At 71.7% G+C, this 55,988-nt stretch carries 50 protein-coding genes and 3 pseudogenes (2 of these 53 running past the window's edge); 26 read left to right on the forward strand and 27 right to left on the reverse strand.

Annotated features, from left to right (window positions below):
* Positions 1-155 carry the 3' end of a hypothetical protein gene (locus tag ACIBZJ_RS20970; protein WP_395931954.1) on the forward strand. Its footprint begins 1,114 nt before the window's first position, so the window shows 155 of its 1,269 coding nt (coding positions 1,115-1,269); its start codon lies beyond the left edge, outside the window; the stop codon is at positions 153-155.
* Here the strand turns inward: ACIBZJ_RS20970 and ACIBZJ_RS20975 are convergent.
* Positions 152-1,030: a DMT family transporter gene (locus ACIBZJ_RS20975; protein ID WP_395931956.1), complete on the reverse strand. Its 879-nt coding sequence runs from the start codon at positions 1,028-1,030 to the stop codon at positions 152-154. The genes ACIBZJ_RS20970 and ACIBZJ_RS20975 overlap by 4 nt on opposite strands.
* 148 nt (positions 1,031-1,178) lie before the next feature.
* The gene (locus ACIBZJ_RS20980; protein WP_395931958.1) at positions 1,179-1,889 is read right to left on the reverse strand and encodes a TetR/AcrR family transcriptional regulator; all 711 of its coding nucleotides are present in this window, start codon (positions 1,887-1,889) and stop codon (positions 1,179-1,181) included.
* A gap of 306 nt (positions 1,890-2,195) precedes the next feature.
* On the opposite strand from ACIBZJ_RS20980, the gene ACIBZJ_RS20985 reads away from it, so the two are divergent.
* Together ACIBZJ_RS20985 and ACIBZJ_RS20990 are read left to right on the forward strand one after the other, a co-directional pair.
* Entirely contained in the window at positions 2,196-3,449 is a 1,254-nt protein-coding gene (locus ACIBZJ_RS20985; protein ID WP_395931960.1) for a lamin tail domain-containing protein, read from the forward strand.
* A 224-nt stretch (positions 3,450-3,673) separates the two neighbouring features.
* Complete coding sequence (locus ACIBZJ_RS20990) at positions 3,674-5,314, forward strand: AMP-binding protein (RefSeq protein WP_395931962.1); 1,641 nt, start codon at positions 3,674-3,676, stop codon at positions 5,312-5,314.
* Positions 5,315-5,339: 25 nt separating this feature from the next.
* Here ACIBZJ_RS20990 and ctaD read toward each other — a convergent pair whose 3' ends face one another.
* The 3 genes from ctaD to ACIBZJ_RS21005 are packed head-to-tail and all read right to left on the reverse strand — an operon-like array spanning position 5,340 to position 8,990.
* Positions 5,340-7,058 (reverse strand): cytochrome c oxidase subunit I, encoded by a 1,719-nt coding sequence (gene ctaD / locus ACIBZJ_RS20995; RefSeq protein ID WP_395931964.1) that lies wholly within the window; start codon positions 7,056-7,058, stop codon positions 5,340-5,342.
* Between the two features lie 47 nt (positions 7,059-7,105).
* Entirely contained in the window at positions 7,106-8,566 is a 1,461-nt protein-coding gene (locus tag ACIBZJ_RS21000; RefSeq protein ID WP_395931966.1) for an amidohydrolase, read from the reverse strand.
* 10 nt (positions 8,567-8,576) lie between these two features.
* The gene (locus ACIBZJ_RS21005; protein WP_395932302.1) at positions 8,577-8,990 is read right to left on the reverse strand and encodes a MarR family winged helix-turn-helix transcriptional regulator; all 414 of its coding nucleotides are present in this window, start codon (positions 8,988-8,990) and stop codon (positions 8,577-8,579) included.
* An 81-nt stretch (positions 8,991-9,071) separates the two neighbouring features.
* Here ACIBZJ_RS21005 and ACIBZJ_RS21010 point away from each other — a divergent pair, with 81 nt between their 5' ends.
* On the forward strand, positions 9,072-10,868 hold the full coding sequence (locus ACIBZJ_RS21010) for an ABC transporter ATP-binding protein (protein WP_395931968.1): 1,797 nt from the start codon (positions 9,072-9,074) through the stop codon (positions 10,866-10,868).
* A gap of 72 nt (positions 10,869-10,940) precedes the next feature.
* Here ACIBZJ_RS21010 and ACIBZJ_RS21015 read toward each other — a convergent pair whose 3' ends face one another.
* Positions 10,941-12,242, reverse strand: coding sequence for a nitrate/nitrite transporter (locus tag ACIBZJ_RS21015; protein WP_395931970.1), 1,302 nt, complete (start codon positions 12,240-12,242; stop codon positions 10,941-10,943).
* Between the two features lie 188 nt (positions 12,243-12,430).
* Here ACIBZJ_RS21015 and ACIBZJ_RS21020 point away from each other — a divergent pair, with 188 nt between their 5' ends.
* Entirely contained in the window at positions 12,431-12,682 is a 252-nt protein-coding gene (locus ACIBZJ_RS21020) for a hypothetical protein (RefSeq protein WP_395931972.1), read from the forward strand.
* Here ACIBZJ_RS21020 and ACIBZJ_RS21025 read toward each other — a convergent pair.
* The 3 genes from ACIBZJ_RS21025 to ACIBZJ_RS21035 are packed head-to-tail and all read right to left on the reverse strand — an operon-like array spanning position 12,667 to position 15,295.
* Positions 12,667-13,641 carry a PfkB family carbohydrate kinase gene (locus tag ACIBZJ_RS21025; RefSeq protein WP_395931974.1) on the reverse strand — a complete coding sequence of 325 codons (975 nt, stop codon included), beginning with the start codon at positions 13,639-13,641 and terminating at the stop codon, positions 12,667-12,669. The two genes, ACIBZJ_RS21020 and ACIBZJ_RS21025, sit on opposite strands and share 16 nt — an antisense overlap.
* 41 nt (positions 13,642-13,682) lie before the next feature.
* Positions 13,683-14,564, reverse strand: coding sequence for a 5-deoxy-glucuronate isomerase (gene iolB / locus ACIBZJ_RS21030; RefSeq protein WP_395931976.1), 882 nt, complete (start codon positions 14,562-14,564; stop codon positions 13,683-13,685).
* Positions 14,561-15,295 carry a GntR family transcriptional regulator gene (locus ACIBZJ_RS21035; RefSeq protein WP_395931978.1) on the reverse strand — a complete coding sequence of 245 codons (735 nt, stop codon included), beginning with the start codon at positions 15,293-15,295 and terminating at the stop codon, positions 14,561-14,563. The genes iolB and ACIBZJ_RS21035 overlap by 4 nt, the downstream gene beginning before the upstream one ends.
* Before the next feature lie 124 nt (positions 15,296-15,419).
* Here ACIBZJ_RS21035 and ACIBZJ_RS21040 point away from each other — a divergent pair, with 124 nt between their 5' ends.
* From ACIBZJ_RS21040 to ACIBZJ_RS21085, 10 genes are all read left to right on the forward strand, one after another.
* Positions 15,420-16,382 carry a sugar ABC transporter substrate-binding protein gene (locus tag ACIBZJ_RS21040; RefSeq protein ID WP_395931980.1) on the forward strand — a complete coding sequence of 321 codons (963 nt, stop codon included), beginning with the start codon at positions 15,420-15,422 and terminating at the stop codon, positions 16,380-16,382.
* Entirely contained in the window at positions 16,379-17,413 is a 1,035-nt protein-coding gene (locus tag ACIBZJ_RS21045) for an ABC transporter permease (protein ID WP_395931982.1), read from the forward strand. Before ACIBZJ_RS21040 ends, ACIBZJ_RS21045 begins: the two co-directional genes overlap by 4 nt.
* Entirely contained in the window at positions 17,410-18,243 is an 834-nt protein-coding gene (locus tag ACIBZJ_RS21050; RefSeq protein ID WP_395931984.1) for an ATP-binding cassette domain-containing protein, read from the forward strand. Before ACIBZJ_RS21045 ends, ACIBZJ_RS21050 begins: the two co-directional genes overlap by 4 nt.
* Before the next feature lie 213 nt (positions 18,244-18,456).
* Complete coding sequence (gene mftD, locus ACIBZJ_RS21055) at positions 18,457-19,638, forward strand: pre-mycofactocin synthase MftD (protein WP_395931986.1); 1,182 nt, start codon at positions 18,457-18,459, stop codon at positions 19,636-19,638.
* 132 nt (positions 19,639-19,770) lie between these two features.
* Positions 19,771-21,795, forward strand: coding sequence for a substrate-binding domain-containing protein (locus tag ACIBZJ_RS21060; RefSeq protein WP_395931988.1), 2,025 nt, complete (start codon positions 19,771-19,773; stop codon positions 21,793-21,795).
* 26 nt (positions 21,796-21,821) lie between these two features.
* Positions 21,822-23,390 carry an extracellular solute-binding protein gene (locus ACIBZJ_RS21065; RefSeq protein ID WP_395931990.1) on the forward strand — a complete coding sequence of 523 codons (1,569 nt, stop codon included), beginning with the start codon at positions 21,822-21,824 and terminating at the stop codon, positions 23,388-23,390.
* A 168-nt stretch (positions 23,391-23,558) separates the two neighbouring features.
* Complete coding sequence (locus ACIBZJ_RS21070) at positions 23,559-25,025, forward strand: OFA family MFS transporter (RefSeq protein ID WP_395931992.1); 1,467 nt, start codon at positions 23,559-23,561, stop codon at positions 25,023-25,025.
* Between the two features lie 163 nt (positions 25,026-25,188).
* A complete protein-coding gene (locus tag ACIBZJ_RS21075) occupies positions 25,189-25,674 on the forward strand; it encodes a SigE family RNA polymerase sigma factor (RefSeq protein ID WP_395931994.1) in 486 nt (161 codons plus the stop codon).
* A gap of 13 nt (positions 25,675-25,687) precedes the next feature.
* Positions 25,688-26,716 (forward strand): hypothetical protein, encoded by a 1,029-nt coding sequence (locus tag ACIBZJ_RS21080; protein WP_395931996.1) that lies wholly within the window; start codon positions 25,688-25,690, stop codon positions 26,714-26,716.
* A gap of 217 nt (positions 26,717-26,933) precedes the next feature.
* Complete coding sequence (locus ACIBZJ_RS21085; protein ID WP_395931998.1) at positions 26,934-27,191, forward strand: hypothetical protein; 258 nt, start codon at positions 26,934-26,936, stop codon at positions 27,189-27,191.
* A gap of 27 nt (positions 27,192-27,218) precedes the next feature.
* On the opposite strand, the gene pgi is transcribed toward ACIBZJ_RS21085, so the two are convergent.
* The 3 genes from pgi to ACIBZJ_RS21100 all read right to left on the reverse strand — a co-directional run bounded on the left by pgi (position 27,219) and on the right by ACIBZJ_RS21100 (position 31,392).
* Positions 27,219-28,853 carry a glucose-6-phosphate isomerase gene (gene pgi, locus ACIBZJ_RS21090; RefSeq protein ID WP_395932000.1) on the reverse strand — a complete coding sequence of 545 codons (1,635 nt, stop codon included), beginning with the start codon at positions 28,851-28,853 and terminating at the stop codon, positions 27,219-27,221.
* A gap of 40 nt (positions 28,854-28,893) precedes the next feature.
* A complete protein-coding gene (locus ACIBZJ_RS21095) occupies positions 28,894-30,720 on the reverse strand; it encodes a putative bifunctional diguanylate cyclase/phosphodiesterase (protein WP_395932002.1) in 1,827 nt (608 codons plus the stop codon).
* An 87-nt stretch (positions 30,721-30,807) separates the two neighbouring features.
* A complete protein-coding gene (locus tag ACIBZJ_RS21100) occupies positions 30,808-31,392 on the reverse strand; it encodes a TetR/AcrR family transcriptional regulator (protein WP_395932004.1) in 585 nt (194 codons plus the stop codon).
* Between the two features lie 80 nt (positions 31,393-31,472).
* Here ACIBZJ_RS21100 and ACIBZJ_RS21105 point away from each other — a divergent pair, with 80 nt between their 5' ends.
* Both ACIBZJ_RS21105 and ACIBZJ_RS21110 read left to right on the forward strand, forming a co-directional pair.
* Positions 31,473-33,179 carry an MFS transporter gene (locus ACIBZJ_RS21105; protein WP_395932006.1) on the forward strand — a complete coding sequence of 569 codons (1,707 nt, stop codon included), beginning with the start codon at positions 31,473-31,475 and terminating at the stop codon, positions 33,177-33,179.
* A complete protein-coding gene (locus ACIBZJ_RS21110) occupies positions 33,176-33,904 on the forward strand; it encodes a copper homeostasis protein CutC (RefSeq protein WP_395932008.1) in 729 nt (242 codons plus the stop codon). The genes ACIBZJ_RS21105 and ACIBZJ_RS21110 overlap by 4 nt, the downstream gene beginning before the upstream one ends.
* An 81-nt stretch (positions 33,905-33,985) precedes the next feature.
* On the opposite strand, the pseudogene ACIBZJ_RS21115 reads toward ACIBZJ_RS21110, so the two are convergent.
* The 10 genes and pseudogenes from ACIBZJ_RS21115 to ACIBZJ_RS21160 form a co-directional block, all read right to left on the reverse strand.
* Positions 33,986-34,843 (reverse strand): annotated as a pseudogene (locus ACIBZJ_RS21115) (YbhN family protein); the annotation flags it as partial.
* The gene (locus tag ACIBZJ_RS21120; protein ID WP_395932010.1) at positions 34,840-35,703 is read right to left on the reverse strand and encodes an SAM-dependent methyltransferase; all 864 of its coding nucleotides are present in this window, start codon (positions 35,701-35,703) and stop codon (positions 34,840-34,842) included. The gene ACIBZJ_RS21120 and the pseudogene ACIBZJ_RS21115, both read right to left, overlap by 4 nt.
* A 17-nt stretch (positions 35,704-35,720) precedes the next feature.
* Positions 35,721-36,512, reverse strand: a complete 792-nt coding sequence (locus ACIBZJ_RS21125; protein WP_395932012.1) for a CDP-alcohol phosphatidyltransferase family protein — start codon at positions 36,510-36,512, stop codon at positions 35,721-35,723.
* Positions 36,513-36,597: 85 nt separating this feature from the next.
* A complete protein-coding gene (locus ACIBZJ_RS21130; RefSeq protein WP_395932014.1) occupies positions 36,598-37,266 on the reverse strand; it encodes an HAD family hydrolase in 669 nt (222 codons plus the stop codon).
* Complete coding sequence (locus ACIBZJ_RS21135; RefSeq protein WP_395932016.1) at positions 37,263-38,291, reverse strand: glycosyltransferase; 1,029 nt, start codon at positions 38,289-38,291, stop codon at positions 37,263-37,265. Before ACIBZJ_RS21135 ends, ACIBZJ_RS21130 begins: the two co-directional genes overlap by 4 nt.
* A 44-nt stretch (positions 38,292-38,335) precedes the next feature.
* Complete coding sequence (locus tag ACIBZJ_RS21140) at positions 38,336-38,716, reverse strand: 6-pyruvoyl trahydropterin synthase family protein (RefSeq protein WP_395932018.1); 381 nt, start codon at positions 38,714-38,716, stop codon at positions 38,336-38,338.
* Positions 38,717-38,720: 4 nt separating this feature from the next.
* Positions 38,721-39,689, reverse strand: coding sequence for a zinc-binding alcohol dehydrogenase (locus ACIBZJ_RS21145; RefSeq protein ID WP_395932020.1), 969 nt, complete (start codon positions 39,687-39,689; stop codon positions 38,721-38,723).
* 142 nt (positions 39,690-39,831) lie between these two features.
* On the reverse strand, positions 39,832-41,052 hold the full coding sequence (locus ACIBZJ_RS21150; protein ID WP_395932022.1) for an MFS transporter: 1,221 nt from the start codon (positions 41,050-41,052) through the stop codon (positions 39,832-39,834).
* Positions 41,036-41,833 carry a phosphatase PAP2 family protein gene (locus tag ACIBZJ_RS21155; protein WP_395932304.1) on the reverse strand — a complete coding sequence of 266 codons (798 nt, stop codon included), beginning with the start codon at positions 41,831-41,833 and terminating at the stop codon, positions 41,036-41,038. The genes ACIBZJ_RS21150 and ACIBZJ_RS21155 overlap by 17 nt, the downstream gene beginning before the upstream one ends.
* Before the next feature lie 85 nt (positions 41,834-41,918).
* Positions 41,919-42,320 (reverse strand): annotated as a pseudogene (locus ACIBZJ_RS21160) (MFS transporter); the annotation flags it as partial.
* Here ACIBZJ_RS21160 and ACIBZJ_RS21165 point away from each other — a divergent pair.
* The 5 genes and pseudogenes from ACIBZJ_RS21165 to ACIBZJ_RS21185 all read left to right on the forward strand — a co-directional run.
* Positions 42,314-43,460 (forward strand): annotated as a pseudogene (locus ACIBZJ_RS21165) (TIM barrel protein); the annotation flags it as partial. The pseudogenes ACIBZJ_RS21160 and ACIBZJ_RS21165 overlap by 7 nt on opposite strands.
* 18 nt (positions 43,461-43,478) lie before the next feature.
* Positions 43,479-43,868, forward strand: a complete 390-nt coding sequence (locus ACIBZJ_RS21170; protein WP_395932024.1) for a DUF1801 domain-containing protein — start codon at positions 43,479-43,481, stop codon at positions 43,866-43,868.
* A 63-nt stretch (positions 43,869-43,931) separates the two neighbouring features.
* Positions 43,932-44,915 (forward strand): sigma-70 family RNA polymerase sigma factor, encoded by a 984-nt coding sequence (locus tag ACIBZJ_RS21175; protein ID WP_395932026.1) that lies wholly within the window; start codon positions 43,932-43,934, stop codon positions 44,913-44,915.
* 58 nt (positions 44,916-44,973) lie between these two features.
* Positions 44,974-45,513: a dihydrofolate reductase family protein gene (locus tag ACIBZJ_RS21180; protein WP_395932028.1), complete on the forward strand. Its 540-nt coding sequence runs from the start codon at positions 44,974-44,976 to the stop codon at positions 45,511-45,513.
* Positions 45,514-45,579: 66 nt separating this feature from the next.
* The gene (locus tag ACIBZJ_RS21185) at positions 45,580-46,296 is read left to right on the forward strand and encodes a tyrosine-protein phosphatase (RefSeq protein WP_395932029.1); all 717 of its coding nucleotides are present in this window, start codon (positions 45,580-45,582) and stop codon (positions 46,294-46,296) included.
* 61 nt (positions 46,297-46,357) lie between these two features.
* Here the strand turns inward: ACIBZJ_RS21185 and ACIBZJ_RS21190 are convergent, their stop codons facing one another.
* Together ACIBZJ_RS21190 and ACIBZJ_RS21195 are read right to left on the reverse strand one after the other, a co-directional pair.
* Positions 46,358-48,043, reverse strand: coding sequence for an AMP-binding protein (locus ACIBZJ_RS21190; protein ID WP_395932031.1), 1,686 nt, complete (start codon positions 48,041-48,043; stop codon positions 46,358-46,360).
* A 144-nt stretch (positions 48,044-48,187) separates the two neighbouring features.
* On the reverse strand, positions 48,188-48,952 hold the full coding sequence (locus ACIBZJ_RS21195; RefSeq protein WP_395932033.1) for an SDR family NAD(P)-dependent oxidoreductase: 765 nt from the start codon (positions 48,950-48,952) through the stop codon (positions 48,188-48,190).
* Between the two features lie 62 nt (positions 48,953-49,014).
* Here ACIBZJ_RS21195 and ACIBZJ_RS21200 point away from each other — a divergent pair, with 62 nt between their 5' ends.
* From ACIBZJ_RS21200 to ACIBZJ_RS21215, 4 genes are all read left to right on the forward strand, one after another.
* Entirely contained in the window at positions 49,015-49,605 is a 591-nt protein-coding gene (locus ACIBZJ_RS21200; protein WP_395932035.1) for a TetR/AcrR family transcriptional regulator, read from the forward strand.
* Between the two features lie 90 nt (positions 49,606-49,695).
* Complete coding sequence (locus ACIBZJ_RS21205; protein WP_395932037.1) at positions 49,696-51,078, forward strand: hemolysin family protein; 1,383 nt, start codon at positions 49,696-49,698, stop codon at positions 51,076-51,078.
* Entirely contained in the window at positions 51,075-52,109 is a 1,035-nt protein-coding gene (locus tag ACIBZJ_RS21210) for a hemolysin family protein (protein ID WP_395932039.1), read from the forward strand. Before ACIBZJ_RS21205 ends, ACIBZJ_RS21210 begins: the two co-directional genes overlap by 4 nt.
* 24 nt (positions 52,110-52,133) lie before the next feature.
* Entirely contained in the window at positions 52,134-53,540 is a 1,407-nt protein-coding gene (locus ACIBZJ_RS21215) for a toll/interleukin-1 receptor domain-containing protein (RefSeq protein ID WP_395932041.1), read from the forward strand.
* Here ACIBZJ_RS21215 and ACIBZJ_RS21220 read toward each other — a convergent pair.
* The 3 genes in view from ACIBZJ_RS21220 to ACIBZJ_RS21230 are tightly spaced (at most 31 nt apart) and all read right to left on the reverse strand, a layout consistent with a single transcriptional unit that may run on beyond the window.
* Entirely contained in the window at positions 53,501-54,358 is an 858-nt protein-coding gene (locus ACIBZJ_RS21220) for a hypothetical protein (RefSeq protein WP_395932043.1), read from the reverse strand. The two genes, ACIBZJ_RS21215 and ACIBZJ_RS21220, sit on opposite strands and share 40 nt — an antisense overlap.
* Before the next feature lie 31 nt (positions 54,359-54,389).
* Positions 54,390-55,355 (reverse strand): ABC transporter permease subunit, encoded by a 966-nt coding sequence (locus ACIBZJ_RS21225; RefSeq protein ID WP_395932045.1) that lies wholly within the window; start codon positions 55,353-55,355, stop codon positions 54,390-54,392.
* Positions 55,352-55,988, reverse strand: partial view of an ABC transporter ATP-binding protein gene (locus ACIBZJ_RS21230; protein ID WP_395932047.1) — the 3' portion only. 89 nt of this gene lie beyond the right edge of the window; the window shows 637 of its 726 coding nt (coding positions 90-726); its start codon lies off the right edge, out of view — the gene reads right to left on this strand; it ends in the stop codon at positions 55,352-55,354. Before ACIBZJ_RS21230 ends, ACIBZJ_RS21225 begins: the two co-directional genes overlap by 4 nt.

The raw sequence follows: 55,988 nt of genomic DNA on the forward strand, positions 1-55,988 counted from the left end.
CGTTCTCCGACCTGCTCGCGCCGGGCGGGACGTATTCGTTCCTGCCGAAGCACGTCCACAACCTCAAAGGCGACCCGTTCATCTCCGGCCACGGAGCGATCGACAACGACGCGGTCGCCTACGCGCTGTGGAGGGCGATGGCCCTCGGTTCCTAGGCCTCGGCCGGCGCGGTGGCGAGGGAGTCGTCCGCCACCGGCGGCCGGGTGCGGCCACCGCGGCTGGCGTTGGCGAGCATCGTCACGCCGATCGCGGCTCCGACCGCGCAGGCCAGGGCGAGCGCCGAGCCCGGGTACCCGCCGGTGACCCGGTCACCGAGCAGCACGATTCCGATCACCGCGGCCGCGACCGGGTTCGCGATCGTGCTCACCGCAAGTGGCGCGCCGAGCCCGTTCCGGTAGGAGTGCTGGGTCAGCAACAGCCCGAGCACGGTCAGCACCGCGACTCCCAGGCCGGCGATCAGCACCAGCGGGGTGAACACCGCGGACACCCCGTCGTCGGCGAGCCGCACGGTGATCGTCTGGCTCACCGCCGACGAGATGCCGAACGCGATACCGGCCGCCGCCGCGGTCCAGAGCACGGACCCGCGCAGGATCCGGCTGATACCCTCCAGCGCGACCAGCGCCGCGGCCGCGGTGACCAGCACGGTGATCAGCTGCGTCAGGGTCAGGGCCGCGTCGTTGCCCGCCGAGCCGATCAGGAAAACTAAGCCCAGCAGCCCGGCGAGCGTGAACGCCATCCCGTTCCACTCGGATCCCGACACCCGCCGCCGCGCGGTCATCGCGGCCAGCGGCACCGCCATCGGCAGCGTCAGGATGCCGAGGGCCTGGATCAGCGAGAGCGGACCGGCGCGCAGCGCGGCCAGGTGCAGAACGGCCGCGACCCCGTTGAGCGCGGTCGCCAGCCACCAGTGGAGGTTGCCCGCGAGTCTGCGCACCGGGAGCGTCGCGAGCCGTTCCTGGAGCACCGCCGCGGCGGCGTACGCCACTGACGACAGCAACGCGAGGGCGATGCCGACCAGTACCGTGCCCACACTGCTCCCCGTCGTCCGTCCGTCGCCGTTACCGGATCTCCCGGTGACAGGTCAGACGTTACGTGGGTGAGCCACACATCCGCGTGGTCCGACAGTCGTATGTGGCCATACTGCGACAGTCGTAGGCCCGGCCGCGGGCGTCGCAGGCTCAGCCGAGCGCGCGCAGCCCGGCGCCGGGGAGAGCCAGATCACAATCGAGCGGCTCGGACTGCAGCCCGTCGAGCAGGATCGCGAGGTATCGCTGCCAGAGCTCGGGCTCGACGTTCTCGGCGTACTCGTTGAGGTTGCTCATCACGAACTGCAGCGCGGGCAGATCGGCCGGGCCCATCTGGCTCGGCACGACCTCGGACGCCCGGGCCCGGTCGACCAGCCGGTTGAGCGCAGGCAGCAGCCGGGCCTCCGCGGTCGCGGCCGCACGCTCGCTGGTCGACTCACCCTGGAGCAGCATCCGCAGACCGGAATTGCGCGACTGCACCCGGCCGGACTCGCTCAGGAAGTCGAGGAAGCCGAGCAGCGGGTCGGCGTGTTCGGTCGCGGCCTCGGCGGCGTCGGCGAGTTCGGTGAGCGCCTGCTGGAACAGCGACTCGATCAGCTCGTCCGGGTTCGGGAACGCCCGCCGCACGGTGCGGACCGACAGCCCGGCGAACCGTGCGATGTCCTCCAGCGTCACGTCCAGCCCGTAGACCGCGAACACCTCGCGGGCCGTCTCCTCGATGCGGGAGCGGTCACGGTCGGCGTCGCGGCGCGTCCGGCGCGCCGACGGCCCGGAAGCGAGCCCGACATCGGAGGATGTCGCGGGGACAGGGTAGGACGACTGCGGAGGGTAGGGGACGGTAGTAACCGGAGGTGCTGTCTCCATGTGGAGATCGTACCTTCAATTCGTCGGGGCGGCCACGATGATGACCGCCGTTACCAGGGACAACGGCTGACGTTAGGACGAAGTGCCCAGAGCTGACCACTGATTTCCCGGGGCGGGAGCCGCGGCGAGCAGAATCGCTCTGCGTGCCAGCACTGAATTGTCGTCGATTCTCTTTCCCGGTGTTGCCGAGGTGGCGCAGCATATGGGCACGTGGTCTCTGCTCGACCAGCCGACACCTTACCCGATCGGCCCATTACCCAAGAAGCTTTCTGCGCCGCGGAAACACGACGTGAACGGAGACGCCCGATGAGCTACACGTTGCTCAAGGGTTCATTTGTCATTCGCTATTCGGACCTGCCCCGGCAGGGTCCGCAGCCCGACGGCGACACGGTGAAGTTCCGGCCCGACACACCCGCTCTGGTCGACACCCTGCCGCGCACCTCGGGCCAGGGTGCCGATCTCAACGCGCGGGGCGTCTCGGTCCGCCTGGAGGCCATCGACGCGTTGGAGACCCACTTCGCGAGCGCTCATCAGGAGCCGACCGGCGCGAATGCCGCCCGGGACGCGCTGCTCGCGATGCTGGGCTTCACGAACGTCGTGTTCTTCGCCGACCAGCCGAACAAGGTGCAGTCGGCCGATCAGGACTCGATCCGCGGTCACGTGCTGACCAACGGCATCGACGCCAACGGCCGCCTGATCGGCTTCGTCTTCCCGGGTGACACCAGCCCGGTCGACGGCGCGGCGATCTTCCTCGACGACACGCTGGTCGATCAGTCGGCGAACGCCCGCCTGCTGCGGGACGGGCTCGTCTACCCGGCCTTCTACGCGTCGCTGCCGGCGTCGCTGCGGCAGCACCTGTCGGGGATCTCGACGGCGGCCCGCGCGGCGAACACCGGCATCTGGGCCGAGTCGACCGCCGACCCGAACGGTGCCGCCACCATCCCTGACCTGGCCACACTCGAGACGCTGGCGATCTGGCCGAAGCTGTTCCGCCGCCTGGTGCCGTACTTCGCCACCGGCGCCACCGACTTCGACGGCCTGGACGCCTGGCTGCGTGCCGACCCGGTCAACCGCGACGACGAGTTGCTGCTGCTCGCGACGGCCGAGCGCAGCAACATGCACGACGTGATCAAGGCCTCGGGGACGCAGATCCAGCTGACGGCCTGGCCGGAAGACTTCGTGATCAGCCCCGACCCGGCCCCGCCGGGTGCCCCGACCGGCCCGCAGCCCGCGGCTGCCGGGAACGTGCTGATCATCGCGGCCCTGCCGGATCCGCTCGGCACCGATCGGGGCCACGAGACCGTGACGCTGCTGAACGTCTCGGCGGCCGCTGTCCCACTGGACGGATGGGGCCTGGTCGACGCGGCCGGAGGCCGGTACGAGCTGGCCGGCTCGCTCGCCGCCGGTGACGTCCTCCGGGTGACGCTCAGCGGCGCGTTGTCGCTCGGCAACGCGGGCGACACGATCACGCTGATCGAGGCCAAGGGCACGCTCGTGGACCAGGTCACCTACAAGGCGGATCGCGTGAAGCCGGGCCGCACGGTGTACTTCGGCCGGTGAATTCCGCGCATTGATTCACCCGGTGCTGAAAAGGCCATGGCCCCCGTTCGGGGGCTGTGGCCTTTGCCTTTCTTTCGGTTCACTGATCGGCCGAATAGCCGACCGGAATGCAATCCCACCCAGCTAGCACTTCGGAGTGCCGGAGTTGTCCGGTGGCGCGCAGACCTGACCAGTGACAGAGTCGCTACGAACACTTGTGACGGCGGTCACCGCGGGAGGCATCGATGCCGGTTTTACCGTCCTACGCCAACGGTCCGTCGACGGTGCCGCTGCTCGGCGACACGATCGGCGGCAACCTCGACCGCACGGCGGCGCGCGTCGGCGACCGGGAGGCGCTCGTCGAGTGCGCCACCGGCCGGCGCTTCACCTACCGCGAGCTGGTCGCCGAGGTCGACGCGTGCGGGCTCGGGCTCGACGCCCTCGGCGTCGCCAAGGGCGACCGGGTCGGCATCTGGGCGCCGAACTGCGCCGAGTGGGTATTCGTGCAGTACGGCACGGCCAAGATCGGCGCGATCATGGTCAACATCAACCCGGCGTACCGCACCCACGAGCTGGCGTACGTACTGAATCAGGCCGGTGTCTCGGTACTGATCGCGGCGCCGCAGTTCAAGACCAGCGACTACCGGGCGATGGTCGCCGAGGTGCGGGACTCCTGCCCTTCGCTGACCAGGACGATCTTCCTCGGCGACCCGGAGTGGAACGCGCTGATGGCGTCCGGCCGGGCCGCGGACCGGTCCGCGTTCCCGGACGACCTGGACCCCGACGACCCGGTCAACATCCAGTACACGTCCGGCACCACCGGGTTCCCGAAGGGCGCGACGCTCACCCACCACAACCTGCTCAACAACGGGTTCTTCGTGGGGGAGGGCTGCGGCTACACCGAGGAGGACCGGGTCTGCATCCCGGTGCCGTACTACCACTGTTTCGGCATGGGCATGGGCAACCTCGGCGCGACCTCGCACGGCGCGACGATGGTGATCCCGGCGCCCGCGTTCGACCCCGCGCTAACGCTGAAAGCCGTGCAGGACGAGCGGTGCACCTCGCTCTACGGGGTGCCGACGATGTTCATCGCCGAACTCGGGCTGCCGGATTTCGCGTCCTACGACCTGTCGTCGCTGCGGACCGGCATCATGGCCGGCTCGCCGTGCCCGGTCGAGGTGATGAAACGGGTCGTGGCCGAGATGGGGATGGCCGAGATCACGATTTGCTACGGCATGACCGAAACGTCCCCGGTCTCGACCCAGACCGGTGCCGACGACAGCCTCGACCGCCGGACGGCGACCGTGGGCCGGGTCCACCCGCACCTCGAGGTGAAGATCGTCGACCCGGCGACCGGGCAGGTCGTCCCGCGTGGCGAGACCGGCGAGTTCTGCACCCGGGGCTACTCGGTGATGCGCGGGTACTGGAACGAGCCGGAGAAGACCGCCGAGGTGCTCGACGAGGCCCGCTGGATGCACACCGGCGACCTCGCGACGATGGACGAGGAGGGCTACCTCAACATCGTCGGGCGGATCAAGGACATGGTGATCCGCGGCGGCGAAAACGTGTATCCGCGCGAGGTCGAGGAGTTCCTGTACACCCACCCCGACATCGTCGACGCCCAGGTGATCGGGGTGCCCGACGCCAAGTACGGCGAGGAGCTGATGGCGTGGGTGTGCCTGCGGCCCGGCGCCGGCCCGCTCACGGCCGAGGCTCTGCGCGCGTTCTGCGCGGGGAAGCTGGCCCACTTCAAGATCCCGCGGTACGTGAAGATCGTCGAGGGGTTCCCGATGACGGTGACCGGCAAGATCCGCAAGGTCGAGATGCGCGAGACCGCCGTCGACGAACTCGGCCTGCAAGCGGAGGCCGCCACCCGCAACGCCTAGCCGCCCGCCTGGCCGCCCTGCCCGCCTACGAGCTGACCGTCGGCTGCTGCTGCTCGGTGATCGGCTGCCCCCACGGCGCCAGGTGCGGGTACGCCGCGTCGAACGCCGGCCGCTCGGAGCGGATCCGTGGCAGCTTGACGAAATTGTGCCGTGGCGGCGGGCACGACGTCGCCCACTCCAGGGAGTTGCCGAAGCCCCACGGGTCGTCCACCTCCACGACCCGGCCGAGCTTGTACGACTTCCAGATGTTCCACAGGATCGGCAGCGTCGAGATGCCGAGGATGAACGCGCCGATCGTCGAGATCGTGTTCAGCGTGGTCCAGCCGTCGGACGGCAGGTAGTCGGCGTACCGGCGGGGCATGCCCTCGTTGCCGAGCCAGTGCTGCACCAGGAACGTCGTGTGGAACCCGATGAACGTCAGCCAGAAGTGCAGCTTGCCCAGGCGTTCGTCGAGCATCCGCCCGGTCATCTTCGGGAACCAGAAGTAGATCCCGCCGAACGCGGCGAACACGATCGTGCCGAACAGCACGTAGTGGAAGTGCGCCACCACGAAATAACTGTCGGAGACGTGGAAGTCGACCGGCGGGCTCGCCAGCAACACACCGGTGAGACCGCCGAACAGGAACGTCACCAGGAAGCCGATCGCGAACAGCATCGGCGTCTCGAACGTGATCTGGCCTCGCCACATGCTGCCGATCCAGTTGAAGAACTTGATCCCGGTCGGCACCGCGATCAGGTACGACAAGAAGCTGAAGAACGGCAGCAGCACCGCGCCGGTGACGAACATGTGGTGGGCCCACACGGTCATCGACAGCGCCGCGATCGAGATCGTCGCCCCGACCATGCCCTTGTAGCCGAACAGCGGCTTGCGGCTGAACACCGGGATGATCTCGGTGATGATGCCGAAGAACGGTAGGGCGAGGATGTAGACCTCTGGATGGCCGAAGAACCAGAACAGGTGCTGCCAGAGGATCGCGCCGCCGGTATCGGCGTCGTAGACGTGCGCGCCGAGGTGCCGGTCGGCCAGCAGCGCCAGGAACGCGGCCGCCAGGATCGGGAACACCATCAGGACGAGCAGGCTGGTGATCAGCATGTTCCAGGTGAAGATCGGCATCCGGAACATCGTCATGCCGGGCGCGCGCATGGTCAGGATCGTCGTCACGATGTTGACCGCGCCGAGGATCGTGCCGAGTCCGGAGAGGACGAAGCCCACGATCCAGAGGTCGGTCCCGGCGCCGGGCGAGTTGATCTCGGAGTTCAGCGGCGCGTAGGCGAACCAGCCGAAGTCGGCCGCGCCGCCGGGGGTGAGGAAGCCACCCAGCACCATCAGGCCGCCGAGCGCGAAGGCCCAGTACGCGAACGCGTTCAGCCGCGGGAACGACACGTCCGGGGCGCCGATCTGCAGCGGCACCAGGAAGTTCGCGAACGCGAAGCCCAGCGGCGTGCCGAACAGCAGCAGCATGATCGAGCCGTGCATGGTGAAGAGCTGGTTGTACTGCTCGTTCGAGAGGAACTGCAGGCCCGGCCGGGCGAGTTCGGCCCGCATGAGCAGCGCCATGACGCCGGCCGCGGCGAAGTAGAAGAACGACGTGACCAGGTACATGATGCCGATCTGCTTGGCATCGGTCTGCCGGATGAGCCAGGCCAGCTTGCTGCCCTTGAGTGATCCGCGCACCGGCCAGGGCCGGGTCACGATCGGCTCCGGGGTCAGCCCCGGTTCGGTGCGCTCGGCCTCAGTGGTCATCGTCGACACTCCTGTGCTTGGCTATGCCAACTTCAGCGCCGCTGAGCTTATTGGTGTGCCCCGTGCGTTGGGCGCCCTCCGACAAAAGTCGCGGCAACCCGCATGCCGCGCAGACGCGCCGCGACCGTGGCCGAGTCGCCGGGCGCGAGCGGGTTCGCGTCCAAGAGGGCCAGGTCGGCGACGCTCCCGACGGCGACGGTGCCGGCTCCGTCCACACTGGCAGCCAGCGCGTCGGAGGCACCGAGCGACTCCGACGGCAGCCACGGTTCCCGCTCGTCGGCCGAGCGGTGCACCGCGGCGGCCATCGCCAGCCAGGGGTCCAGCGGCGAGACCGGCGCGTCCGAGCCCAGCGCCAGGGGCACCCCCGCGGCCAGCATCGAGCCGAACGCGTAGCACCGGTCGGCCCGGTCGGGCCAGATCCGCGCCGCCACGTCCCGGTCGTCGAGCAGATGGGCGGGCTGCACCGACGCCCGCAGCCCCAGCCGGGCCATCCGGTCGAACTCCTCGAAGCGCGCCAGTTGCACGTGCTCGACGCCGCCCCGGGCACCGGTGGCCTCGAACGCGTCCAGCGCGGTCGTCAGCGCCGCGTCCCCGATCGCGTGCAGCGCCACGTCGAGCCCGTGGGAAGCGGCCCGCCCGAGCAGCCGCACCAGCTCGTCGTAGGGGTAGTTCTGGATCCCGAGCCGTCCGTCGGCGTACGGCTCGCAGCACCGCGCGGTCAGCGAGTTCAGCGACCCGTCCGAGATGATCTTCAGCGGGCCCATCGTCACCAGCCCGCCGAGCGGATCCCGGGAAGACAGACCCGCCGCGATCACGTCCTCGAGCCCCTCGGCGTACGTCGCCGGGCGCACGCGCACCGCGTCCACGCCCGCCGCGAACCGGCGGGGCCACTCCCGGAACCCCGCCTCGAACTCCATGTCGGCGATTCCGACCACGCCCAGGGCCGCCGCGGCCCGCACCGCCAGCCGGTAGGCCTCGTCGAGATCCGCGGCGAGCAGCGCTTCGAGCCGGGGCACGAGCGAGAACCACTCGTTCTCGTCGACCACACCGGCCCGCTCCGGCAGCCCGAGCCACCGCTGTGCCGCCGTGTTCATCCACCCGCTGTGCACGTCGCCGCTGATCAGGATCGTGGGCACCCCCACGACGTCCAGATCGGCCGTCGTGGGCCGGACCGCCCAGGTCGCACACCGGAATCCGGCGCCGACCACGACGGCGCCGCCGGGCGGCCGGGCGTCCACATGAGCCCGGACGAGACGGACGGCCTCGCCGACGTCGGTGGCCCCGCTCACGTCGAGGCGCAGCCTCGCCTGCGCCCATTGGCGCAGGTGCACGTGCTGATCCCAGAGACCGGGGATCAGCCACCGTCCGCCGCCGTCGATCACCTCGTCGCGTTCCGGCGCGAGCGTCCCGACCGCGGTCACCCTCCCGCCGGTCATCCGGACGTCTACCGGAACGTCCGGCGCCGGCTCGCGCACCGGCACTATGCGGACGTCACGCAGCAGGGTCATCGGCGCGGGGTCATCGGCGCAGCAGCCCCAGGATCCGGGCGAGTTCGGTCTGGTCGTCGGCCGACAGCGCGTCGAACATCCGGTCGCCCTCGGCCCGGCGGGCCTGCATGATCGCGGCGCCGACCTCGCGTCCCCGCTCGGTGACCGCGACCAGCGTCGCGCGCCGGTCGCTCGGGTCGGGCTGCCGTTCGACCAGGCCGCGCTCCTCGAGGCCGTCGACGACCTCGGTGGTCGAGCGCGGAGCGATCCGTAGGTGTTCGGACAGGCCCGACAGGCGGATCGCGTCGTGCCGCATCAGGACACCGAGCGCGCGGAACTGGCCGGGAGTGATGTCCCAGGGTTCGAGCGCTTCCTTGGTGGTGTGGCGCAGCTGACGAGCGACCGACCAGAACGCCTCGGACAGGCTGTCGGTGGCGTCCTCGATCACGGGAATACCGTACCAGGGGGTTCTGTTGTTCCCTCATGCTGAGGTAACCTCAGCATTAATCGACGAAGGGAACGTCTCTTGGAAACCCCACCCACCACCGGCCGCCGAGGCGGCCCCCGCAAACTGTCCGAGGCCGAGAAGGCCCAGGCGCGCAACGTCTCACTGCGCCGGATCTTCCGTCTCTTCTCCGACCACCGCTGGCAGCTCACCGTCGTCACCGCGATCATCGTGGCCTCGTCGGTGGTCTCGCTGGCCTCACCGTTCCTGCTCCGCGAGGTCATCGACGTCGCACTTCCGCGACAGGACCTGAACCTCCTGGTCTGGCTGGTCGTCGGCATGGTCGCCGTCGCCGCCGTGACGTCGGCGTTCGGCGTCGTCCAGACCTGGATCTCGACCACCGTCGGTCAGCAGGTCATGCACCGGCTTCGGACCGAGGTCTTCGCTCACCTGCAGCGCCAGTCGATCGGTTTCTTCACCCGGACCCGTACCGGCGAAGTGCAGTCGCGGATCACCAACGACATCGGCGGCATGCAGACCGTCGTCACGTCGACCGCGACCTCGATCGCCTCGAACCTGACCACGGTGGTCGCCACCGTCGTCGCGATGGTCGCGCTGTCCTGGCGGCTCTCGCTGGTCTCGCTCGTGGTGCTGCCGCCGGCGATCTACCTGACCCGCCGGGTCGCCCGGATGCGCCAGGTGATCACCGCCCAGCGCCAGCGCGAGCTCGCCGACCTGAACGTGACGATCGAGGAAGGCCTCTCGGTCAGCGGCGCGCAGCTGTCCAAGACGATGGGCACCGGCGCCGCGCTGGTCGACCGTTTCTCGTCGTCGTCGTCCCGGCTGATCGACCTGGAGCTCCGCTCGGAGCTGGCCGGTCGCTGGCGGATGGCCACGATGACCATCATCTTCGCCGCGATCCCTGCGGTGATCTACCTGAGCGCCGGTCTGCCCGGCACCGCGGGCACGCTGAGCATCGGAACGCTGGTCGCGTTCACGACCCTGCAGACGACGCTGTTCCGGCCGCTGACCGGGCTGCTGAACACCGGTGTCTCGATCGCCGCGTCGCTGGCGCTGTTCGCCCGGATCTTCGAGTACCTGGACCTGCCGGTCGAGGTCGACGACCCGGCGGCCCCGGTGTCGCTCCCTCGGGTGCGCGGTGACCTGCGGTTCGAGGACGTGACGTTCACCTACCCGGGCAACGACGTGGCCGCGGTCGCCGGTGTCACGCTGGACGTGCCCGCCGGGACGACGCTTGCGCTGGTCGGAGCCACCGGCTCCGGGAAGAGCACGCTGGCCTCGCTGATCGCACGGCTCTACGACCCGACCGCCGGGCGGATCACGATCGACGGCGTCGACCTGCGGGACTTCGCGCTGACCGACCTGTCGGGGATCGTCGGCATCGTCTCCCAGGAGACCTACCTGCTGCACACGACCGTGCGGGAGAACCTCCGTTACGCCAAGCCCGACGCGACCGACGAGGAGATCGAGGACGCGGCTCGGGCGGCTCAGATCCACGATCTGATCGCCGGTCTGCCGGACGGGTACGACACGATGGTCGGCTCGCGCGGGCACCGGTTCTCCGGGGGCGAGAAGCAGCGCATCGCGATCGCCAGGACGTTGCTGCGCGACCCCCGCATCCTGGTCCTCGACGAAGCCACCAGCGCGCTCGACAATACGACCGAACGGGCCGTGCAGAAGGCGTTCGACGCGCTCGCGGTCGGCCGCACCACGGTGACGATCGCGCACCGGCTCTCGACCGTGCGCAACGCCGACCGGATCGCGGTCGTGGACCACGGACGCATCGCGGAGTCCGGCTCGCACGACGACCTGGTGGCGGCCGCGGGCCGCTACGCCACGCTGGCCCTCGCCGCATGAGTGGGCGGGCAGCCGATCGGGCCTACAGCACGGTGCTGTAGGCCCGGTTTCTTGTGCCTACGCCTTTTGTGCCTACGCCGCGGGCTGCAGTGCGGTGCGCGTCGGGGCCAGCGGATCCAGGGACAGGGCGTGCGCCCGCCCGCGTACCCGGTAACGCCAGATCTGCACGGCCCCCAGCGCCCAGAGGACGTACTGGAACGACATCGCCCAGCGGAACGCGTCCGGGGTGTAGTCGCTGCCGGTGCCGCCGGTGCGCCAGTCGAGGATCGCGCCGATCGCCACGACGACGGTGAGGCTCGCGACGAACCCGGCCTGGTTGATGATGCCGGTGGCGCTGGCCAGCCGGTTGAGCGGATTCGACGTCCGGCCGAGGTCGAACCCGATCATCGAGCCCGGGCCACCCAGCCCGATCACCATCACGAGCACCACCAGCAGGCCCAGCGGCGCCCGGCCGGGCCAGGCGAGCACGAGCGTCCAGGCGGTGGCGATCGCCCCCACGACGGCCAGCGCGAGCGTCGAACGCTGCCACGGGTGCCGTGCGGTGAACCAGCCCATCAGCGGGCCGGCCGCGATCAGCGACACGACCATCAGCGTGAGCAGCACCGAGGCGACGTTCGGCGAGACGCCCTCGCCCTTCACCAGGAACGGGAAGCCCCAGAGCAGCGCGAACGCGTTCTGGGCGAACTGGGTCGTGAAGTGCACCCAGAACCCGAGCCGGGTCCCCGGTTGCTGCCAGGACAGGGCGAGGCTGGCCCGGATCGCGCCGAGCGACAAGTTCGGGCCACGGAGATTGCGGGTGCCGGGCTGGTCGTGCAGCACGATCAGCGCGACGACGGCCGCGGCCACGCCGAACCCGGCCGAGATCCCGTACGCGGTGGTCCAGCCGAGGTGGGCGAGGGCCCAGGTCATCGGCACGGCGGCGACGATCGCGCCGATCTGCCCGACCACGCCGGTCAGCTGGGTGATCAGCGGGACGCGCCCGGGCGCGAACCAGGCGTTGACCAGGCGCAGCACGCAGACGAACGTCATCGCGTCGCCGACGCCGACGAACAGCCGGGCCAGCAGCGCCGCGCCGTAGGAGTCGGCGACCGCGAAACCGGCCTGGGCGACGGTGAGGACCACCGCGCCGGTGAGCAGCACCGACCGGGGTCCGAACCGGTCGACGAGCAGGCCGACCGGGATCTGCATCAACGCGTAGATCCCGAGCTGCAGCATCGCGAACGCGGCGAGCTGGGCGGCGCTGATGTGGAAGCGGTCGGTGGCCACGAGCCCCGCGACCGCAAGTGACGAGCGGTGGAAGACGGCGACGAAATAGGTGGAGAGTGCGACGGTCCAGACGAGCCAGGCGCTGCGCACCGTCGCCGGGTAAGACACGGGTGTTCCTTTCCGTACTGAATCGATCCCTTCGTCAATCGTGCGCTGGTCACACGCGGATGTCGGCTGCGGCCCCGGTGGGATTCGCCACCCGTTTGGCGCGGGTCACACTTCGGGCGGCGTGTCGGCTTGTTTTGCACCCTTGCGGTGTTCACCTGGGTTATATGGGCACAACTGCTGTCAAACCGATGATCATCGGGATCGAGTCACCGATCGACCTCGCCACGGCGAACGTCGACGACGAGATCGTGGTCGGGCCGCCGCGCCGGGACACGCTCGTCATGCAGCACTACACCGCGCGGCTCGACGTGATGGTCTGTGACGTCCGGCGCGACGCACCCGAGGGCGACGACCGCTTCCATCTCGTCCACGAGCCCGAGGAGGTCGCGGCGGCGCCGGACGTCGCGCAGTGGCTGGCCGCGCGTTACCCGTCCGGCTGACCCTCGACGCGAGCGTAAGCCTCCAGCTCGGCGGTGGTCGGTCCGGTCGCGGCGCCGGCGTGCTGGACCGCGTACGCGCCGGCGCGGACGGCGTCGACCAGGGCGGCCTCCACCGGTGCGCCGGTGACCAGGCGCGCGAGCAGCACCGCCGTGTGCACGTCACCGGCTCCGGTGGTGTCCACCGCCCGCACGACCGGTGCCGGTGCGGTGAACACCCGCCGCCCGAGCAGCCCTCCGGTGGCCGCGCACCCGTGCCTCCCGGCCCGCAGGACGACCATCGCCTCGTCCGGAACGCCGGCCCGCCGGACGGCGTCGAGCAGGGTGGCGTCCAGGTCGTCGGAGCGGCCGACCGACGGCGCGCCGGTCAGCATCCGGGCCTCGCGCTGATTGAGCGTGAGCACGTCGACGCAGTTCAGCGCACGAACCAGGCGGTCCGGAGGAATCTCGAGCACCATCGGGCCGGGATCGAACGCGATGAGGACGCCGTCCGGCAGGCCGGGGAGCCAGTCGGCGAGGACCGGTCCGCTGCCCGGGTACGCGAGGTCGTAGCCGGAGACGACCACCGCGTCGCCCGCGCGGGGAGCGACGCCGTCGAGGTCGTCGGAGGTCAGCCCGGACTCGACCCCGGCCACCGTCACGAACGTGCGCTCGCCATCGGGCTCGACCAGCGTCACGCAGTAGCCCGAGTCGCCGACCGGACGCGGATCGACCGTCCAGCTGACGCCCTCGGCGCTGAGCGCGGCCCGGATGACGTCGCCGTAGCGCCCGGTGCCGTGCGGCGCCGCGTAGACGCACCGGACCCCCTGCCGCGCGACCGCGGACGCGAGGTTGAAACCGCCGCCGGGATTCGTGCGCGCGGCGGTCGCGAGGACGTCGCCGCCCCGCTCCGGAAGCGCCGGAACCGTGATCGCGAGGTCGACGAGGATGCTCTCCAGGGAGTACACCGTCGCGCCCGGCACCACTCCAACCTACCGACCGGCCGCTCAGGTCAGGCCCGGCGTCAGCGCATCTCCTCGAGCCGGGGATCGACGGCCGCCGACGCCCAGGTGCCGCGGACGAAGGCGTGGTCCGGGTGGTCGGAGATCAGCCAGGCGCGCTCGGCCCCCGGACCGGCCATGACGTTCAGGTAGTACATGTCGAAGCCGGGCGCGGCGATGCACGGGCCGTGCCAGCCGTACGGCACCAGCGCGATGTCCCGATCGCGGACCTCGGCCAGTACGTCGATCTCGCCGCGGCCCGAGCTGCTCGTGCGGTGGTACCCGAACCCGGGTTCGCCCGCCGGCCCGGACGACATCTCGAAGTAGTAGATCTCCTCCAGTTCGGACTCGTGCGGACCGGCCTCGTCGTGCTTGTGCGCCGGGTAGCTCGACCAGTTGCCGGCCGGCGTCACGACCTCGCAGGCGATCAGCGCACCGGTTTCGAACGCGTCCACCGTGCCGAAGTTGCGGACCAGCCGGCTCGCGGACCCCGCTCCGCGCCGCTCGACCGGTACCTCGGCGGCCGGACCGTACCGGAACGGCAGCTCCCGGTCGGTCCGGGCACCGCAGAGCGCGACCCGAGCCTCCCCGGCGTCCGCCCGGAGAACGGCGGTGGCGCCTACCGGGAGGTAGGCGAAGTCGGCCGGCCCGGCGAAGACGTCCGCCCGCCCGGACAGGACGAACGACGCGTCGTCGACCGAGACCGTGAGGCCGCCGGAGAGCGGGACCGCGAGCATCTCCTCCGGCCCGGTGACGATTTCGCGGGAGGAGCCGGGGGACAGCGTGAGGACCCGCAGCGAGGAGTACGTCCACCCGGCGGCCTCCGGGGTGATCACCGCGTCGAATCCGTCCGCGGACGTCGAACCGGCCGGCCGGAACCAGTGCCCCACGGAAGCCTCCCTCATCGGTCGACCAGCGTCGACTCGAACGCGTAGCGGTCGGGCCGGTAGGCGTGCGTGCCGTACTCGACCGCCCGGCCGGCGTCGTCGTAGGTGGTCCGGTCCATGGTGAGCACCGGCGCGCCCTCGACCTCGCCGAGCAGCCGCGCTTCGGCCGCGTCGGCGCGGCGGGCGGTGATCCGCTGCCGGGCGACCCGCATCACGACCCCGGCCCGGCGCATCGCCTGGTACAGGCCGGTCTCGCCCAGGTCCACCGCGGCCAGGTCGACGACGTCGGTCGGCAGGTAGTTCGTCATGTGGGCGAGCGGGTCGGGGCCGACCGAGCGCAACCGCTCCAGGTACCAGACCTGGGCGTGGTCTTCCAGGCGCAGTTCGGCCCGCACCTGGTCGTCGGGCTCGATCAGCTCCAGCTTCAGCACGACGGTCCGGGGCTGCTGGCCGGCCTTGGTCAGGTCGTCGAAGAGGCTGGTCAGCTCGAGCGGGCGGTGCACCCGGCCCTGGACGACCTGGGTGCCGACCCCGCGCTTGCGGACGAGTAACCCCTTGTCGACCAGCACCTGGATCGCCTGGCGCATCGTCGGCCGGGACAGGCCGAGGTCGGCGGCCATCGCCACCTCGTTGCCGATCCGGTCGCCGGCGCCCAGCGTGCCCGACACGATTGCGTGCTCGAGTTGCTCGGCGACTTGGAAGTACAGCGGGACCGGGCTACTGCGGTCGAGCGTGATGTGCGGCTGCATCGGCGCTCCTCCATCACGACCGGTTGTCATTATGTCCAGACAAAATCTTGACAGCGCCAGTGGTGTCTACCACACTCCACCCCACGATCGACACCCCCAGCAGTAGCCCCACCAGGAGAACTCAATGAAGAAGTTCGCCCTAGCCGGAGTGATAGTCGCGCTGTTCCTCGCCATGACGGGGTGCAGCGGGACCGGCAAGGAGGAAGGGCCATCCGACGCGAGCAAGTTGGACCTGACATACGCCGTCATCACCCACGGGGCGCCCGGTGACGCCTTCTGGGACCGGGTCAAGTCCGGTGCCGAGCGCGCCGGGAAGGACTACGGCGTCAAGGTCAACTACGCGTCCGACCCGGACCCGGCCAAGCAGTCGCAGCTGATCGACGGCGCGGTGGCCGACAAGGTCAACGGCATCGTCGTCTCGATGGCGAACCCGGACGGCCTGGAGACCTCGGTGAAGAACGCGGTCGCGGCCGGCATCCCGGTCGTCACGATCAACTCCGGCATCGACAAGTGGAAAGAATTCGGCGCGATGACCCACATCGGTCAGAGCGAGGAGATCGCCGGTAACGCGGTCGGGGCCCGGCTGAAGACGTCGGGCTGGAAGAACGCGCTCTGCGTGATCCAGGAAGCGGGCAACGTCGGTCTGGAGGAGCGCTGCAAGGCGGTCACCTCGACGATGGGCGGCAAGGTCACGAACCTGCAGGTCGACGGAACCGACGACAACGCGGTGCAGGCCACGATCACGTCCAAGCTGCAGGCCGACAAGACGATCGACGGCGTGCTGACGCTCGGTGGCCAGTACGCGATCGACGCGGTGAGCGCGATCAAGGAGTCGGGCAGCACGGCCAAGGTCGCGACGTTCGACCTCTCGGCCGACGTCATCAACGACATCAAGGCCGGCACGATCGAGTTCGCGGTCGACCAGCAGCCGTTCGTCCAGGGCTACGCCGCGGTCACCGCGCTGTACCTGAAGAGCATCAACGGCAACGACCTCGGTGGCGGCCAGCCGGTCTACTCCGGTCCGGCGTTCGTGACCAAGGACAACGCCGACGAGGTCGCCAAGTTCGCGGCCAAGGGAACGCGATGACGGCAGTTGTCTCTGACGAGCGGCTGACCTCCGGAGGGGGCGTCTTCGGGCGCGTCCTGCGGCGGCCGGAGGTCGGCGCGCTCGCCGCCGCCATCGCGGTGTTCGTGTTCTTCGCGGTCATCACCGACACGTTCGCGACCGCGTCGGGAGCGTCGACCTGGCTCCGGTCGGCGTCGACGATCGGCATCATGGCGGTGGCGGTCGCCCTGCTGATGATCGGCGGGGAGTTCGACCTCTCCGCCGGAGCGATGACCGGGTTCACGGGCCTGGCGGTCGGCGTGATGACGACCGAGTGGGGCCTGAACATCTGGGCCGCGATGCTGGTGTCGCTGATCCTGGCCCTCGCCGTCGGGTTCCTGAACGGCGTGCTGGTCATGCGCACCGGGTTGCCCAGCTTCATCGTCACGCTGGGGACGTTCTTCGTGCTCCAGGGCATCGACCTGGCCGCGGTCAAGGCGATCATCGGCCAGGTCGCGATCCAGGGCATGGCCAACGTGCCGTTCTACTCGCAGCCGCACGCGGTGTTCGGGTCGGACGTCCTGGTCTTCGGCGGCCGGGTCTACGCCTCGGTGTTCTGGTGGATCCTGGTGACGCTCGTGGCCACCTGGGTGCTGCTCAAGACCCGGGTCGGGAACTGGATCTTCGCGGTCGGGGGCGCGAAGACGTCGGCGGTGCAGGTCGGCGTGCCGGTCGCCCGCACGAAGATCGGGCTGTTCATGACCAGCGCCGGGGCCGGCTGGCTGGTCGGCATGCTGCTGCTGTTCACGACGTCCACCGTGCAGTCGAACACCGGTGTCGGGCAGGAGTTCATCTACATCATCTGTGCGGTGGTCGGCGGGTGCCTGCTCACCGGTGGGTACGGGTCGGCGGTCGGTGCGGCGCTGGGTGCGCTGATCTACGGCATGACCAACCAGGGCATCGTCTACGCCGGCTGGGACAACAACTGGCTCAAGGCGTTCCTCGGGGTGATGCTGCTCGGTGCGGTCCTGTTGAACGAAGCGGTGCGTCGGCGAGCGGAGCGATCGCGATGACTTCCCTGATCGAAGTGGACGGCATCGGCAAGCGGTACGGCAACATCATCGCGCTGGCCGACGTCACGACGTCGGTGCGGCCGGGTGAGGTGACCTGCGTACTCGGCGACAACGGCGCCGGGAAGTCGACGTTCATCAAGATCTTGGCCGGAGCACACCCGCACTCCGACGGCCGGCTCGTCGTCGACGGCGAGGAGCGCCATTTCGGCAGCCCCCGGGAGGCGTTGAACCTCGGCATCGCGACCGTGTACCAGGACCTGGCGGTCGTGCCGCTGATGCCGGTCTGGCGGAACTTCTTCCTCGGCTCGGAGCCCACCCGCGGGTGGGGACCGGCCCGTCGGATGGACACCGCGTTCATGAAGAAGACGACGAAGTCCGAGCTGGCCGCGATGGGCATCGACCTGCGGGACGTGGACCAGCCGATCGGCACGCTGTCGGGCGGTGAGCGCCAATGCGTCGCGATCGCGAGGGCGGTGTACTTCGGGGCGCGGGTGCTGATCCTGGACGAGCCGACGGCCGCGCTGGGCGTCAAGCAGTCGGGGGTGGTGCTGAAGTACATCGCCCGGGCGCGCGACAAGGGGCTCGGCGTCGTGTTCATCACGCACAATCCGCACCACGCGTATCCGGTCGGCGACCGGTTCATGCTGCTGCGGCGCGGGCGTTCGATGGGTGACTTCCCGAAGGCCGAGATCACACTGGACGAGCTGACCGCGATGATGGCCGGCGGCGCGGAACTCGAGGCGCTGAGCCACGAGCTCACGGCCGAGCTCGGAGACGACTCGGAGGTGGCGAAGACGCTGTCCTCCGAGGTCAAGGGGCTCAGTACGTGAATTCGGGTGTCGCGGTGGCCGGGTTCGGGCGGAGGGCCAGTCGCTCGCCCGGGCCTGGGCCCGGCTACCGCACCACTACCCGGACCCCCGGTTGAGATTTCGGCAACGGTTGGCCCAACTTATGGCACCGGGTGCCGTAATGGCCGTAGGGTTGCTCCATCACCCCCGGCGGGCGCAGCGATGCCTCGTCACCGAGCCGAGAGCCGAAGACACATGGCGAGTACCAGGGATTGGTTCGAGACCGTCGCGGAAGCGCAGCGGCGGGCGAAGAAACGGCTGCCCAAGGCCGTCTATCTCGCGCTGTTAGGCGGCGCGGAGGCCGGCGCGACGATGGACGACAACGTCGGCGCGTTCCGCGAACTGGGATTCCGGCCGCGTATCGCCGACCTGCCGGCCGCGCGCGAGCTCTCCACCACGGTCATGGGCCAGGAGATCCCGTTCCCGGTCCTCCTCTCGCCGACCGGCGTCCAGGCCGTCGACCCCCAGGGTGAGGTCGGCGTCGCCAAGGCCGCGGCCCAGCTCGGTACCGCGATGGGCTTGTCGTCGTTCGCCTCGAAGCCGATCGAAGAGGTCATCAAGGAGAACCCGAAGCTCTTCTTCCAGTCGTACTGGGTGGGCGACCGGGAGGCCATGCTGGCCCGCGCCGAGCGCGCCCGTACCGCCGGGGCCAAGGGCCTGATCGTCACGCTCGACTGGATCTTCGACTCCCGCCGGGACTGGGGCAGCCCGTTCATCCCGGAGCGGATCAACTTCGAGGCCGTCCGGAAGTACGCGCTCCCGGTCGCGGCTCGCCCCGGTTACCTGTGGCGCTGGATGAAGAGCGGCGCGCTGCCCGACCTCGGCGTCCCGAACCTGGTGCTGCCGGGCCAGGAGGTGCCGACGTTCTTCGGCGCCTACGGCCAGTGGATCCAGACCCCGGCGCCGACCTGGGACGACCTCGCCTGGCTGCGCGAACAGTGGGGCGGCCCGTTCATGATCAAGGGCATCACGCACCCGGACGACGCCCGTCGCGCCGTCGACATCGGCGCCACCGCGATCTCGGTCTCCAACCATGGCGGCAACAACCTCGATTCGACCCCGGCCACGATCCGGCTGCTGCCGGCGATCGCCGACGCGGTCGGCGACCAGATCGAGGTGCTGCTCGACGGCGGGATCCGGCGCGGCAGCGACGTCGTGAAGGCGCTGGCGCTGGGGGCGCGGGCCGTGATGATCGGCCGGGCGTATCTGTGGGGGATGGGCGCGAACGGTGAGAAGGGCGTCAACAACGTCCTGGTGATCATCCGCGACGGGATCTCGGAGACCCTCTACGGCCTCGGCAAGTCGTCGGTCCACCAGCTCACGCCGGACGACCTGATCATCCCGGCGGACTTCACCCGCTCGGCCGTCAAGGCCTGACGACTCCTCGTGAAGGGCGGGCCGGTCCGCCCTTCGCCGTCGTCGCCGCCGGTGTGCGCCCGAACCGGCGGAAAGCCGGAAGTTGACCCGGCGTCCTATCCTGGCCACCCACGGTGATCAGGGAGGATGATCGTGACGAACGCCGGCTCGGGGCGCCGGCGATTGCGGCCGCACCGGCGGTATCTGGTGGCGTTCGTGCTCGCCACCTTCGCGATCGGGGGGCCCGCCGCAGCGACCGACCTGCCGGATTCGGGTCTGGCCTGGACGGCTCTGGCGCTGTTCTCCATGCTCGGGGCGCTGACGATGACCGAGGCGATGGTGTGGGCGCTGCGCCGGCTCGGCGACGTGCTGCGGGATTTGCTGCCACCCGGCCCGGTGCGCACCTGGCTGCGGGACCTCTGGTCGGGGCTGCCGCGGCCGGTACGGGCGATCGGCCTGCCCGCCGTCGTCGTGGTGCTGGGCCTGATCGTCGGTCTGATCCTGGTCCCGTCGGGCCAGCAGAAGATCTACTACTGGATCATCGGCTGCCAGCCGCCGCCGACGCTGCGCGTCCTCACGACGCCGGAGAGCCTGGCGACGACGTCCGCGCTGGCCACCGAGTACGAGGAGCAGTCCGCGGCGCGGCACCAGGGCTGCGCGAGCGCCGACGTCTACCCCTACGCCGCCGACCCGGCCGCCGCGCGGGACGCGCTGGCCAACGGCTGGTCGACCGACAGCCTGGAGGAGATCGGTCCACGCCCGGACGCGTGGATGCCCGACTCCACGGTGGACGTGACCCGGGTGGCCGAAGCGGGCAAGTCCGAACGGGGCTCGCTGATCGAGTCGGTGGAAGCGATCGCCACCACCCCGCTCGTGCTCGGGATCCCGGCCCGACTGGCTCCGGAGGGCGACGAGCGCTGGACCCGCCGCACGTGGGCCGAACTGCTCGACGCCGCGGACGACGCCGGGCTGTCCGTCGTCCGCCCGCAACCGGCGACGTCGACGACGGGTGAGGTCGCGACCGAGCTGATCTACCGCAGCCTGTCCGACGGCGCGAAAGCGTACGACGCTGACGCGGCGCGGGCGCTCGAGCGGAGGATCGGGGGCGCGCTCGACCGGGGCCGGTACACGCTCGGGAACGCGGACGCGATCCTCTGCCGCCACCGGGCCGCGGACGTGCCCGCCGCGACGCCCGCCGTCGCCGCGAGCCGGAGCGGGACGCCCGCCGTGATCCTCACCGAGCAGCAGCTCGTCCGCTACAACCTCGGCCGGCCGCTGGGGGAGAACTGCCCGTCCGACGACCCGGTACCGGCCGATCGGCAGCTGGTCGCCGCGTACCCGGCCGACACCGCGGCGCTCGACCATCCGCTGGTCCGGCTGCGCTGGTCCCACGTCACCGCGCGGCAGAGCGACGCCGCACGCGACTGGGCCGAGTGGCTGCGGTCGGAGGCCGGGCGGCGCGCGCTGATCACGGTCGGGCTGCGGCCTCCGGTGGGCGACACCTCGCTCGCCGAGCCGCTGACCGTGCGCTGGGGTGTGCACCCCGACGCCGTGTTCGCCCACGCCGGCCCGCCGTCGGCCGACGTCGACCAGGCGCTCGACGCGTACGCGATCGCGAGCCGCCCGGCCCGGACGCTGGTGCTGCTCGACTCGTCCGGGTCGATGAAGACGAAGGTCGACGCCGGGACGCGGTTCGACGCGGCCCGCACCGGGATCACGGCGGCGTTCGACACGATCGGGCAGAGCGACGAGGTGGGACTGTGGACGTTCCCGGCCCAGCCGCGGCAACTCCTCGACCTCCGGGTCCGGCCGCCCGGGGAGGCGGGGCGTCTCGCCGACCGGGCGCTGAAGGCCGTGCACCCGGACCACGGCACGCCGCTCTACCGCTCGATCGAGGCCGGGCTGGACGCCCTGGGGCGTGCGGACGAAGACCAGGTGACGACGCTGATCGTGGTCACCGACGGCGAAGACACCGACGAAGGCCGCCCGCCGACACCCCGGGCACTGGCCGCGCGCGCGTCGACGGCGAAGGTCCGGATCTCGGTGGTGGCGCTGGGGGACGCGGACTGTGCCGGGCTGCCGCTGTCCACGCTGACCGACGGGTCCGGCGGGGAGTGCGAGAGCGCCGACTCACGGACGCTGGGCGGCGTCCTGATCGATCTGTTCGAGGCGCGCTGAGCGCGGAGTGAGAGGTGGCCGGACCGATGGGGACTGAGCAGTCGGAGGGGCGGGGACGTCCGCACCAGCCGATGTTCTCCGACGACATCGACGAGCCGGACCGGCCCGCGGCCCCTCCGGACCGGCCCGCCGCCGCAGCGGACGCCTCCGCCGTTCCGGGTGACGGCTCCGCGCGCCGGCCCGGAGCGGCGGGCCGAGAGCGGCCCCCTCGCGGTGACGACCGGCCCGCTCCCGGTGACGACCGGCCTGCTCCCGGTGACGGTGACGACCGGCCGAGCGGGGCGCTGGCCTGGTGGCAGGCCGGTCGCGACTTCCGGCGCGACCACCCGGGCTGGTCCGGCTTCCTGGCCGGCCTCCTCGTCGGCGTGCTCGTCGTCGTCGGCGTCGGCTACCTGCGCCCCCACCTCACCGATACGTCCTGGGAGGACGGCGAGCTGGTGCTGCTCAGCGGTTCCGACGACAGCGCCGGTGGCCAGCGCCAGGAGCTCATCGCGGAATGGAACCGCCTGCACCCCGAGCACCCGGCCCGGATCGAGGAGGTGCCGAACATCGCCGACGCCGAGCGCAGCGAGATGCTGGCCCGCGCCGACGGCGACGGCGGCCCGATCGACGTGCTGAACCTCGACGTCGCGTTCCTGCCGGAGTTCGCCGAGGCGGGCCTGCTCCGCGAGTTCCCCGACGACGACGTCGACCGGGACGCGTTCCTCTCCGGCCCGCTCGGCACCTGCGAGTACAAGGGCAAACTCTGGGCGCTGCCGTTCAACACCGACGCCGCGCTGCTCTACCGGCGCACGGCCCTGGTGCCGAAGGCCCCGTCGTCCTGGACGTCGATGCTGGCGTCGATCGCCCGCGTGCTGGAGGGCAATCCCCGGGCGGGCACGGTGCCGGAGGCCGGCTTCGTCACCCAGCTCGGGGACTACGAGGGCCTGACCGTCAACGCGATCGAGGCGGTCTGGAGCGCGGGCGGCGACATCGTCGACGACGACGGCCACGTCCACGTCGACTCCCGCCAGGCCCAGGAGGGTCTGCGTCAACTCGTCGACGGGGTGCACTCGGACCCGAAACAGATCCTGCCCACGTCGCTCGAGTACACCGAGGACGCGAGCACGTCGGCGTTCCGGGCCGACCGGGCGCTGTTCATGCGCAACTGGCCGGTCGCGTACCGGAGGCTCGAAAATCCCACCGAACCCGGCACGACGCGCATCGACTTCGAGGTCTCGCCGCTGCCGTGGCCGAGCGTCCTGGGCGGGCAAAACCTGGCGATCGCCGAGCACAGCAGCCATCCGCGGGCCGCGGAGGCCCTGATCAATTTCCTCACCGACTCCCGCAGCCAGCAGATCCTGTTCGAGCGCGGAGGGTTCGCCGCGACCCGGCGGGTCGTGTACGAGGACGCGAAGATCAAGCAGGTCTATCCCTACGCCGACGAGCTGCTCAAGGCACTCGAGGCGGCCCGGCCGCGGCCGAAGTCGCCGCACTACGCGCTGTTCAGCGAGGTGCTGCGGGAGGCCGTGCACACGATGCTGGTCACCGGTGCCGGGCCCCCACCGGATCTCGGTGACCGGCTCCGCGCCGCGCTCCGGGGCGAACGGCGCTAACCGCTTACCGCCTCGAATCGACCTTTCACCGCCCGAACACGGACGGATCGGCATGAGTGACACGTCAATGAGGAATCGTCGCGCAGCGAAACCAAGTGGTGTGGCCTGCACCACACCAGGCCTACGATCGGCACCCATTAGCCGCTCAGCCTCGCTGGGGAGGGCGCTTTGTCCGCATTGTCTTTCCTGGATCGGGAGCATACGGTTGCGCCCGCCGGGTTCAACCGCTGGCTCATCCCGCCGGCCGCGCTGGCCGTCCACCTGTGCATCGGGCAGGCGTACGCGACCAGCGTCTACAAGAACTCGCTGATCGCGCACTTCGACGTCAGCCAGACCGCGATCGGGATCATCTTCAGCATCGCGATCGTGATGCTCGGCCTCTCCGCCGCGGTCGCCGGAACCTGGGTGGAGACGAACGGTCCCCGCAAGGCCATGTTCGTCTCGGCCTGCTTCTGGGGCGCGGGCTTCCTGGTCGGTGCGCTCGGTATCGGCACGAAGCAGCTCTGGCTCGTCTACCTCGGGTACGGGTTCCTCGGCGGCATCGGACTGGGCATCGGCTACATCTCGCCGGTGTCCACGCTGATCAAGTGGTTCCCGGACCGTCCCGGCCTGGCCACCGGGCTGGCGATCATGGGCTTCGGCGGCGGTGCGCTGATCGCCAGCCCGGCGTCGCGTCAGCTGATGGGGTTCTACGACTCGGGGTACGACCCGTCGAACGCGAAGTCGATCGCCGACGGGCACGCGCTGGTGATGCTGTTCGTGACGCTCGGCATCGTCTACTTCCTCATCATGATGTTCGGCGTGTTCAACGTCCGGGTGCCGCGGGAAGGCTGGCGGCCGGAGGGCTTCGACCCGGCCACGGTCGCCGCCAAGCCGCTGGTCACGACCGCGAGCGTGTCGGCCGCGAACGCGATCAAGACGCCGTCGTTCTGGCTGCTGTGGGTCGTGTTGTTCTGCAACGTGACGGCCGGGATCGGCATCCTGGAGCAGGCCAGCCCGATGATCCAGGACTTCTTCCGCGAGAACGGGACCTCCACGGTCGGGGTGTCGGCCGCGGCCGGGTTCGTCGGCGTGCTCTCCCTGTTCAACATGGCCGGCCGGTTCGCCTGGTCGACGACGTCGGACTACCTCGGCCGCAAGCGCATCTACCTGCTCTACCTGGGCGTCGGAATCGTCCTCTACCTGTTGCTCGCGACCGCCGGCAGCTCCGCGACCTGGCTCTTCGTCCTGCTCGCCGGCTTCATCATCTCGTTCTACGGCGGCGGTTTCGCCACCGCGCCGGCCTACCTGCGTGACCTCTTCGGAATGTTCCAGGTCGGCGCGATCCACGGTCGGTTGCTGACCGCGTGGTCCGCGGCCGGCGTCGCCGGGCCGCTCATCATCAACGGCTTTCTGGACGCCAAAGGAGAGCCCGGTTCGCTGACCGCGTCGGCGTACCGGCCGGCGTTGTTCACGATGGTCGGCGTGCTGGCCGTCGGGTTCGTCGCGAACCTGCTGATCCGTCCGGTGGCCGAGCGGTTCCACGAGCCCGCGTCCTCGGCGCCCCCGGAGCCCACCGCCGACGCCCGGGCTCCCGAACCGGCTGAAACCGAACCGGCTGCTGGCACCAACGCTTCGAAGGAGGCGACCGCGTGAACAACACCCAGACCGTCCGGCTGGTCATCTCCTGGCTCCTGGTCACGGTCCTGCTCGGATACGGCGTCATCCAGACCGTGATCACCGCGGCCAAACTGTTCGAGTAGGCGGCAGACAGAACGCCTCTCCTCCCGCGTCTTACTGACGACACGGGAGGAGAGGCATGCTCGATGAACCTGACTTCGGCTCCTACGTAGCGGCCGACGGCGCCGCCTTGCTGCGGTTCGCGTGGGTGCTCACCGGCGACCACCACCTCGCCGAAGACCTGGTGCAGGAAGCACTGGTCAAAGTCCATCGCCGCTGGTCGAGACGTATCGAGCAGCCGGGCCCGTACGTGCGCAAGACGATCCTGCGCCACTACCTGTCCTGGCGCCGTCGCCGGTCGTCCGGCGAGATCCCGGCGCCGGACGGCGTCGATTCGGTGGCCGCGGACCATGCCGACGGCATCGCCGACCGCGACGCGCTCTGGGTGCTGCTCGCCACCCTGCCCCGCCAGCAGCGGGCGGTTCTCACGCTGCGCTTCTTCGAAGACCTCGATGACCCGGCGATCGCCGAGCTGATCGGCTGCTCACCGGGCACCGTCCGCGGGCACGCCAGCCGCGGCCTGGCCCGGCTACGGCAGTCGGCCGAGATCGTCCACGCCCGGTGAGGAGAGAGTTCTGATGGATCTGGATTCCGACTTGCGGACCACGATGGCTCGCCGGGCCGACGCGGCTCCCTCGCCGGACGGGCTGCTCGGCATCGTCCTGGAACGGGGCCGCCGAGCCCACCGACGCCGGGTGCTCAGCGGGGTCGCGGCGGCCGTGGTGGTGCTCCTGTTCGGCGGCATCGGGATCACCGCGATCGTCCGGCCGGACGAGACCCGGACGCTGCGGATCTCCGACGGCACGAGAGAGACGGCGCCGCCGGCTCCGATCAGTGTCGGGTGGTTCCCGGCCGGGCTGGGTAAGCCGCGGGTGCTCTATCAAGGGCCGGAGACGTGGTCGGTCGACGCCGGTCGCCTGGACGCGGTGCAGACCGTGTCGGTGTGGGTGACGCCGGTCGCGCCGACGCGGCTGAGCCCGGTGACCACGATCGACGTCGGCGGGACACCGGCGACGATCTACTGGGCGCCGACGAAGACGTACCCCGATCGGTTCGCCGAGCTGACCTACCAGCGCAAACCGGGCCAGTGGATCGAGGTCGTGGCCGATCGCGCGGCTCGGCCCCGCGTACCGGTCTCGCAGAACGATCTCGTCCGGGTGGCGGAGAGCATCACCGACCAGCCGCAGCCGGTCGAGGACGTCGTGCGGATGGCGACTCCCGCGGGCGCCAAGATCGGCTGGGTAATCGCCGACGATGCTGGTTCCTACGTCGGCTACGTCGACGCGGGCCCGCCTCCCGTGGGCGGTCCGCGCGAGCGGCTCAGCGTCGGAGTGCTGTCGAAGGACAGCATCACCCTCTCGACGCTGCCGTCCGAGGCCGACCCGGGTTCGGACGGGTCCGAGCCGCTGAAGCCGCTGGACATCCCGGCCGGCGGCCGGTACTTCGCGACGCCGACCCCGCGCTTCGCGTACCGGGTCCCGGGTCACCCGGAGGCCGTCCTGCTGCTGTCGGTGTCGACTTCTTCCGACCCGCTGGCGTCGGAGGGCGCGCTGCGGGCCCTGGCCGAGACCGCCCGCCTGGGCCCGGACGCCGTCCTCGCCCGCTGAGCGCGACCGCGTTCTCCGACGCGGCGCTCCGGCACCGGACTCTGCGCCTGCCGGGTTACCCGGAGGCGCGGGTCACGGAACCGAGGGTGACCCTGAGGGCGCGGTAGGGGTTGCGATCAGGTGCTGTCCCGGAGGCGGCCGCCACACCAGAAGTCCATTCTGGTGTGGCGCCGCTCACCCCCGACTGCTCGACACAGAGATCCCGGAGTTGATCCCGATGCGAAGCCAGCTCCTCTCCGCCCGCGCCGCCGCCCTGTTCGCCAGCGACCTGTCCACCGGTTCCCGTCCGGGCCGCGCCGCCGTCGACGCCGCGATCGCGACCTCGGTCCGCGCCTGCGGGGGAACCCGCGGCTGCGTGGCCACGATGGCCACCGCGTACGGGGACTGCCCGGAGCTCGCCGCCCCGCGCATGCGCTGGGCCCTCAGCCTCCTCGAGGAAGCTCCCCGGACGTTCGCCCGGCCGCTCGCCGCCTGATCCGTCCCCGGACCGGCGCCGTGCCGGTCACCGGCTTCGGCGGGCGGCCCGGTAGCGGCGGATCAGGGCGTTCGTCGAGGAGTCGTGGTCGAGGTCGTCCGACGACGACAGCTCGGGGACGATCCGCTGGGCCAGCGCCTTGCCCAGCTCCACGCCCCACTGGTCGAACGAGTTGATCTGCCAGATCGCACCCTGCACGAACACCTTGTGCTCGTACAGCGCCACCAGCGCGCCGAGCGTCCGCGGGGTGAGCTTCTCGACGACGAGCGTCGTCGACGGATGGTTGCCGGGGAACGTGCGGTGCGGCACGAGCTCGGGCGCCACACCCTCGGCGGCGACCTCCTCGGCGGTCTTGCCGAACGCCAGCGCCTCGGCCTGGGCGAGCACGTTCGCGATGAGCAGGTCGTGCTGGTCGCCCATCTCGTGCGCCGGGTGCAGGAACGCCAGGAAGTCGACCGGGATCAGCGTCGTGCCCTGGTGGATCAGCTGGTAGTACGCGTGCTGACCGTTGGTGCCGGGCGTGCCCCAGACGATCGGGCCGGTCTCGTAATCGACCGGCGTGCCGTCGCGGCGCACCCGCTTGCCGTTCGACTCCATGTCGAGCTGCTGCAGGTAGTCGGTGAAGCGGGAGAGGTAGTGCGCGTAGGGGAGCACCGCGTGGCTCTGCGCGTTGAAGAACTCGCGGTACCAGAGCCCGAGCACGCCCATCAGCACCGGCAGGTTCTGCTCCAGCGGCGCGGTGCGGAAGTGCTCGTCAACCTCGTGCATGCCGGCCAGGAGCTCGCCGAAGCCGTCCCGGCCGATCGCGACCATCAGCGACAGACCGATCGCGGAGTCGAACGAGTACCGGCCGCCGACCCAGTCCCAGAATCCGAACGTGTTCGCCGGGTCGATGCCGAACTCCTCGACCGCCGACAGGTTCGTCGAGACCGCGACGAAGTGCTTGGCGACGTCGGCGCCGTCTCCGATCTGGGCCACCAGCCAGTCTCGGGCCGCCCGGGCGTTGGTCATCGTCTCCAGCGTGGTGAACGTCTTCGACGCGACGATGAACAGCGTCTCGGTGGCGTCGAGGTCCTTCACGTTCGACGCGAGGTCGTCGCCGTCGACGTTGGAGACGAACCGGCAGGTGATCTGCGGGTCGGAGTAGGGCTTGAGCGCCTCGTAGGCCATCCGCGGGCCGAGGTCGGAGCCGCCGATGCCGATGTTCACGACCGTGCGGATGCGCTTGCCGGTGGAACCGACCCACTCGCCGCTGCGCACCCGGTCGGAGAACGACCCCATCCGCCCGAGCACCTCGTGCACCAGCGGGACGACGTCCTCACCGTCGACCGTGATCGACGCGCCGGCCGGAGCGCGCAGGGCGACGTGCAGCACGGCCCGGTTCTCGGTCGTGTTGATCTTCTCGCCCCGGAACATCGCGTCCCGGTGGCCCTCGACGTCCGCGGCCCTGGCCAGTGCGAGCAGCGAGTGCAGCGCGGAGGTGTCGACGCGGTGCTTGGAGTAGTCGGCCACCAGGCCCGCGGCCTCGACGGTCATCGCGTCGGCCCGGCCCGCGTCCGCGGCGAACAGTTCGCGCAGGTGCGTGCTTCGGAGCCGATCGGCGTGCTCGCGGACCGCGGTCCACTCAGGTGTCGCGTCGATGTCGACAGTCTTCGGGGACATGGTCGTGCCCTCCCAATGCTCTGCGTTTTCCGGGCCTACGTTAGTCGTGCCCGTGAGGCGAAGACTTACCGCGACTATTGCCTACGAAGGTCTTCACAAAAGGTTCACCGATCGAGAGGGCCTGCTGTCCGAGTGCCGCGTGGATCAGTTCGGGGGCGTCCGGGCGGCCGTGCAGCCAGCCCTGGTTCTCGTCGCAGCCGTGATGGGCCAGTACCGCGGCCTGGTACTCGTGCTCGACGCCTTCGGCCACGGTGGTCAGCCCGAGGGCGTGCGCCATGCCGGTGATCGCCGCGATCACCGGGGCGCCGGTGTCCTGGGGCTTGATCGTCATCACGAACGAGCGGTCGATCTTGAGGATGTCGGCCGGCAGGTGGTGCAGCCGGCTCAGCGACGAGTAGCCGGTGCCGAAGTCGTCGATCGCGATCCGGACGCCGTCGGCCCGCAACCGGCGCAGCACGTCGAGCGCGACCTGGGAGTCGGCCTCCATCGTGCTCTCGGTGACCTCCAGGACCAGGCGGTCGGCCGGCAGCCCGGTGCGGATCAGCACGTCGACGACCTGCTGGTAGTAGTCGGGCTGGTGCAGTTCCCGGCCGGAGACGTTCACGGTGACCTTCGCCGCGACCGCGCGGGGCCAGGCCGACGCCTCCCGGCACGCGGTCTCCAGCACCCAGTGGTCGAGCCGGGTGATGAAGCCGGTGCTCTCGGCGATCGGGATGAACTCGGCCGGCGAGACCGGCCCCTTGCCCGGGCGGGTCCAGCGCAGCAGCGCCTCGGCCCCGGCGACCAGGCCGGTCTTCGCGCTGACGATCGGCTGGTAGACGACCGTGAACTCGTTGTTGGCCAGCGCCGAGCTGAGCATCACCCAGCCCTCGCCCCCGGCGTCCCGGCTGAACGTGCGGCCGCCGCCGGTGCTGCGGGCCTCGTAGAGCGCGAGCTCGGCCCGTCCGGCCAGGATCGACGGCGTGTCTCCGGTCTGCCAGGACGCGAGGCCGGCCGAGAAGCCGGGCTGGGTCGCGCGGAACGCGTCCAGCTCCCGGGTGAGCTGCCCCGACGTCTTGCCGGCGGCGATCACCGCGAACTCGTCCGCCCCGTGCCGGGCCATGCTCGCGTCCGGACCGCCGTGCGCGAGCCAGTCCCGGGCGAACGCCTGCAGCCAGCGGTCACCCTCGGCGCGGCCGCGCTGTTCGTTGACCGCCGCGAAGCCGTCCAGGTCGATCATCGCGACGGTCAGCGTTCCGCCACCGCGTTCGACGTCCGCCAAGGCCTCGTGGAGGGTCCGGTCGAACCCGCGGCGGTTCGGCAGGCCGGTGAGCCCGTCGACGTCGGCTTCCGCCGCCGCCCGGACCAGCCAGCCGGTCACACCCGCGATCAGCAGGTTCAGGCCGATCAGCGTGGTGACGGCACCCCAGGGGTACGCGTCGAACGCCAATTTGGACGCCACGATCGAGGCGACGACCAGGGCTTCCATCACGCACCCGGCGGTCCAGTCGAAGAAGAAGAACACGTACATCGACACGACGAGGTAGAGGCAGCCGGTCAGCGTCGCCTCGTACTCGCCGCGGTGCATCCAGACGCCGAGGCCGACGAAGACCAGCGTCCCCAGGTTCAGCCCGTAGAACACGCGCTGCGGCAGGTGCCGGCCGAACAGCCCGACGAGGAGCCCCATGACGAGCGAGCCGCCCGCCAGCGCGGCCGAGGCGGGCAGGTCCCGATGCGGTTCGGCCAGCAGCGGCGTCAGCACTCCGACGGTCCCGCCGACCACGTAGCAGGCAGCGGCGGTCGACGCCATGGCCGGACCGGTGGCGATGACCGACGGTCGAAGCCGGCGTCGGGGTGTTCGGGCCGACCGCCTCAGCTCAGCGCTCATCCAACCTCCGTGATCCGGGCGGACCTTTCCAGCGTTCCCGGCGTGGGGAGCGGGACGGGTGCAGCCCGGTTGCGGGAAGGTTGCACCTTATGTAACTAAAGGACCGGTTTCCCGGGTCAAGGCGAGGAGGAGGTCACGGGTTTCGGCCAGGTCGGCGGCGTCCAGGCGGCCCTCGTACAGCGAGGCCGACGCGGTGCCGTCGGCGGCCCGGGTGACCGCGATGACTCGCTGCGGGTGCAACCCGTCGGCGTCCAGGGCGGCCCGCCATCGGCGCCCGTCGGCCCGGACGCGGTCGAGTGCGCGGGGGAGCTGGCCGATCGCGCCCATCAGCGTGGCCTGCTCGCGGGTGGTCGTGTCGCTGTCGGTGCGCTCGAGGTCGGCGAAGATCGCCCGCACGTAGGCGCGGGTGAGGCGGCCGGGTGCGGTGTCGGCCGGGTCGATCTGGGCGTCGACGGCGGCGTCGAACTGCGCGATCAGATCGTCGGCCAGCGCCGTGAACAGCGCCTCCTTCGAGGGGAAGTGGTGCAGCAACCCCCCCTTGGAGACACCGGCCTCGCGGGCGACGACGTCGAGGCTGACGGTGGCTCCGTGGGCCAGCACCGCGCGGGCGGCGGCGTCGAGCAGGGCGCGGCGGGTACGCGCCTTGTCCCGGATGGGTCCGGATCCCGCCATCGGGCTCCTCGGGGGTCGTGGATGTGAGATCAGACGATACTCAGGTGCTAACCGACCGTCTGGACGGTACGTTAATCGTCATGACTCCGTTGGCTCCGATCCGTCCGGCCGGTCGCCGGGAGTGGGCCGCGCTCGCCGTCGTGACGCTCGCCGTCGTCGTGCTGGCGATCGACGCGACAGTGCTCTCGCTCGCCGTGCCCGCACTCACCGCCGACCTCGCGCCGTCGGCGACCGCGCTGCTGTGGATCGGTGACGTCTACTCGTTCGCGCTGGCCGGCCTGCTGGTCACAATGGGCACGCTGGCCGACCGGATCGGCCGCAAGCGCCTGCTGCTGATCGGCTCGGCCGGCTTCGTGCTGGCATCGCTGCTGGCCGCGTTCGCGCCGACGCCGGGCTGGCTGATCGTCGGGCGGGCGCTGCTCGGCGTCGCCGGGGCGACGCTGATGCCCTCGACGCTCTCGATCATCCGCGGCCTGTTCCTCGACGCCCGGCAGCGGACGACCGCGATCGCGATCTGGTCGGCGGCGGCCGGCGGGGGTGCGGCACTCGGACCGCTGGTCGGTGGAGCGCTGCTCGAGCACTTCTGGTGGGGCTCGGTGTTCCTGCTGAACGTGCCGGTGATGCTGCTGCTGATCGGGTTCGGCGCGGTGCTGCTGCCGGAGTCGCGGGACCCGCGCCCGGGGCCGTTCGACCTGGTCGGGGCCGCCTTGTCGGTGGTGGGGATCGTCGGGCCGGTCTTCGCCGTGAAGCAGACGGTGTCGCACGGGGTCTCGCCGGCCGCGGCCGTGGCGGCACTGCTCGGCGTCGTCGCCGGGGTCGCGTTCGTGCGGCGGCAGCGGCGGGCGTCGTCGCCGTTGATCGACGTGCGGTTGTTCGCCCGGCCGGCGTTCACCGGGGCGGTCGTGGCCAGCCTGCTGGCGATCTTCGCGTTCAGCGGCCTGTTGTTCTTCTTCTCGCCCTATCTGCAGCTGGTGCGGGGTGACAGCCCGCAGGTCGCGGGGGCGCGCGAGTTACCGGCGACGCTCGCGTCGATCGCGGTGGTGGCGGTCGCCGGGTGGCTGGTCTCCCGCTGGGGGCGGGGCCGGGTGATCGGTGGCGGCCTGCTGCTGGCCGCGGCGGGCTTCGCCGGACTCGCGGCCGCCGAGGGGCTCGCGCAGTTCCGGTGGCTGGCGCTGGCCCTGGTGTTGCTGGGGCTCGGCGTCGGCCTCGCGTTCACGCTGACGACGGACGCCGTGCTGGCGGCGGTTCCGGCCGATCGGGCCGGGTCGGCGTCGGCGGTGGCGGAGACCGCGTACGAACTCGGGGTGGCGCTGGGGATCGCGGTCCTCGGGAGCGTCCAGACCGTGCTGTACCGGCACGCGTTACCGGAGGGGACCGACGCGGCGGTGCGCGAGTCGCTGGCGAGCGCGGCGGCCGGCGCGGAGTCGGCGGGCGACGTGTCGCTCGGTGCGGCGCGCGCCGCGTTCGTCGACGCGATGCAGGCGACGTCGCTGATCGCGGCGGTGCTGCTGGTGGCCGCGGCTGCGGTGGCCTGGCGGGTGATCCCCTCCGCCGCTGAGCCGGCTGGGGCGGCGCTGGCCGGGCCTGGGCCTGCTGGGCCTGGGCCTGCTGGGCCTGGGCCTGCTGGGCCTGGGCCTGCTTGGGTTGGGCCGCCTGGGGCCGCGCCGCCTGGGGCTGGGCCTGGGCCTGCTGGGTCTGGGCCGGCTGGGCCTCCTCTGGGCGGGCCGGACCGGGCGGGGGTCGCTGCGGCCGGGCCGGCGGAGCGGCGGAATGATTCGGCGGCGTGACGCTCGTGGAGATCTGTGTGGACGACGTGGCCGGGGCCCGGTGCGCCGAGCGGGCCGGGGCCGACCGGGTGGAGCTGTGCTCGGGCCTGGCCGAGGGCGGTGTGACGCCCAGCCTCGGGCTGGTGCGGTCGGTACTCGCCGCGACCGGGCGGATCGGCGTCCGGGTGCTGGTCCGGCCCCGCGGCGGCGACTTCGTCTACGCCGCCGACGAACTCGACGTCCAGTGCGAGGACCTGCGGTTGCTGCCGCTCTCCGACCCGCGGGCCGGCGTCGTCGTCGGAGCGCTCACGCCGGACGGGGAGATCGACGTCGCCGCCGTGCACCGGCTCCTCGACGCGGCCGGGAACAGCGAGGTCACGTTCCACCGGGCCTTCGACGCGACCGCTGACCCGCAGCGGTCGCTCGACACACTGATCGACCTCGGGGTCGACCGCGTGCTGACGTCAGGCGGCCGCCGTAGCGGGCTCGAGGGAGCCGAGGTGCTCCGCGATCTCGTCCAGCGCGCGGGAGGCCGGATCGCGGTGATGGCGGGCGGGGGAGTCCGCCCGGACGGCGTCCGCGAACTCGTCGGCCGTACCGGCGTACCCGAAGTCCACCTCCGGGCCACGGAGCCCGTGCAGTCCGCTGCCCGGTTCGTCAACCCCGCGCTGCCCTACGACGAGGGCCACCGGCTCGTCACGTCCGGCAACGTCATCCGCGACCTGCTCGCCGAACTCGACCGCTGAGTCCTCGACCGCTGAGTCCTCGACCGGCCGGCGGCGGTTCCGGACGATCCGGGTGGCCAGCACGAAGACGCCGGGAAGGGCCGCCACCAGTGCGAAGAGGCCGTAGACGACGGCGATCGTGAGGCCCTCGTCGGCGCCCAGGCCCATCGCCCCGAACGCCCAGGCGCAGAAGCCCTCCCGGGGCCCCCAGCCACCGACGCTCAGCGGCAGCGCCATCACGACCAGCGCGAGCACCATCAGCGGCAGCAGCGACCCGATCGGTGCGTCCGACCCGGCCGCCCGCGCCGCCAGCAGGAACGTCCCGAGGTGCGCGGCCACGATCACCGCCGACGAGAACCCGACCCAGAGCCAGTTGCGCTGCGCCAGCAGTCCGTGCCGGACGTCCCGGCCGACCGCCGCGGCCTTCCGGCGCAGGCCCGGCCGCGACACGACGACCGCGATGCCGGCGAGCACGACCCCGCCGAGCACCGGCAGCAGCGCGCTCGGCACGTGCTTCCAGACGAACAGCAGCAGCGCGGGGTTGCCCAGCAGCACCGCGCCGCCGATCGCGAACATCGCGATCTGACCCGCGAATCGCTCCAGCACGACCGCCCGGACGCCCCGCCCGACGTCCCCGGTCTCGCGTCCGTTGCGCACGGCCCGGTGGACGTCGCCGAGCATGCCGCCCGGCAGCGTCGCGTTCAGGAACAGCGACTGGTAGTAGTCGGCGACCGCCGTCTTCAGCGGCAGCGTGATCCCGAGCCCACGGGCGGCCAGGCACCAGCGCCAGGCACTGGCCACGGTGGCGAGCAGCCCGATGCCGAACGCGGCCAGCAGCATCCCGACGTTGATGACCCGCAGACCGTCGAGGAAGGCACTGGACCCCAGACGCCAGAGCAGCACCGCCAGGATGGCCGCTCCGCCGAGCGTCTTGGCCCAGCCCCAGACTCGTTGCTTCATGACGTTGCCCCGTTGGATGTGGTCGTCGCCCCGTGCGGCAGGGCGAGAAGGTCGGTGTGGTGGACAGTGACCCGGAGGTCGCCCGTGGCGAGGGCGTCGAGCCGCCGGTTCAGGTAGGAGGACGCGTCCAGGTCCGGACGCCGTTCCGCGGCCGCCGCGACCCAGCCGCGCAGCCACTCGTCGAGGAGTGCGGCGCGGTCCGGCCCGAGCAGCCACGGGCTCGAGCTGACCTGCACGACGGCGCCGCGCTCGGTGAATGCCCGGACCGCGTGGTCCACGGCGTCCGGGCCGAGGAGCTCCCGGCCGGCGACGTGGTGGCGGAGATGGTCGGCGAACCCGGCGGCGAACTCGGCGTCCAGCGGGTCGGCCGGGCTGAAGTCGACGCCCCCGGTCACCGAGAGCGTGAGCAGCGCCGGGCAGCCGGCCGACAGGCAGGCCGCCGCGAGCCGGTCGAGCTGGCCCCGGCTCAGCAGGTCCAGCAGCGCCGACGCGGTGACCAGCGACGTCGAGAGCAGGTCACCGGCGCTCAGTTCGGTGAGGTCGGCGTGCCGGGTCATCACGGTGACCGCCGACCCGTCGGCGGCGACCGACGCGGCGGTCCCGGCGGCGAACGCCAGCAGTTCGGCGTCGTGGTCCTGCAGGATCCAGCGCTGCGGGCCGGGCAGCAGCGGAGCCAGCCAGCGCTGCATCGAGCCGGTGCCGGTGCCGAGGTCCCGGATCAGCAGGTCGGCCGGCGCACCCGGGCGGGCCAGCCGGGCCCGCAGCGGCTCGAGCAGGTCGTGCGCACGGGCCGCGGCGTCCGCCGGCTCGCGCAGGCCCAGCCACGACGACGCATAGCGCGGCGCCTCCGTGAGGGTCACCCGGTCTCCGCTCGTGTTCATCGCTGGCCTACTCCGACGAACGGCTGCGAGGCGTTGACGGTTCGAACGCCGACCGGAGAAGTGACCGCGCGTCCGGCGGCGTCCGCCCGGTGCAGGAAGCGGATGTCGCGAGCGAACGACCAGCCGACCACCGCGAGGGACAGGCCGACGAGCGCGGCCGCGGCCGGCGTCGGCAGAACGCCGGACGCGGCGGCCACCAGGACGAAGCCGAGCGCGGCGGCGATCGCGCTGCGCGACTGACGGCGGGGCAGGTCGCCGCGGAGGAACGGCAGGAACCAGCCCGCCGCGACGTACGCGTACCGGAGTGCGCCGATCGCGATCACCCAGACTCCCAGCGACTGCGCGAGGTAGAGGCTGAGCACCAGGGCCAGGATCGAGTCGACCTCGCCGTCGAAGCGGCCCCCGAGCGCGGTCGCGGTGCCGGTCCGGCGGGCGACCTGGCCGTCGATCCCGTCCATCAGCCAGGCGACGAACGCGATGACGACGAGCGCCCAGCGGTGGTCGGGCCCGCTGAACGACTCCGCCGCCAGCGCGGTGACCCCGCCGACCAGCGTGCAGCGGGCCAGCGTCACCGCGTTGGCCGGGCCGAACGAGGTCGCTCCGGTGCGGTGCAGCGCACCGGAGAGGAACACCCAGGTCGCGATCCCGAAGATGACGCCGGCCAGCCACCCGGTGGTGCCGAGTCCGACGCTCGCGGCCAGACCGCCGAGAACGCCGAACTGCGCGACCACTCCGAGGACGGGACCGACGACCGGACCCGTCGTGCTGACTCGAACGTCGACCGTCACTGATCCACCCGTTTCGCCCAGGCGCGGCGTTGTGTCGCGCGCCGGGAAACACGGGGCTGGGAGCCAGAAGGTTCAGTGGTTCGAGTCAGACAAGCGACAGAACCCGGCCGAGGCCCCGCGGGCCCGTCGCCGCAGGCCGGGGCAGCAGGAACACGTGCATGCCGGCGGCGATCGCTCCGGAGTCGGTGAGCGGGTTGTCGCCGACCATCAGACACCGCTCCGGAGCGACGTCGAGCTGGTCGCAGGCGGCCAGGAAAACCGGGACCGCGGGCTTGCACATGCCGTGCTGGAACGACATGACGACGGTGTCCACGTAGGCCATCACGCCCAGCTGTTCCATCGCCGGACGCAGGTCGAAGCCGGTGTCGCTGACGATGCCGATCTTCGTGCCGCGCTCGGAGAGCGCCCGCAGCGTCGGCACGGTGTCTTCGAACGCCTCCCAGGAAGCGGCATCGACGGTCAGGGCGTAGAGCCGCTCGCTCAGACCGGGCGCGAGGTTCTCGCACCCGGCCGCGGTGTAGAGCGCGGTCCACACGTCGTGGTGCTGGCCGGTGGAGAGGTCGCGACCCTTGGCCATCTCCTCGGCCGTGCTGCTGGTGTCGAGGACACGCTTCCAGACGTCGGCCACTTCTCCCGGGTCCAGCGGGGCCAGGCCCAGGTCGGCGGCTGCGCGGTGCAGCAGCGTCTCGCCGCTGCCGGACAGCCGGATCAGCGTGTCACCGGCATCGAACAGGACTGCGTCGAACTGGCTCACGTCCGCGTCTCCTCCACTACGGCCCGAATCTCAGTGAATAGCACGCGAGCGGTGTCGTCCCAGTTCGGAAAGGATTCCGACCGGATCCTGGCCGCGGCGGCCATTGTCCGGCGGCGCGGCTCGTCCTCGGCCAGGGTTCGCAGGGCGTCGCCGAGGGCCCGCACGTCTCCCGGCGGCACCGCGAACCCCTCGACGCCGTGCCGGGCCAGGTGCGGGAGGTTGCCCGCGTCCCAGCCGACCACCGGCAGGCCCTCCGTCATCGCTTCGCTGTACACGGTTCCGTACGGTTCGCGCAGGCTGGCCAGCGCGAACACGTCCGCCGACCGGTAGTGACCGACCACCTCGGCCGGCGTCAGGAGGCCGTGGGTCCTGACCCGGCCGTCGAGATCCGGCCGGTTCAGCCGGGCGCTGACCTTCGCCGCGTACTCCGGGTCGACGTTCGGATCGCCCACCAGGTGCAGGGTCACCGCGTCCGGTGGCAGCGACGCGACCGCCTCCAGCAGGTCGAGCAGCCCCTTGCGCTCGACCCAGTTGCCGACCGAGAGCACCGCGATCTTCCGCCCGTGCCGCAGATCGCCCTGCGGGGCGACCGGCGCGTCGGCCGGGTCCCGGCCCGGGGCCACGACCCGCAGCAGGTCCGCCGGCATTCCCGACGCGCGGAGGGTGTCCGCCAGGTCCTCGCTGGCGATCAGCAGTCTCGACGCGAAGCGGTAAGCGCGCCGGTCGAGGACCTTCTGGACGTACCGGCGCACCCCGGTGTGGTCGATGCCGCCCGGAGGCTGGTGGAGCATGCCGACGATCGGGGGCAGGCCGCGGCGGGGCAGCCACGGGCCGAGGTAGGCGGCGGCGATGCTGTCGACGAGCAGCGCGTCCGGCTTCCGGTCGACGAGCGCGGCGAGCAGACCGCGGCCGGACGCGACCGAGGCCGGGAACGATTTTTCCGGGACCGAGACGAAGTCGAGGCGCGCGTTGCTGGCGGCTGCTCGATCGGCGACGCGCCGGTGGTAGAGGTACCCACCGGTCATCGTCGCCGGGTCGCCGAGGGTGAGCAGCGCGACCGTGAGGGGCTTCAGGCCAGCACGCCCGAGTAGCCGCCGAACTCGGTCGCGTTCTCGTAGACGCGGACCGCGAGATCCGCGCCGGGCGCGTTGATCGTCGCGCCGATCCGGCCGTGCACCCAGAAGGCGAACGACTCGACGGTGACGGCCTCGGTGCCGAGCTCCGGGGCGATGATCGCGTCCAGGTCGGCGTCGTCGAGCCGGTTCGTGAGCTCTTCGAGCGCGCCGACGAGGACGTCGAGGTCGACGACCATGCCCTTGTCGTCGAGCTCGTCGCGGGAGACGACCAGCGTTAATCGGTAGTCGTGGGAGTGCCGTTCGCCTTCCGGTGGCGGCATGTCGGGCATGACATGGAATGCGCGGACCTCGCGCTCGGTGCCGGTTTGGTACATGCCGTTATTTGTACCGGAGGGCCACGTGCAGAACTCCGGCGTCACCGCGATCGAGGGTCGCGTAGGCCTCGGCGGCGTCCTCGAAGGGGAATTCGGTGGTGGCCAGATCACGGAGCGGGAGCGCGTCGAGGAGGTCGCGGGCGGCCTCGCGGCGGCGCGCGTTGGTCCAGCGGCCCTGGGCGGCGTAGGGGATCGTCGAGACCTGGCTGCTGCGGATCGTGAGGCGGCGGCGATGGAAGTGTTCGCCCAGCGGGAGCGGGACCGGCTTGGTGCCGTACCAGGAGCCGACGAGCGCGGTGCCTTCGTGCCGGAGCAGTGCGAGGCCGGTGGCGAGCGCCGTCGGGGCGCCGGACGTCTCGACGAGCAGGGAGACGCCGTCGCCGACCCGATCCGCGAGCTCGTCGGGGTGCGCGGTCGGCAGGCCGAGTGACCCCGCGAGCGCGCGGCGGGCGTCGCGCGGCTCGGCGGCGACGACGTGGGCGCCGGCCCGGGTGAGGAGCAGGGACGTGAGCAGCCCGATCGCGCCCAGGCCCAGCACGACGACGGTTTCCCCGAAGACCGGGCCGGCGTCCAGGCTGAGCTGGAGCGCGGTCTCGACCAGCGGGAACATCGTCCCGAGCCGGGGGTCGAGGTGGTCGGGAAGGACGACGACGTCGTCCGCGGCGGCGGCGAACCGGTCCTGGTGCGGGTGGAACGAGAAGACGGTCCGGCCTTCCAGCGTGCCCTGCTCGACGAGGCCGACGCAGCTGTAGCCGTACTGGAACGGGTACGTGAATCCGCCGTCGGCGAGCGCCGAGAGGGTCTCGTCCCGCTCGGTGTCGGGGTTGAGCTCGCCGCGGTAGGCGAGCAGTTCGGTGCCGGCGCTGATGCCGGAGTAGAGCGTGCGGACGAGGAGGTCGGCCGGTTCCGGAGCCGGGACCGGCCGGATCTCGACGGCACGAGGAGCGGTGAACCAGACGGCGTGGACGGTCATGGGGCCATGATGCCCAGTTGCGGTGATGCCCAGTTGCGGTGATGCCCAGTTGCGGTCCGGCCAGCCGGAGTCGGCCGGCGAGTTCTCCGCGGACAGGCGCCGGATCTCGCGGGTCCGCAGGTCGACCGGGCCGGGCGGTTCGTTACGCGGCGCTGCTCGAGTCGCAGGGGGCGGACTCCCCGAAGTGACCGGCCGGCGGCGTCACGACCCGCGCCGGATCGCGCGCGACCGTCGTCCGCAACAGCACCAGGCCCAGCACGGAGCAGCACGCGGCGGCCCCGAACGCGGCCCGGTAGCCGCCGAGGGCGGCGGCCTGGCCGACGACCAGCCCACCCAGGCCGGTGGCGACGTCGAAGAACATCGTGAACGTGGAGACGGCGGCGGCCTGCTCGGATTCCTTGACCCGGCTGATCACCAGCGCCATCAGACCCGGGTACTGGAACGCTATCCCGGTGCCGAGCGGCACGATCCCGACGTAGATCCAGAGCGGCGACGGCGCCGCGGCGATCACGACCAGCCCGATCACGACGCCGACCGTCGCCAGCGTGCCGGCCCGCACCGCGCCGATCCGGTCGGGGAGGCCGCCCGCGAACATCCGGGTCGCGAGCACCACGATCGAGTACAGCAGGAACATCCACGACGGGTTGGCGCCGTGCAACTCGTCCACGTAGAGCGGGATGTAGGCGTTGAAGGCGACGACGCCGATGATGCCGAGGGCCAGCACCGCACCGGGCCAGAGGGCCGCGGAGTGGAACCGGGGTGCGTTCTCACCCTCGCTGCGGGAGCGGTGGTTGGCGACCAGCAGCATCGGCAGCGTGCAGACGAGCTGCACGCCCCCGGCGACGACGAACGTCGGTCCGACGCCGAAGGCGTCGTAACAGGGCTGGCCGATCACCGGCCCCAGGCCGATACCGAGGTAGGGCGCCACCGAGAAGTAGCTGGACGCCTTGGAGCGGTGATCCGGGTGCGCGGTCGCCATCACGCGGGCGATGCAGGCGACGAACATCACCGCGAGCGCCGCACCGCTGAGCAGCCGGAACACCAGCAGCGCGGGCAGGTTGCCGGCCAGCGCGTACAGGGCGGTGGCGACCGCGCCGACGAACCCTCCGACGAGGACCAGGGGCTGGAACCCCAGGTTCTGGATCGCGCGCGCGGTGAACGGGCGCACCATCACCGCGGAGACCGCCATGATCCCGACGACGACGCCGATCGCCAGGTCACCGCCGCCGAGGTCCTGGACGAAATACGGCAGGACCGGCAGCGTCATGCCGAGTGAGAGGAAGGCTCCGAGGGCGGCGACGAGGAGAAGGACGAATTCCTTGGTGATCAGTCGTTCGGTGGACCGGTCACGCAGTGTCGCCATTCGAACTCTCTCCGCCCCTCGAATCCCGCAATACCTCGCTCACCCTTGTATCCGTGGTGAGGACCTCCGGCGAAGTTCTGTGGTGCAGCTCACCGAACTGCCAGAAACCGGCGAACGCCAGCGCGGCCAGCGCGGCCGCGACGCCGCCGGCCAGGTCGAGGAGCCAGTGGTGGCCGGTGACCAGCACGTCGAGGCCGGTGGCGCCGGCGTGCAACCAGGCGAGAGCGCGGAGCCACCAGCGTGCGGTGACCGCCGCGACCGCGAGCGCGCACCAGACCGCCCAGCCCACGTGCATGCTCGGGAACGCGGCGTACGCGTTCTCGGCCCCGGCTATGACGGGGGCGCCGGGGAGCCCGTCGACCAGCCGGGGAGGGGCGGTCGGCCAGGCCCACGACACCGCGACGCCGATCAGGCTGGCGGCCACGAACGCGGTGCGGTAGCGGCGGTAGGCGTCCGGGCGGAACAGGACGAGCAGGCCGAACACGACGAACGGCACCGTGAAGTGGCCGATGACGTAGTAGGCGTTGGCGACCGCCTGGCGGGTTTCGTCGCGCGCCCACCAGGTGCTGAGCGCGTTCTCGCGGTTCAGCCCGATCGCGGCCTCGACGGACCGGAGGGTCCTGGCGTTGGTGACGGCGGCGCCGGCGCGATCGGCGGAGCCGGCGCCCACCGCGAGGTAGGCGCCGACGCCGAGCGCGACGATCGCGAGTTCGGTGGCGATCACGCGCACCCAGGCGCGCAGCGGCGCCGCCACCGCCGACGAGATCGTGTCCGTCGCCATCGCCACCTGGTGCCCTCCCCGGTTTCCGCAGGTGGGCGGTATCCCCCGTCAATCGACGCAATAACCGGGCGCGCGGTGTGACGTGTCAGGCAGTCGCGGGGACGTGGTGGGGACCGGGCGCCGGAACGGGCTTGCGGCCCAGGTCCGCGGTGGGCACGTGGGCGGTCTCGCGTCCGGAGGCGGTCGCGGCGGCGGAGATCACGCACAGCACCGCGAGGAAGATCGCGACCGGCAGCCAGCCTCCGCGGCCCTCACCGGCCAGCGCGGCTCCGACGGTCGGGGCGAATCCGCCGATCGCGAACCCGATCTGCGTCCCGATCGCCATCCCGGACAACCGGACCCGGGTGGTGAACATCTCGCCGTAGAACGCCGGCCAGGTCGAGTTCGGCGCGCTGTACACGACACCCGACAGCAGGATCCCGACCGCGAAGATCAGCAGCCAGTTCCCGTGCCCGATCGCCGACAGGTACGCGAACATCAGTGCGGCGAGCCGATCATCCGGCGCTCGGGCTGTGCCTGGACAGCTTCCACATCCTGTCGCGGGGATCGGATCCGGCGCCGATCGCCGCGATCCCGGGCGAAAAGCTGTTCTTCCTGCAGCTCGCGGACGCGCCCTACCTCTCGATGGACGTTCTGCAGTGGAGCCGGCACCACCGGCTGTTCCCGGGCCAGGGCGCGTTCGACCTGCCGGCGTTCCTGGCGCCGGTGCTCGCCGCCGGTTACGACGGGCCGCTGTCGCTGGAGGTCTTCAACGACGTGTTCCGCCAGGCCGACCCGGCCCGTACCGCGGTGGACGCCCGGCGGTCGCTGCTCGCCCTTCAGGACGCGGCCGAGCCGGCACCGGCGCTGGCCGGGCACGCGTTCGTGGAGTTGCTGGCCTCGCCGTCCGACGCCGACCACCTCGGCGGGGTGCTCGGCGCGCTGGGGTTCGCGCGGACCGGGCGGCACCGGTCGTAGCCGGTCGAGCGGTGGGAACAGGGGCGGGCGCGGGTGCTGGTGAACGCCGGTGGCGACGGGGGAGCGGTGGTCGGCGCGCTGGCGGTGGAGTCGGCCGACCCGCCGGCCGCGGCGCCGGGCCCAGCGGCTGCTCGCGCCGCTGCTGCCCCGGGAACGCGGCCCGGCCGAGGCCGACCTCGCCGCCGTGCGGGCACCGGACGGCACTCCGCTGTTCTTCTGCCGCACCGGCCCCGGGGGCTGGCCCGGAGACTTCGACCCGGTCCGGACGTCGACCGCGGGGATAGGCGTGGTGAGCATCGACCACATCGGGCTCTCGGAGCCGTTCGACCGGTTCGACGAGGCGGCGCTGTTCCACCGCGCGGTGCTGGGCCTCACCCCGGAGTCCGCCGACGAGTTCGCCGCCCCGTTCGGCCTGATCCGCGGCCGGGCCTTCGCCGACCGGGACCGGACCGTCCGCCTGGCCCTGACCGTCGCGAGGCTCCGGCGCGGCGACTGGGCGCCCGCGGTCGCCGAGCCGCAGTACGTCGCGTCCGCGGTCGGCGACCTGCTGGGCGGTCGCCTGTTCCTGCTCCTGGTGCAGCGCCTGGACGGCTACGACGGCTACGGCTGGGCCGACGCCCCGGTCCGGATGACCGCCCACCGTCGCAACCGCCTTGTGCGCACCGGCTGAACCCGTGAGACTCGCGGCGTGAAGACAGCCCGCACCGACGCGAGCGTCGACGAGTTCCTCGGCGCCGTGAGCGACGAGCGGCGGCGCGGCGACGCGATCGCCGTCCGCGACCTGATGGCCCGCGTCACCGGCGACCCGGGCGCGATGTGGGGACCCGGCATCGTCGGGTTCGGCGCGGTCCCGCTGCGCTACGCGACCGGCCGCGAGGTCGACTGGTTCGTGATCGGTTTCTCGCCGCGGAAAACGTCCACCACGCTCTACCTGGGCGAGGACTTCCCGGACAAGGACGCCCTGCTCGCCCGCCTCGGCCCGCACACCGTCGGCAAGAGCTGCGTCTACGTCAAGCGCCTCGACGCGGTCGACGCCGCGGTCCTCGAGGAACTCGTCACGGCGGCGGCCCGGCGCTAGCGTCGAGTCCGTGCCTACCGCGGACGCCTTCTTCCGGATCGACCAGCAGGTGAAGCTCCCCACGTGATCGACGAGGCCACGTTCGCCGACACGGTCGAGGCCCACCGGCGCGAGTTGCGGGTCCACTGCTACCGCATGCTCGGCTCGTACACCGACGCCGAAGACCTCGTCCAGGAGACGTTCCTGCGCGCCTGGAAGGGCCTCGGCACGTTCGAGGGACGCTCCTCGGTGCGGGCCTGGCTCTACCGGATCGCGACCAACGCCTGCCTCGACGCGCTCGCGTCGCGGCCCCGGCGGGTCCTGCCGCAGCACCTGTCGGGTCCGTCGGACCCGTCGGCCGGTTTTCCGCCGCGAACCGACGTCCCCTGGCTGCAGCCCTATCCCGACCTCGAGCTCCCGGCCCCGGACGACCCCGAGACGATCGCCGTCGACCGCGAGACGATCGCGCTCGCGTTCCTGGCCGCGCTCCAGTTCCTCCCGCCCCGCCAGCGCGCCGCGCTGATCCTCCGCGACGTGCACGGCTGGCCCGCGTCGGCCACCGCCGACGCGCTCGACCTGAGCGTCCCGGCGGTGAACAGCGCGCTGCAGCGCGCCCGCGCCACCCTCCGGACCCACCTGCCCGAACGCCGGTCGGACTGGCGGGCCGCGCCGCCCGGACCGGCCGAACAGCAACTACTGAACCGCTATCTGGACGCCGTGCGGCGCGCCGATCCGGCCGAGGTGGCCGAGCTGCTGGCCGAAGACGTCCGGACCACGATGCCGCCCTGGCCGATGTGGTTCGAAGGCCGGGACGCCGTGCGGCGGGCGCTGGAGTCGAGCTGGGATCCGGCCCGGCCCGGGTACGTGGGGGAGCTCGCGCCCCGTCCGGTCGGGGTGAACGGGCAGCTCGGCGTCGCGTCGTACGTCCGCAGACCCGGCGAGGCGGTGTTCCGGCCGTTCGCGATCGGCGTCTGCACGTTCGACGCCGGGCTGATCGGCGAGATCGTCGCGTTCCACGATCCCGGGCTGTTCGCGGCGTTCGGGCTGCCGCCGGAACTGCGCCGATGAGTTTTCCGCGCGGTTGCCGTCTCAACCGGGGTACGTACTCGTTCGGAGGAGACGAACCATGGCGAAAGTGCTCTACGGTGCGACGATGTCGGTCGACGGCTTCATCGCCGGCGTCGGCGGCGACATGTCCTGGATGCAGCCCTACCAGGGCCCGGACCCGATCGCCGACGAGCTGGTCGCGAACGTCGGGTCGTGCCTGATCGGTGGCGTGTCGTACCGCGGGGACGACCCGAACATGGGCACCGACAAGGAGGGCCCGTTCGGCGGGGCCTGGACGGGCGAGCAGATCGTCCTGACGCGGTCGGCGCCCGCCGTGGACGTCCCCGGCGTCACGTTCGCGGGCGACCTGGACACCGCACTCCGGAAAGCCCGCGCCGCCGCCGGCGACAAGTACGTCTGCCTCATCGGCGCCGACGTCGGCCGGCAGTGTCTCGACGCCGGCGAGGTAGACGACGTGCTGGTGTTCGTGGCCCCGATCCTGCTCGGCGACGGCGTCCCGCTGTTCCGGCACCTCGGCGGCACGAACATCCGGCTGGACCAGCCGCGCGTACACACCACGCCCCACGCGATCACCCTCTGGTACGAGGTGGTCCGCTAGGCACGCCCCGATCGGGCCCCAGTACGGTCGCCCGGTCCCCACCGAGCGATCCATCTGGAGGCAGACATGACGGCCGCTGCGACCCGGCGCCTGCCGTTACCCGGTACGTACAACGTGCGCGACGCGGGCGGGTACGCGACCGCGGGCGGCGGGGCCGTGCGTACCGGGCTGCTGATCCGCGCCGACGGTCTGGCCGATCTGGACGACGAGGGCCGGGCCCGGCTCGCCGCTCTCGGCGTCCGGACCGTGATCGACCTGCGGGAGGCGGTGGAGCTGGAGATCGCCCCGGACGCCCTCGGTGACCTGCCGATCACCTACCGGCACCTGCCGGCGTTCGCCGGTCTGGACGCCGCGGAGCGCCCGACGAGCCTGGCCGAGGCCTACGACCTGATGGTGGACCAGTGCGGCGACGCGCTCGCCGGCATCGTCGGCGCGCTGGCCGAGCCGGACGCGCTGCCCGCCGTCGTGCACTGCACCGCGGGCAAGGACCGCACCGGCACCGTGATCGCGATCGTGCACGCGCTGCTCGGGGTGAGCGCGGCCGACATCGAGCACGACTACGCGCTGACCGCGGAGAACCTCTCGACCGGGTTCGCCGACAAGATCCGGGCGACGATGCCGCCCGGTGAGCACACCGACGCGATGCTCAAGGACATGCTCGACTGCCCGCCGGAGCTGATCCGGGCGACGCTGGCGCGGATCGGCGACGTCGAGACGTACCTGCTGGCGCACGGCCTGGACCCGGCCGCGATCACCCGCCTGCGCGCCGCGCTGATCGCCTGATCCGAGGGCGCGGGCCGCGCCCCCGCGCCCCGGGCCGCGCGCCCGCACCCCCGGGCCGGAGTCAGCTCCGCAGGTGGTCGTCGCGGAACTCCGGGATTCCGGACGCGCCCGCGTCGAAACGCTCCTGCTCGAGCGTGCGTAGTTCCACCCGGCGGATCTTGCCCGAGATCGTCTTCGGGAGTTCGGCGAACTCGATCCGGCGCACGCGCTGGAACGGCGCCAGGTTCTCCCGGGCGTACACCAGGATCGCGTCCGCGGTCTCGGCCGTCGCTTCCCATCCGGCCGCCAGCACGACGAACGCCTTCGGCACCGCGAGGCGGATCGGGTCGGGCGCCGGCACGATCGCCGCCTCCACCACCGCGGGGTGTTCGAGCAGGACGCTCTCCAGCTCGAACGGACTGATCTTGTAGTCGCTGGCCTTGAACACGTCGTCGGTGCGCCCGATGTAGGTGATGTAGCCGTTCTTGTCGCGGCTCGCGACGTCCCCGGTGTGGTAGTAACCGCCGGCCATCGCGTCGGCGTTCCGGGAGGGGTCGTCGGTGTAACCGACCATCAGGTTCACCGGTTTCGCGGCGAGGTCGAGGCAGAGCTCGCCCTCGTCGGCGGCCTCCGAACCGGTGAGCGGGTCGACGAGCACGACCGGCACGCCCGGCAGCGGCTTGCCCATCGACCCGGGCACGACCTCCTGGCCCGGGGTGTTCGCGACCTGCACCGACGTCTCGGTCTGGCCGAAGCCGTCGCGGATCGTCAGGCCCCAGCGCTCCCGCACCTGGTCGATGACCTCGGGGTTCAGCGGCTCACCGGCGGCCACGACCTCGCGCAGCGACCCCGGGCCGCCGGAGAGGTCGGCCTGGATCAGCATCCGCCACACGGTCGGCGGCGCGCAGAACGTCGTGACGCCGGCCTGGCGGATCTGCTCCTGCAGCTTCGCGGCATCGAAGCGGGTGTAGTTGTAGAGGAAGATCGTGGCCTCGGCGATCCAGGGCGCGAAGACGTTGCTCCAGGCGTGCTTGGCCCAGCCCGGCGAGCTGATGTTGAGGTGGACGTCGCCCGGCTGCAGGCCGATCCAGTACATCGTCGAGAGGTGGCCGACCGGGTAGCTCACCTGGTTGTGCTCGACGAGTTTGGGGCGGCTCGTGGTGCCGGACGTGAAGTAGACCAGCAGCGTGTCGTCCGGGGTCGTGAGGGTTTCGCGCCGGGTCCCGGGCATACCGGCCGCCTCGCCGAACGACCGCCAGCCCGGGGCCCCACCGACCGCGAGCTTCCCGTAGGTGCCCGGCACCGAGGAGAACTTCGCGGTGTCCGCCGTGTTCGCGATCACGTAGGCCGCGCCGCCCCGCGAAATCCGATCGACCAGGTCGGCCGGGCCCAGCGCGGTCGTCGTCGGCATGATCACCGCGCCGAGCTTCGTGATCGCGAGCACGGACTCCCACAGCTCGACCTGGTTGCCGAGCATCAGCAGCACCCGGTCGCCCTTGCCGACGCCGTCCGCGGCCAGCAGGTCGGCCAGCCGGTCGGAGCGGGCGACCATGTCGTCGAACGTGTACTTCGCCTCGGAGCCGTCCTCCTCGACGATCCACAGCGCGATCCGGTTGTTGCCGCGCGCGTAGGCATCGAACCAGTCGATCGCCCAGTTGAACCCGTCCGGGAACGTGGGCCAGCGGAACTCGGCGACGGCCCGGTCGTAGTCGGTGCGGTGCCGCAGGAGCAGGTCGCGGGCCTCGCGGTAGATCTCGGTCCCAGACATCTCGGTCCCAGACATCTCGATCGCAGACATCGTCGTCGCCTTCCGGTTGGGTGCGCCTCGCGCACCCTACGAATACCGCGCACCGGCAAACACCCCCGAGCGGGGGTGACGCGGCCGTAACGGGTCCGGGCCGGGCGATCGCGGTTACGCGGAGGCGAGACGACCGGCGAGCGTCAGGGCCCACCGGCGGGGGAGGACCCGGGCCACTGCGGTGGCGATCCGGTTGGTGCGGCCGGCGACCGCGCTCGGCGCGCGGCCGTCGAGCGCACGCAGCGCGCCGGTGACGACCTGTGCCGGGCTCTGCCACACGCCGCCGCCGGCGTCCCGGGTGCCGACGACGTCGAAGAACTCGGTCTCGGTCGCGCCGGGGGAGTAGGCGAGCACCCGCACCGGGGTGTTCCGCAACTGGTAGGCCAGCGCTTCGGTGAAGTTCAGCACGTACGCCTTGGTCGCACCGTAGACCGGCATCGACGGGGTCGGGCCGTACGCGGCGACGCTCGCGATGTTCAGCAGGACGCCCCCGCCGGCGATCAGGTCCGGCAGGAACGCGTGGCTGAGGTCGGTCAGCGCGGCCACGTTCACCAGGATCTGGTCCGCGGACCGGGCGGGGTCCTCGTCGACGAACGGTCCGTACGACCCGAACCCCGCGTTGTTGATCAGGACCTGCACCGGTCGTCCGACCGCCTCGTGCAGGGTGCGGCCCGCGTTCGGCTCGGTCAGGTCCAGGGCGACGACGTCCACCCGGACGTCGTGGGAGGCGCGCAGTTCGGCCGCGAGCGCGTCCAGCCGGTCCTTGCGCCGGGCGACGAGAACGAGATCGGCCCCGCGGGCGGCGAGCCGGCGGGCGAATTCGGCGCCGATGCCGGCCGATGCGCCGGTGATGAGGGCGGTTGTGCCGTGGTAGTCCATGACCGGGAAACTAGGCAGTGTCAGGATTCTTGTCAATGACAAGATGGGAGTAGGATCCCGGTGTGAAGGAGGGCGCGTACCACCACGGGAACCTGCGGGCCGACCTGCTCGCCGCGGCTGAAAAAGCGCTGGCCACGGTGGGAGCCGAGGGCATCTCGCTCCGCGGGCTGGCGCGCGATCTCGGGGTGTCGCACGCGGCCCCGAGCCACCACTTCCGCGACAAGCAGGCCCTGCTGGACGCGCTGGCCGTCGACGGGTTCACCCGGCTGGCCGACGCGACCTCGGCCGCGGTGCGCGGCGGCTCCCTGCGTGAGCGGCTGGACGCGATGGCCCGGGCCTACATCGGGTTCGCGACGTCGCACGAGGAACTGCTCACGCTGATGCTGGGCACCAAGCACCACCCCGACGCCAGTGCGGCCCTGGCCGCGGCGGCGGCCCGGGGGTTCCAGGTGGCCCTCGACCTGGTCTCGGAGGGTCAGGCCGACGGCGAGATCCGGGCCGGCGACCCGTACACGCTGGCGATCGTCGCGTCGGCGCAGGTACACGGCGTCGCGGCGATGATGGCGCGGGGAATGTTCGCGGGGGTGCCGGCCGAAGAGGCGATCGTCACTACGGTCGATCTCCTCCACCGGGGCCTTTCCGGGGACGAATAACCCCTGCACGCCGTTGGAACCGGTGAGGACCGGTCACCGCGGTGACCGGTCCCCGTGTCGTCTGACGGAGTTCGGGGGGATAACCCAGGCATGGTCGAGTGGTTGCTGGTGCTCGCGGGGTTGCTGCTGGTCGCGGCCTGCGGAGTGTTCGTCGCGGCCGAGTTCGCGTTCGTCACCGTGGACCGGGGTGCGGTCGACCGGGCCGGGGTCACCGGGGTGCAGGCCGCGCTGCGGACGCTGTCGACGCAGTTGTCCGGGGCCCAGGTCGGGATCACGATCACGAACCTGGCGATCGGTTTCCTGGCCGAGCCGTCGATCGCGTCGCTGCTGTCCGGGCCGCTGGGAGCTCTGGGGCTGTCCTCCGGCGCGGCGACGGGCGTGTCGGTGACCGTGGCCCTGACCCTGTCGACGCTGATCACGATGCTGTTCGGCGAGCTGGTGCCGAAGAACATCGCGATCTCGAGGCCGCTCGGCACCGCGATCGCGGTCGCGCCGCTCCAGCGCGGGTTCACCCGGCTGCTCTGGCCGCTGATCCGGCTGCTGAACGGGGCGGCGAACACGATCCTGCGGCGAATCGGGATCGAGCCGCAGGAGGAGTTGTCGTCGGCCCGGGCACCGGAGGAGCTGATCTCGCTGGTCCGCCGGTCGGCGCAGCTGGGGACGCTGTCCGGCGAGACCGCCCGGCTGGTCGACCGCACGCTCGCGCTCGGCAAGCTGACCGCCGCCGACGTGATGACGCCGCGGAGCCGGTTGACGGTGGTCGGGGCTTCCGATCCCGTGCGCTCGGTGCTGACCGCGACCGGAGCGACCGGACATTCGCGGTTCCCGGTCGTCGGCGACGACATCGACGACATCGTCGGGGTCGTGCACGCGAAGCACGCCGTGTCGGTGGCGCGCGACCGGCGGTCCGAGGTGGCGGTGCGGGTCGTCATGCAGACGCCGGTGTTCGTCCCGTCGACCGTGCCGGCCGACGACCTGCTGCCGCAGTTGCGGCGGGAAGGGCTGCAGCTGGCGGTCGTCGTGGACGAGTTCGGTGGCACCGAGGGGATCGTCACGCTGGAGGACCTGATCGAGGAGATCGTCGGCGAGGTCGCCGACGAGCACGACCGCTCCCAGCCGGCCGGGCTCCGGCGCCGGGCCGACGGGTCGTGGGTGCTCTCCGGCCTGCTGCGGCCGGACGAGATCCGGGAGCAGACCGGTCTGCCGGTCCCGGACGGCCCGGAATACGACACGCTGGGCGGTTACCTGACCGTCCGCCTCGGCCGCCTTCCCCACCAGGGCGACGTCGTCGAGCTCGCCGTTTCCGCGCCGGGCGAGTCACCGGACACCGACGGGGAGCCGGGGCGGATCCGGCTCGCGGTCGACCGGATGGACGGCCGTCGGGTCGACCGCGTGGTCGTCGCGTCGCCGGGCCCGGGCGGCACTGCAAGCACTGCAAGCACTGCCGGCGGGGCCGGCGGGGGTGCCCGATGAGCGACTGGGCCGCAGTCGCGCTCACCGTCGGGTTGCTGCTGGCGAACGCGTTCTTCGTCGCGGCCGAGTTCGCGCTGATCTCGGCCCGGCGGACGTCGATCGAGCCGCTGGCCGTGGCGGGGTCGCGCGCCGCCCGGACGACGCTGCGGGCGATGGAGAACGTCTCGCTGATGATGGCCGGTGCCCAGCTCGGCATCACGATCTGCTCGCTCGCGCTCGGCGCGGTCGGCGAGCCCGCGATCGCGCACCTGATCGAGCGCCCGTTCGGGGCGCTGGGGATGCCGGACGACCTCCTGCACCCGGTCGCGTTCGCGATCGCGCTGTTCCTCGTCGTGGGCCTGCACGTGGTGATCGGCGAGATGGTGCCGAAGAACATCGCGCTGGCCGGTCCGGACCGGGCCGCCCTGCTGCTGGCGCCGCCGCTCGCGATGGTCGTGGTCGCGCTCAAGCCGGTGATCGTGACGCTGAACGCGATGGCGAACGGCATCCTGCGGCTGGTGCGGGTCGAGCCGAAAGACGAGGTGACCAGCGCGTTCACCCGGGACGAGTTCGCCGACGCGGTGACCGAGTCGCGCCGGGCCGGACTGCTCGAGCACGCCGAGCAGACGCTGCTGACCAGCGCGCTGTCGCTGGACGAGCGGACCGTCCGGCGGGTCGCGCTGCCGCTGGCGTCGCTGGTGACCGTGCCGCGCTCGGCCACGCTGGAGTTCGTCGAGGACGTGGCCGCGCGGACCGGGTACTCGCGGTTCCCGGTCGTGGACGGCCTCGGGTCGCCGACCGGCTACCTGCACCTCAAGGACGTCGTCATCGACACCGAGACCGAGGGCGTCCCGTACGACGCCGAGATCCCGGCCGACCTGGTCCGGGCGCTGCCCACCGTCTCGCCGGACGCGAGCCTGCGCGAGGGCATCGCGACGCTGCGCAGGCAGGGCGCGCACCTGGCCCGGCTGGAGGGTTCGGCCGACCTGGTCGCGCTGGAGGACATGCTGGAGGAGCTGGTCGGCGAGATCCACGACAGCGCCCACACCTGAGCCCCGGCCCCCCACAATGGTCCGGTGGAGGCGTCGGTGTTCCTCAGCTACGCCCGTGCCGACCGGCCGTACGTCGAGAAGCTCGCGGGTCACCTCCGGTCGGCGTCGATCGATGCCTGGTGGGATCTCGCGCTGCCCGGCGGCGCCGCCTGGGCCGAGGAGATCGAGCGGCGGATCGGCGCCTGTGACGTCGTGCTGGTGGTGCTGACACCGGCCTCGGCGAGCTCGAAATGGGTGCGCCGCGAGCTGCACTACGCCGCGGATCAGCGCAAGCGGATCATCCCGCTGCTGCTGGCCGACTGCACCGCGCCGCTCGTACTCGCCGGAGTGCACCACGTCGACGTCCGGGGCGGGCTCCTGCCGGGCGTCTCGCTGCTCAGCCAGCTCGGCGGCGCCGCGCCCGTGAGTGACGCCGGTCAGCCCGGTGGTTCCCGGCGGAACGTGGTGTTCAGCGCGCGCCGGATTCCGGAGCGTACTGCGTCAGCGGCCGCGGTGACGCCGGTAGCCGGGACGTCGCTCGCGCACGGCGGGCCGGTACGCGCGGTCGCGTTCAGCCCGGACGGCCGCCTGCTGGCCACCGGGTGCGCCGACGGCTTGGTGCGGCTCTGGGACCCGGCGACCGGCCGCCCGGCCCACCCACCGCGGACCGGTCACACCGGCACCGTGCGCGCGGCGGTGTTCAGCCCGGACGGCACCCTGCTGGCCACCGGAGGCGACGACGGGACCGTTCGTACCTGGAATCTGAACCGCGACAGCGGAGTCCGCGACGGCGCCCGGCACCGGGTGGCACGACGGACCGACGGCAGCGGGGTGGTCGCGATCTGGTCGATGGCGTTCAGCCCCGACGGCTCGCGGATAGCGGTCGGGGACGGCCGCGGCGGGGTGACTCTCTGGCGCCCGTCCACCGGGACCGACGTCCCGCCGTCCTTCTCCGGCCACCGCTCGCTCGTGCTCTCGATGGCGTTCGGCCCCGACGGGTCGCTGCTGGCCACCACCAGCGGTGACCGGACCGTGCGGGTCTGGAACGTCCTGACGGGCGAGGAGACGTCCGGCGCGGCCTCCGGCGGGCGGTCCTCCACGACGTGGTCGGTGGCGTTCAGCCCGGACGGGTCGATCCTCGCTGCCGGGAGCAACGACGGCACGGTCCGGTTGTGGGACCAGACCACCGGCCTCGAACGTCACCGCCCACTGATCGGCCACCGCGGCGCGGTCAACGCGGTCGGGTTCGGACCCGACGGCCTGCTCGCCACCGGGGGCTGGGACGGGTCCCTGCGACTCTGGGACCCGGTCACCGGCCGATCGCTCGGCGATTCACCGGCCGGGCACACCGGGCCGATCCACTGCCTGGCGTTCAGTCCGGACGGCGCCCGGGTCGCGACCGGCGGCGACGATCAGACCGCCCGGATCTGGACGTTCACCGCGGGCGCCTGAGCCTGCAGGCGGGGGAGGCCCTCCGGGGTGCCGATCTCGGCCCGCGCCGCGGGGTCGTCGCGGTAGGTCCGTAACGCGCGGGCCAGGAACTCGGCGTCGACCAGCGTGTTGCCCAGCTTCAGCCGGTACCAGAAGTAGCCCGGCAGCGGCGGGCGTCCGTACAGGTCGACGGGGTGCGGAGCGCCGAGGCTGCGGGTTCCGGGGCGGGCCTGGAGCCAGACCAGCCCGCGCCGGGCCTCGTGGCCGGTCGGGCCGCCGGGTGCGAACGCGTCCCACGGAATCGTCCGTCCCCACGGGATCCGCGTGTTGAGGATCAGGCCGTCCGCGGTGAGGCGCAGGGCGGGCGGCCGGAACAGCGCCCACAGATGCAGGCCCAGCGCGATCGCCGCGAACACGACCAGGATCGTGCGCAACGGCGGATCGTCGTCGGACGCCGATCCCGACCACGTCGAGCCGACCGGCAGGATCATCCCGAGGACCCCGAGTTGCGAGATGAACACCCATCCGGCCAACAGCGGGCTGATCGGCGAGGCGAAGACCGGCCGCCCCCGGTACCGTCCGATCGCGAAGCCCGGCCGCGGCGGCCGGCACGCCCGCCAGAACACCGCGGTGTGGACGAGCGGAAGTCCGCCGATGACCGACAGGGTCGTCGCGAGGAAGAGGCCGAGGTTCACGTACCAGGGGTCGGCCGGGAACCAGCCGAGCCCCCCGGCCTTCGCCGTCACGACGACAGCAAACGTGATGACACCGAGTAACAACGCCAGCGCTCGGCCGCGCCGGACGAGGCGATCGAACTCTTCCGGCGCGTATCCGAGCATGAGGCGAGAATAGACACTCCAGGTTGCGGGACTACCGGCTCGGACGAATTCGTCCGAGGGCCCACCCGGCGAGCAGCAGGGCCAGCACCAGGTAGAGGCCGAGCTCCAGTGTCTGGAATGTCCAGTATCGGCTCGGCGGCTGGTAGACCGCCCGCACGTGCAGGTTCAGCTTCTCGAGGCAGGCCGGTGCGGTCTCCGGCGGGCCCGCCACGCACTCGTGGTACCGATCGAGGTCGACCACGCGACCGTCGGCGCCGAGGAGCCGGCTCGTGGACACGATCAGGGCGTCCGGCATCGACAGGCCACTGATGTCGGCGTCGCTGCCGAGGAAGCTCAGGTTCGCGACGACCCCGGCGGTCATCGGTACCTCGCGCGTCTCCGGAGTCAGGAAGTGCGGGCGCAGCGTCGTCGGTACCAGGATCTGGACGACGATCACCAGCAGGCCGGTCAGCGCCATCGCCGGGAGCGTCCGCCGGAGCAGCAGGCCCAGCGTCGTCCCGAGGGTGAACGCGAAGACCGCGTAGCCGATCGGGGCGAGGTTGCGCAGCCCGAAGATCAGCCCGGAGAACCGGTCGCCCGCCACCGCGTCGTACGGGGACGCCGCCCAGGTCAGCAGCGCGCCGGCCAGACCGGCGGTGAGCGCGGCGGCCGCACCGACGACCAGCAGCTTGATCGCCAGCCAGCGGTTCCTGGTGACGCTCTGGTTCCAGACCAGCCGGTGCGTGCCGGACTCCAGCTCGCGGGCGACCAGCGGAGCGCCCCAGAAGATGCCGAGGACCGCCGGGAGAACGAGCAGCCCGGCGTCGACGAAGTACAGCAAGTTGACCCATTTATCGCGGAATTCCGCGGCCAGGTTCCCGCAGTTCGCGGTGCAGTCCAGATACGGGTCCTGCCGGATCGTGAGGCCGATCACGATCAGTGCGGCCGCTGCCGCGGCCAGCGCGACGCCGGCCGCGATCGCCTGGGTGCGGAACTGTCGCCAGCTGAGCCAGATCATCGGGTCACCGCCGCCAGGTTCGCGAGGACGAGCTGCTCCAGCGACGTGTGCGGCCCGCCGCGCAGCAGGTCCCGGACGTCGCCCGCCACCCGGACCCGTCCGTCGGCCAGCACGATCAGGTAGTCGCAGACCCGTTCCACGTCCGACAGGAGGTGGGAGGAGAGCACGGCGCTGGCCCCCAGCTCGGCGACGGAGTCGCGCAGGTGACGGAGGAATTCGACCCGCGCGAGCGGGTCCAGCGCGGCCGCGGGCTCATCGAGGATCAGCAGCTCGGGACGCTTCGCCGCGGCCAGCGTGAGCGCGAGCTGGGCACGCTGGCCACCGGAGAGCCGGCCGGCCTTCCGGCCCGGCTCGACGCCGATCTCGGCGATCCGGCGCTCGGCGAGCGCGTTGTCCCAGCGGGGGTTGAGGTGCGCGCCGAGGCGCAGGTGATCGGCGACCGAGAGGCTCGCGTAGACCGGCGCGTCCTGGGCGACGAAGCCGACCATCGCGAGGTGGGCGGCACCGGCCGCCGGAGGCGCGCCGAGCACGCGCAGGGAGCCGCTCGTCGGGGCCAGCAGACCGCACACGAGTTGGAGGAGCGTCGACTTGCCTGCGCCGTTCGGGCCGACGAGCCCGACGATGCGACCGCGG

Origin of the sequence: Cryptosporangium sp. NPDC051539 (assembly GCF_044454545.1) — a bacterium.
Classification (GTDB): Bacteria; Actinomycetota; Actinomycetes; order Mycobacteriales; family Cryptosporangiaceae; genus Cryptosporangium.

Excerpts from the sequence above, each read along its gene's own strand:
- ACIBZJ_RS20980 (WP_395931958.1), bottom strand. The coding sequence starts at position 1,889 with ATGGAGACAGCACCTCCGGTTACTACCGTCCCCTACCCTCCGCAGTCG.
- ACIBZJ_RS20985 (WP_395931960.1), top strand. The coding sequence starts at position 2,196 with ATGAGCTACACGTTGCTCAAGGGTTCATTTGTCATTCGCTATTCGGAC.
- ACIBZJ_RS20990 (WP_395931962.1), top strand. The coding sequence starts at position 3,674 with ATGCCGGTTTTACCGTCCTACGCCAACGGTCCGTCGACGGTGCCGCTG.
- ctaD (WP_395931964.1), bottom strand. The coding sequence starts at position 7,058 with ATGACCACTGAGGCCGAGCGCACCGAACCGGGGCTGACCCCGGAGCCG.
- ACIBZJ_RS21000 (WP_395931966.1), bottom strand. The coding sequence starts at position 8,566 with ATGACCCTGCTGCGTGACGTCCGCATAGTGCCGGTGCGCGAGCCGGCG.
- ACIBZJ_RS21020 (WP_395931972.1), top strand. The coding sequence starts at position 12,431 with ATGATCATCGGGATCGAGTCACCGATCGACCTCGCCACGGCGAACGTC.
- iolB (WP_395931976.1), bottom strand. The coding sequence starts at position 14,564 with ATGAGGGAGGCTTCCGTGGGGCACTGGTTCCGGCCGGCCGGTTCGACG.
- ACIBZJ_RS21035 (WP_395931978.1), bottom strand. The coding sequence starts at position 15,295 with ATGCAGCCGCACATCACGCTCGACCGCAGTAGCCCGGTCCCGCTGTAC.
- ACIBZJ_RS21040 (WP_395931980.1), top strand. The coding sequence starts at position 15,420 with ATGAAGAAGTTCGCCCTAGCCGGAGTGATAGTCGCGCTGTTCCTCGCC.
- ACIBZJ_RS21045 (WP_395931982.1), top strand. The coding sequence starts at position 16,379 with ATGACGGCAGTTGTCTCTGACGAGCGGCTGACCTCCGGAGGGGGCGTC.
- ACIBZJ_RS21050 (WP_395931984.1), top strand. The coding sequence starts at position 17,410 with ATGACTTCCCTGATCGAAGTGGACGGCATCGGCAAGCGGTACGGCAAC.
- mftD (WP_395931986.1), top strand. The coding sequence starts at position 18,457 with ATGGCGAGTACCAGGGATTGGTTCGAGACCGTCGCGGAAGCGCAGCGG.
- ACIBZJ_RS21065 (WP_395931990.1), top strand. The coding sequence starts at position 21,822 with ATGGGGACTGAGCAGTCGGAGGGGCGGGGACGTCCGCACCAGCCGATG.
- ACIBZJ_RS21075 (WP_395931994.1), top strand. The coding sequence starts at position 25,189 with ATGCTCGATGAACCTGACTTCGGCTCCTACGTAGCGGCCGACGGCGCC.
- ACIBZJ_RS21080 (WP_395931996.1), top strand. The coding sequence starts at position 25,688 with ATGGATCTGGATTCCGACTTGCGGACCACGATGGCTCGCCGGGCCGAC.
- ACIBZJ_RS21085 (WP_395931998.1), top strand. The coding sequence starts at position 26,934 with ATGCGAAGCCAGCTCCTCTCCGCCCGCGCCGCCGCCCTGTTCGCCAGC.
- pgi (WP_395932000.1), bottom strand. The coding sequence starts at position 28,853 with ATGTCCCCGAAGACTGTCGACATCGACGCGACACCTGAGTGGACCGCG.
- ACIBZJ_RS21095 (WP_395932002.1), bottom strand. The coding sequence starts at position 30,720 with ATGAGCGCTGAGCTGAGGCGGTCGGCCCGAACACCCCGACGCCGGCTT.
- ACIBZJ_RS21100 (WP_395932004.1), bottom strand. The coding sequence starts at position 31,392 with ATGGCGGGATCCGGACCCATCCGGGACAAGGCGCGTACCCGCCGCGCC.
- ACIBZJ_RS21105 (WP_395932006.1), top strand. The coding sequence starts at position 31,473 with ATGACTCCGTTGGCTCCGATCCGTCCGGCCGGTCGCCGGGAGTGGGCC.
- ACIBZJ_RS21135 (WP_395932016.1), bottom strand. The coding sequence starts at position 38,291 with ATGACCGGTGGGTACCTCTACCACCGGCGCGTCGCCGATCGAGCAGCC.
- ACIBZJ_RS21140 (WP_395932018.1), bottom strand. The coding sequence starts at position 38,716 with ATGTACCAAACCGGCACCGAGCGCGAGGTCCGCGCATTCCATGTCATG.
- ACIBZJ_RS21145 (WP_395932020.1), bottom strand. The coding sequence starts at position 39,689 with ATGACCGTCCACGCCGTCTGGTTCACCGCTCCTCGTGCCGTCGAGATC.
- ACIBZJ_RS21150 (WP_395932022.1), bottom strand. The coding sequence starts at position 41,052 with ATGGCGACACTGCGTGACCGGTCCACCGAACGACTGATCACCAAGGAA.
- ACIBZJ_RS21155 (WP_395932304.1), bottom strand. The coding sequence starts at position 41,833 with ATGGCGACGGACACGATCTCGTCGGCGGTGGCGGCGCCGCTGCGCGCC.
- ACIBZJ_RS21180 (WP_395932028.1), top strand. The coding sequence starts at position 44,974 with ATGGCGAAAGTGCTCTACGGTGCGACGATGTCGGTCGACGGCTTCATC.
- ACIBZJ_RS21185 (WP_395932029.1), top strand. The coding sequence starts at position 45,580 with ATGACGGCCGCTGCGACCCGGCGCCTGCCGTTACCCGGTACGTACAAC.
- ACIBZJ_RS21190 (WP_395932031.1), bottom strand. The coding sequence starts at position 48,043 with ATGTCTGGGACCGAGATCTACCGCGAGGCCCGCGACCTGCTCCTGCGG.
- ACIBZJ_RS21195 (WP_395932033.1), bottom strand. The coding sequence starts at position 48,952 with ATGGACTACCACGGCACAACCGCCCTCATCACCGGCGCATCGGCCGGC.
- ACIBZJ_RS21205 (WP_395932037.1), top strand. The coding sequence starts at position 49,696 with ATGGTCGAGTGGTTGCTGGTGCTCGCGGGGTTGCTGCTGGTCGCGGCC.
- ACIBZJ_RS21210 (WP_395932039.1), top strand. The coding sequence starts at position 51,075 with ATGAGCGACTGGGCCGCAGTCGCGCTCACCGTCGGGTTGCTGCTGGCG.
- ACIBZJ_RS21220 (WP_395932043.1), bottom strand. The coding sequence starts at position 54,358 with ATGCTCGGATACGCGCCGGAAGAGTTCGATCGCCTCGTCCGGCGCGGC.
- ACIBZJ_RS21225 (WP_395932045.1), bottom strand. The coding sequence starts at position 55,355 with ATGATCTGGCTCAGCTGGCGACAGTTCCGCACCCAGGCGATCGCGGCC.